Raw genomic sequence first — 42594 nt, forward strand, 5'->3', positions numbered from 1 at the left:
ACCTGACTTTAGAGCAGATGGATGTGATTGAGTTGAATGAAGCTTTTGCTGCACAAGCTTTGGCAGTGACCCGTGATTTAGGTTTGCCAGATGATTCTGACAAGGTTAATCCAAACGGTGGAGCAATTGCTTTGGGTCATCCACTTGGTGCCTCAGGTGCACGCCTGGTGACTACAGCCTTAAACCAGCTTGAGCAAACAGGCGGTCGTTATGCCTTATGTTCAATGTGTATTGGGGTAGGCCAAGGTATTGCACTCATTATTGAGAGAGTTTAATCATGAGCCAGTTATATGCCAGCTTGTTTTATCAAAAAGACGTCACTGACATCTTTAGTGATTCAGCTTTAATCAAATATATGATTCGGGTTGAAGTTGCGCTAGCTCAAGCACAGGCACAAGTTGGCGTGATTCCTCAAAATGCTGCTCATACAATTGCACAAGTAGCTGAGCAGGCACTAGAAAAGTTTGATTTTCCAGCTTTGGCTGTGGCAACTGGCCTAGCTGGGAATATTGCAATTCCATTTGTAAAACAACTTACGGCAATTGTTAAAGATGTTGATGAAGATGCTTCACGTTATGTGCATTGGGGCGCAACGAGTCAAGATATTTTAGACACAGCATGTATTTTGCAATGCCGTGATGCGTTGAACATTGTGGAAGCACAACTTCAACAGTGCTACACCACTGCATTACAACAAGCTAAGCAATATCGCCATCAGGTCATGATTGGGCGTACATGGTTACAGCAAGCTTTGCCAATTACTTTAGGACATAAGCTTGCACGTTGGGCTTCTGCATTTAAACGTGATTTGGACCGTATACAAGCAATCAAACCACGTGTACTCACTGCTCAGTTAGGTGGTGCTGTGGGTTCATTAGCTTCTTTGCAAGATCAAGGTTCACTTGTGGTAAATGCTTTTGCTAAACAACTGAATTTGAGTGTTCCAACAAGTACGTGGCATGGTGAGCGTGATCGTATTGTAGAAATCGCAAGTGTACTCGGCATGATTGTTGGGAATACGGGCAAGATGGCGCGTGACTGGTCACTCATGATGCAAACAGAAATTGCAGAGTTGTTTGAGCCAACTGCAAAAGGTCGTGGTGGTTCATCGACCATGCCTCATAAGCGTAATCCAGTGGCAGCAGCTTCAGTACTTGCAGCAGCAAATCGTGTACCTGCACTTATGTCTAGCATCTATCAAAGTATGGTGCAGGAACATGAGCGTAGCTTAGGTGCGTGGCATGCAGAATGGCTGGCAATCCCTGAAATTTTTCAGCTATGTGCTGGAGCATTAAGTCGTACTGGTGAAGTTTTACAAGGTTTTGAAGTTAATGCTGAGCATATGCAACGAAACCTTGAATGTACCAATGGGTTGATTATGGCGGAAGCTGTGATGATGGCACTGGCCCCAAAAATTGGACGTTTAAATGCACATCATGTTGTTGAAGCAGCTTGTAAAACAGCCGTGGCTCAAAACCAGCATTTATCTCAAGTTGTTAGTCAGTTAGATGAAGTAAAAGAACATTTTTCCCCAACAGAAATTTTGGAAATATTTAAAGCAGAAAACTATTTGGGCAACATTCAAGCTCAAATTGATGCTGTTCTGCAAGAAGCACAAGGAGGAGACATAAAGTGAAACAGCTTATAACCAATCGACAAGGTAAACAGCTCGCTGTATATACCGACGGATTAAAAGATGCTCCAGCACTTGTGTTATCTAACTCGTTAGGAACAGATCATGGAATGTGGCAGCCACAAGTAGATGAGCTTAAAAGTCATTTTAATGTCATTACATACGACACACGTGGCCATGGCGAAAGTGATGTGATCGCTGAATCATCTTTACAAAATTTAGGTGAAGATGTTGCTGATATTTTAGATGCCTTAAACGTTGAAAAAGCTCATTTTTGTGGAATTTCAATGGGTGGAATTACAGGGCTTTGGTTAGGTATCCATTATCCAGAGCGCTTTCATAGCATTACTGTTGCAAATTCAGCAGCCAAAATTGGGCAGGCTGATGCTTGGTTAAGCCGCGCTGAATCAGTAGAACAAAATGGACTAGCTGAATTGGTTAAGACCACGCACACACGTTGGTTTAGCGAAAAATTCGACTATCAACATAATGTGGTTGCACAAACGACGATTCAAAGTCTCGCAAACACACCCGCACAAGGTTATGCCAATGCATGTCGTGCTTTAGCACATGCTGATTTAAGAGATGAAATTGCACAAATCCAGATTCCGGTACTGCTGGTTGCAGGGACATATGATCCAGTGACTACAGTAGCAGATGCTGAGTTTATGCAGCGTGCTATCAACAATAGCCAACTTGCAAAATTGGAAGCATCTCATCTTTCTAATATTGAACAACCACAAAGATTTACTCAGGAATTGACTAGGTTTATTCAGCAAATCTAATAGCTTAGTGATTTAAAAGGAATTGGCCTTAAGGAGGCAAATATGGCGTCTCAGGATTACGCTGCACCAAACAAAAGTATCGATGCTCAAGCACTGATTAATGATGCTCCACTCAGTAAGTATCAATGGATGATCGCAATCATCTGTTTCTTAATTATTTTTACTGATGGGATCGATACTGCTGCAATGGGTTTTATCGCTCCAGCTTTGGCTCAGGACTGGGGCGTTGATCGTTCTCAGTTAGGCCCAGTGATGAGTGCTGCACTTGGTGGAATGATTATTGGAGCTTTGGTTTCTGGCCCGACAGCTGACCGTTTTGGTCGCAAAATTGTTTTGGCCGTTTCAATGCTGATTTTTGGTGGTTTTACCTTGGCATCTGCCTATGCCACAAATCTGGATAGCCTTGTTGTATTGCGCTTTTTGACAGGTATTGGGCTGGGTGCAGCTATGCCAAATGCCACCACATTATTTTCTGAATACTGTCCAACACGCATTCGTTCACTACTGGTGACATGTATGTTCTGTGGCTACAACTTAGGTATGGCAACAGGTGGCTTTATTAGTAGCTGGCTCATTCCGACTTACGGTTGGCACAGTCTATTTTTGCTGGGTGGCTGGTCACCTCTGATCTTAATGATTTTAGTGATTTTCGTTTTACCTGAGTCTTACCGCTTTTTAATTGTTAAAGGTAAAGACCCAGAGAAAGTACGCAAAATTTTAAATCATATTGCGCCAACTCAAGTTAAAGACGTAAGCACTTTTTATGTTCCAGAAGAGAAAACTGAAACGGCTCAAAAGAAAAATGTTTTTGGAATTATGTTTTCTAAACCATATGCGAAAGGAACACTTTTGCTTTGGTTGACCTATTTCATGGGATTGGTTGTTGTTTACTTGCTTACAAGCTGGTTACCAACACTCATGCGTGAAACAGGTGCTTCAATGGAACGTGCTGCATTTATTGGTGGGTTGTTCCAGTTCGGTGGTGTGGTGAGTGCATTATTTATTGGTTGGGCGATGGACAAATTCAACCCGAACCGAGTGATTGCTATTTTCTACTTTGCCGCAGGTCTATTTGCAATTGCTGTGGGTCAAAGCTTAGGAAATTCAACTTTACTTGCTGTATTGGTGCTTTGTGCTGGTATCGCGATTAACGGTGCGCAATCTTCAATGCCAGCTTTAAGTGCACGTTTCTATCCAACCCAATGCCGTGCAACGGGTGTGTCTTGGATGACAGGTATTGGACGTTTCGGTGCAGTATTTGGTGCTTGGATTGGTGCAGTACTACTCGGTAATGATTGGTCGTTTACTGCCATTCTCAGTTTATTACTGATTCCAGCGACTGCTGCGGCTGTTGCTGTATTTGTTAAATCACTTGTTGCTCATACCGATGCAACTTAATGGAGGTCTATCACAATGAATGATGAACAACGCTATAAACAAGGCATTGAAGTACGGACTGAAGTTTTAGGTGAAAAGCATGTTGGTCGGTCTTTGCAGAACTTGAATGACTTTAACCAAGATTTTCAAAATTTTATTAGCCGTTACGCATGGGGTGAGGTGTGGTCTCGTCCGGGTTTACCACGTCACACACGTAGTTTAGTGACTATCGCAATTTTATTGGCGCTTGGTCGTGAAGATGAACTACGCATGCATTTACGTGCTTGCTTCAACAATGGTGTAACCAAAGAAGATTTAAAAGAGTTGATCTTACATAGCTCACTCTATGCAGGTTTACCTGCTGCAAACGCTGCAATGCATATGGCTGAAGAAGTCTTTAAAGAATTGGGGATAGAAGTAAGCCCAGTTGCAGCGAAAGAACAGGATTAAGGAGATAAAGATGTCACAACATAGCTGGGGTGCTTACGCCCAACGTAATACAGATGATCATCCACCAGCGTATACGCCAGGTTATAAAACAAGTGTATTACGTTCGCCAAAAAATGCATTGATCTCTATTAACGAGACTTTAACTGAAGTCACTGCACCGCATTTTTCTTCAAATCTGTTTGGCCCAAAAGATAACGATTTGATTTTGAACTATGCCAAAGATGGTTTGCCAATTGGTGAGCGTGTCATTGTTCATGGCTATGTTCGTGATCAATTTGGTCGTCCTGTAAAAAATGCGCTTTTAGAAGTATGGCAAGCCAATGCTTCAGGTCGTTACCGTCATCCAAACGATAAATTTATTGGTGCCATGGACCCTAACTTCGGTGGTTGTGGTCGTACATTAACGGATGAAAATGGTTTTTATATTTTCCGTACCATTAAACCGGGTCCATATCCGTGGCGTAACCGTATTAATGAATGGCGTCCGGCACATATTCATTTCTCTTTAATTGCTGATGGTTGGGCTCAGCGCTTGATTTCACAGTTTTATTTTGAAGGTGATACTTTAATCGACTCTTGTCCGATTTTAAAAACCATTCCTTCTGAAGATCAACGTCGTGCACTAATTGCACTAGAAGATAAAAACAACTTTATCGAAGCTGATAGCCGTTGTTACCGTTTTGACATCACTTTACGTGGACGTCGAGCGACTTACTTCGAAAACGAATTGACTTAATCAGGAGCCTTAGCATGAATAACTGGAATTTTCAGGAATTAAAAGAAACTGCATCTCAAACGGGTGGTCCTTACGTTCACATTGGTTTGTTACCACAACAAGCAAATATCGAAGTTTTTGAAAACAACTTTAATAACCAGCTTGTACAAGACCAGACCCAAGGCCAGCGTATCCGTCTTGAAGGGCAAGTATTTGACGGGTTAGGTTTACCTCTACGCGATGTGCTTATCGAAATTTGGCAGGCCGATGCAAATGGTATTTACCCAAGTCAGGCTGATACTCGTGAGCAAAAAGCTGACCCAGCTTTTCAAGGTTGGGGCCGTACTGGTGCAGACTTTGAAACAGGTATTTGGAGTTTCAATACCATTAAACCGGGCGCAACTGCGGGGCGTAAAGGTTCAACTCAGGCACCTCATATTGCTTTAGTGATTTTCGCTCGTGGTATTAATTTAGGTCTTAATACGCGTGTTTATTTTGAAGATGAAGCAGAAGCAAATGCCAATGACCCGATTCTAAATAGCATTGAATGGGCACCACGTCGTCAAACACTTATTGCAAAGCGTTTTGAAGAAAACGGTGAAGTTGTTTACCGCTTTGATATTCGTATTCAAGGCGATGACGAAACTGTATTTTTTGATATTTAAGAAACACCCAAGGCTACACATGCTCGTCTATGGATGCGTGTAGCCTTTTTAAGGATGAATGATATGAACATGAAAACATTATTAAGCTTAAGTTTGCTTGCACTCCCATTTTTTACAGCTCAGGTGAATGCTGAACCTGTTGCTTTAGCCGCTCAAACACAACCTGCGAGTACAGCCGTTAAAACGATTGTTCCGATTACAGCAAAAACTAAAGAACAAGCTTTAGCGCAAGCTCAAGTTATTGCAAATACGGCAGATGCTGATTTGGCAGAGTTTCGAATCGATTTATTGAGTTTTGCTAGTGATACAAAACAAGTCATTGCGTTAGGTCATGAATTGAAAAAGATTTTAGGCAATAAGCCAATGATTGTCACAATTCGTACTAAAAACGAAGGTGGTCAACTTGAAATTAGTGATGTGGATTATGGTAAGACCTATCAGGCTTATTTAAAAAATCCGTTCATGGACTGGTTAGACGTTGAAATGTTCCGTGATCAAAAAGTAGTTTCAGAAATTGTTCAAAAAGCACATCAAAAGAAAGTTCTTGTTGTGATGTCTAATCACGACTTCCAAAAAACACCAAGCCAAGATGAAATTGAAAAACGCTTGTTAAAACAAGATCAGATGGGCGCAGATGTTCTCAAAATTGCAGTGATGCCAAAATCTAAACAAGACGTTTTCACTCTAATGAACGCGACTTTAAAAGTGAGTCAGCAAACCACTAAACCTTTATTGACCATGTCAATGGGGCAGTTAGGGACGATCTCTCGTGTTGCGACAGCCAATATGGGCGGAAGTTATAGCTTTGGCATGATTGGTGAAGCATCCGCACCGGGGCAAATTGATGTGACCAAGCTAAAACAGATTTTAAAAACCGTTCAACCAACAAACCCATAAATCATAAGGACATGATGAAATGAATACATTACGTTTAACTACTCTTGCATTAGGTTTGATGGTTTCAGGTGTAGCTGCTGCGCAAACTTATGTTGTTGACCGTTATCAGGACGACAGCAACAAAGGTTCTTTACGTTGGGCAATTGAGCAAGCCAATACTAACCCAGCCGATGCGAGCGAAATCTTGATTCAGGCAGTGGGCAAAGCACCCTATGCAATCAAATTAAACAGCGCGCTTCCTGAGATTAAAGCACCGGTCAAAATCATTGGTACCCAGTGGGATAAAACTGGTGAATATATCGCGATCGATGGTTCAAACTATATTAAAGGCGAAGGTGCGAAAGCTTGCCCAGGCGCAAACCCTGAACAGTATGGAACCAATGTGCGGACCATGACTTTACCGGGCTTAGTACTACGCGATGTAAATAACGTCACGTTAAAAGGTCTAGATATTCATCGTTTCTGTATTGGTGTATTGATCAACCGTTCAAGCAACAACCTCATTCAACATAACCGTATTAGTAATAACTACGGTGGTGCTGGTGTCATGCTTACTGGTGATGATGGGCAAGGTAACCCAACGGCAACCACGACCAATAACAATAAAGTTTTAGACAACATCTTCCAAGACAATGGCGATGGTTTAGAACTAACCCGCGGTGCTGCTTTTAACCTGATTGCAAATAACCATTTTGTTTCAACTAAAGCAAACCCAGAGCCATCACAAGGTATTGAAATTTTGTGGGGTAATGACAATGCCGTAGTCGGTAATAAATTCGAAAACTATTCGGATGGCTTACAGATTAACTGGGGTAAGCGTAACTATATTGCCTACAATGAAATGACCAATAACTCGATTGGTTTTAATATGACTGGCGATGGCAACATTCTCGATAGCAACAGAGTGCATGGTAACCGTATTGGTGTCGCGATTCGTTCGGAAAAAGATGCAAATGCAAAAATTACATTGACTAAAAACCTGATTTGGGACAATGGTAAAGATATTAAGCGCTGTGAAGCAGGTGGTTCATGTGTACCGAATCAGCGTTTAGGTGCAATTGTATTTGGTGTACCTGCACTTGAGCACGAAGGATTTGTAGGTTCTCGTGGTGGTGGTGTAGTTGTTGATCCATCTAAACAACAAAAAACATGTACTCAACCAAATGAACAAGGCTGTAATGCTCAACCTAATCAGGGTATTAAAGCTCCTAAATTAACTGCGAATAAGGGTTCAGTTGCGGTAGAAGTTAATGGTTTACCAAATCAACGTTACCAAGTTGAATTTTTTGGTAATCAAAATGCGGCATCAAAAGAAGCTGAGCAATATTTAGGGGCAATAATAGTTGCTACAGATGCACAAGGAATCGCAAAAACGAATTGGAAGCCAACTGTAAAAGTTGCCTCAATTACAGCGAATATCACTGATCGTTTTGGTGCAACTTCTGAGCTTGGTTTTACAAGTGTTAAATAACAATAAGGAAAGCGCCTCAAACTGAGGCGCAGCATAGAAATATAGAAATGATAAAAGGGACTTAAAATGCCGAATTTAATGAAACTGAGTGTATTAACAATCGCTGTATTAGGTAGCCAATTTGCGCTTGCGAATGAGCCGTGGTCGCAAGACCGTCAATGGTTGCTTGGCGACTGGAATGGTGAGCGTCAGCAACTAGAGCAACAGGGCTATAAATTTACAGCTTCTATCATGAGCCAAGCTGCCACAAATTTAGATGGTGGTTACAACGACAGCAATACTTTTGAAAATGCTGCACAACTTTCTTTAGGTGCAAACTTCGATTTAGAAAAAATTGCTGGATGGAAAGATACAACAGCGAGCCTAGTCGTGACTAAACGTGACGGGAATGCACTCACTTTAGAGCGTATTAAAGACCCGCGTTCTAGCCAATTAGGTAATGCTCAAGAGATTTATGGCCGCGGTAAAATCTGGCGCCTGTCTCAGGCATGGGTCAAAAAAGGTTTTGCTGATAACACAGTACAGGTCAAAGTGGGCCGTATGGGTATGTCAGAGGACTTTAATGCTTCTCAATGTGAGTTTCAGAACTTATTGCTTTGCGGTGGGCAGTTAGGAAAATCAATCGGTTCAATTTGGTACAACTCACCAGTCGGTGTTTGGGCTACAAACGTTAAATATCAGTTTGCGCCTGAGTGGACATTGGGATTGGGTGTTTATGAGGTAAATCCTGACAACATTAAAACCGAATCAAACAGTGATGGTTTTAATCTGGATATGAACAACGTGAAGGGTGCAACCATACCGGTTGAGCTTGCATGGAAACCAAAACTTGCTGCTTTTAATGGCTTACCGGGTGAATATAAAGTAGGGGCGTTGTACTCAACCGCAGAAGCGAATGACATTAAAACTGCCGGCAAAGTTCATGACGGAAAACAAAGTTTCTGGATTAATGCTCAGCAACAACTTACCCATAAAGGTGAAGACCCTAAACGTGGTTTATACGTAAGCTTGAACGGTGTTGTAAATGATAAAGCAACCACCTTTGTTCAAAGTACACAACAACTTGCACTTTGGTATAAAGGGCCGTTTGATAGCCGTCCAAATGATTCGATTGGTTTTGGTATTGCCAATTATGTGGTCAATGATCGTGCTAAAGATAAGCAGATCGCAACGAACGAAAGTCGTGGATACTATAGCTATGATGCGATTGCATCTGACTATATTCCAATTCAAGACGACGAACTAAATGTCGAGTTGAACTATACCTATCAATGGTCTCCGGCCGTTATGTTGCGTCCAAACATTCAATATATCCATCAACCTGCCGGTGTAAAAGCGGTCGATGATGCTTGGGTGGCTGGTCTTAGCGTAAAAGTCAATTTTTAACAATGTTGATGGCTGGTTAGACATAGTTTAACTGGCCCAAATGCTTGAACTATTGTGTTCAGTATATGTGGAGTAGGATCTATGTCTGAGTCAGATTCTAAGTTTCATATCTTATTCAAAATATGGTGTTTTCTATTAGGCCTAGTTTTATTGGCTACTGGTGTTTTTTACATCGTAGGCGGTGGAAAGCTAGTGTCATTAGGTGGATCTTGGTATTTCCTAGTCGCAGGGCTGTTGATTACCATTTCTGCATTTAGTATTTTTCGTAAAAAGGCACTTGGTGTCTGGATATTTGCGGCTGTTTTTGTTGGCACCGTAATTTGGTCGCTGATTGATGCAGGTTGGGAATTCTGGCCGTTATTCTCGCGGTTAATGTTTCCTGCTGGCCTTTTTGCCGCATTGTTATTTACTTTGCCTTCAATTCGACGTTACCAATTTCAAACTAGCTTGGCATCTTCATCTTATGCAGTTGGTGGGTTAGTTGTTGTCGGTATGTTGATTGCGCTCTACCAAATGTTCCAACCACATCCAACAGTAGCAAGTTCAGGTGAAAAGCTACCTTTAGTACCAGTTGATCCTGCTAAAAAACAGGTGAATTGGGAAAATTATGGAAATGATGCTGGTGGTAGTCGCTTTGTTGCTCTCGATCAAATTAACCGAGATAACGTTCATAAATTAAAAGAAGCTTGGCGTTTTAGAACAGGTGATTTTACAACGGGTAGTGGTAATGGTGCTGAAGACCAAATGACCCCACTACAGGTTGGGAATAAAGTCTTTTTATGTACACCACATAATAATATTTTTGCGATCGATGCTGATTCAGGCAAACAGCTCTGGAAAGCTGAGGTGAACTCTAAAGCCGATGCTTGGGAGCGCTGCCGTGGTGTTGCATATTTTGATTCGACTAAGCCACTTGTACAACCAACTTTGGCTGGTGCAAATGCAGTAACCACAGTTGCAACCAATACGGCATGTCCACGCCGTTTATATACAAATACACCTGATGGTCGTTTAATTGCAGTCAATGCAGATAACGGTCAGCGCTGTGCTGATTTTGGTGTAAATGGAACGGTTGATCTGTTAGAAGGTCTTGGGGCTGGAACCAAAGCTCCACGTTTTGAAGTGACTTCTGCACCGACTATTGCGGGTACAACCATTGTAGTGGGTAGCCGTATTGCCGATAACGTTGCTGCAGATATGCCGGGTGGTGTTATCCGTGGTTATGACGTGATTACCGGTAAACTTCGCTGGGCATTTGACGCACGTAATCCGAACCCTAACTATGTTCTTAAACCGGGTGAAACGTATAAACGTAGTTCAGCAAACTCTTGGGCTGCAATGTCTTATGATCCGCAAATGAATACGGTGTTCTTACCTATGGGTAGTTCATCTGTCGACATTTGGGGTGGTAACCGTAATCCGTTAGATCATAAATATAATACTTCTGTTTTGGCACTTGATGCGACAACAGGTAAAGAAAAGTGGGTATATCAAACTGTTCATAATGATTTATGGGACTTTGACTTGCCAATGCAACCGAGCCTAGTCGACTTCCCATTAAAAGATGGTACGACTAAACCTGCTGTTGTAATTGGAACCAAATCAGGCCAATTCTTTGTGCTTGACCGTGTAACTGGTAAACCATTAACTAAAGTGATTGAACAGCCAGTTAAGCCTGCCAATATTCCGGGTGAGCAATACAGTGCAACTCAACCGCGTTCTGTTGAAATGCCTCAAATTGGTAATCAGACTTTAACTGAATCAGATATGTGGGGTGCAACGCCGTTTGATCAGCTCATGTGTCGTATTAACTTTAAGTCAATGCGTTACGAAGGTCTATTTACTGCACCGGGTACTGATGTTTCACTAAGCTTCCCAGGCTCTTTGGGTGGTATGAACTGGGGTAGCATTGCTTTTGATCCGACACATCGCTATATGTTCGTAAACGATATGCGTCTTGGATTATGGATTCAGTTAATGGAACAAACCCCTGAAGACATTAAGATTCAGGCGAGTGGTGGAGAGAAAGTAAATACGGGTATGGGCGCTGTGCCAATGAAAGGTACACCATATAAAGTGAATAAAAACCGCTTTATGTCGGCTCTTAGCATTCCGTGTCAAAAACCTCCATTTGGTACCATGACTGCGATTGACTTAAAAACTCGTCAGATTGCATGGCAAGTACCGCTTGGTACAGTACAGGATACTGGACCTATGGGTATCAAAATGGGCTTAAAAGCACCAATTGGTATGCCAACTATTGGTGGACCAATGGCAACCCAAGGCGGTCTGGTTTTCTTCGCTGCAACGCAAGATTACTACTTACGTGCTTTTGATTCATCTACAGGTAAAGAACTGTGGAAATCACGTATGCCAGTGGGTAGCCAAGGAACCCCAATTAGCTATGTTTCACCGAAAACAGGTAAACAATATGTGGTTGTTACGGCAGGCGGTGCTCGTCAGTCTCCTGATCATGGTGATTATGTAGTCGCTTATAGTTTGGAACAGTAATTAAATAAGGCAAAAGAGAGCATTTCTCTTTTGCCTTTAACTTTAATATGTTTTTTGTATTAAAGCCTGATAGTAAGTTCTATTATTTTAACTAGATAGCTTTACCAAATAGTAAAAAAGTGCTTTAACTTATTGCAAAACATAAAATATTCCTAAGCTTGATAAGGCTTGAACCCTAGATGTAGCCGAACTGTTAGATATTTTTCACAATGTTTTACCTATAAATAAATCTTATTTGTTTATTAAGTTTTGTTTAACTTAAGATGGTGAATTTTAATTAGAAATAAACATTATTAACTTATTACACTTAAAAATCAGGTTTTTTTTGTTGAAAAAACAAGCGTAAATATATATTTATATTATATTTATATAATTTATAGCATTACGTTAGAATGGTGTTGCAGGTTATTACTACCCAGTAATAATTTGTATTTCAGGATTTTAAGCTTTTATTGGCTTAAGGCTCATCGTAAGATGGGCCTTTTTTTATGCGATTTAGATTATGATATTTGATTATTATGGAAATAGCCTAAGTACAATGGTACGTGAATTAATGAAAACAATCACAAAAAATAGTCTTTAATGACAAGAAGTGTATGATTTGATAAATTAAAGCCACTTGATAATAATAGGTGATACGATGAGATTTTTGGTTCTTGCAACTTTATCTGGTTTAGCTTTGATGGGTTGTGCTTCTGTTCAGCAAGCACCGAATACACAAGAGACAATTCGTTATGCTTCTAGTCCATGCTTTGGCGCATGCCCAATCTATTCTGTAGAAGTAACACCTACGGGTTTAATTCGCTTTGAAGGCAAGCAATATACTAAAGCTATAGGTGTTAAAGAAATTCAAGGCAGTGTAAAAGACTATCAAAAACTTGCGGATGATTTAAAAACTTATCGACCACAAACAGGTACACAATCAAAAACTGCGGGTTGTCAGCAAACTGCAACTGATATGTCTAGCTATTACATTTCATGGATTCAACCAAATGGCACGGAAACAAAATTAAGCCATTACACAGGTTGTATGTCTCCTGCGAATAATAGACTGAATAAAGTCATGGAAAAGTTACCTGAACAATTAGGCATTAAAGATCTAATTTAATGATAAAGCCCCAAAATCTTGGGGCTTTTTTTTGTTAAGATGAATTATATACTTGAGAGTTTTGTTTTAAGTATTTCTAAAAGAATCAGCGTATAATACATATTATAAAAACATATATTGTTTGGGTAAACCTATGTTAAATATTATCCATGCCTTTTTGGGCGGCTTGCTATTGGGCATCGCAACAGTAGGATATTTATATATAAATGGTCGTATAGCTGGAATTAGTGGATTGCTTGCTCAAATCATAAATCCCACTAAAGACACCTTTAAAAGTTCTGCATTTTGGTTCATTGCTGGACTGGTGATTACACCTTTCATATATGGTTATTTTTATCAGCCAGAAATTGAAATTAAAGCTAATACGGTTGCACTTATTTTAGCAGGTGTACTTGTTGGCTTTGGAACACGACTAGGATCTGGTTGTACAAGTGGCCATGGTATTTGTGGCATGAGCAGGTTATCAAAACGCTCGATGATAGCGACAGCAGTTTTTATGTTTGCTGGCATGTTAACTGTTTATATCATTCGTCATGTGTTGGGGTAATCCTATGAAAAATATCTTTGCTTTTATATTTGGTAGCTTGTTTTCATTGGGTTTAATGATCTCTGGCATGTCTAATCCTGAAAAAGTTTTAAGTTTTCTAGATATATTTGGACAGTGGGATATCAGCTTAATGTTTGTAATGTTAGGTGCTATTGCTGTGGCATTTATTCCGTTTCAAAAGGCTATAAAAAGTCCAAAAACACTTTTTAATGAACAAATTCAATTACCAATGAATACACAGATTGACCAAAGGCTAATTGTTGGTGCTTTTATTTTCGGTATAGGCTGGGGAATAGCTGGCATATGTCCAGCGCCCGCTTTAACGCTTATTGGGTTAGGACATTTTGAAGCACTTTATTTTATTGTCGCAATGTTATTAGGAATGTTGATTTACCGAGTTTTAAATAAAGGAAATTAAACCTATGCAACAACCTCTAGTAAAAGATTTTTTTGATGAAAATACCAATACTTTTAGCTATGTTGTTGCGGATCTGGTTACGTGTCAATGCGCCATTATTGACAGTGTACTTGACTACGATGCAGCTTCTGCGACTACAAAAACGACTAATGCCGATTTAATTATCAATTATGTCTTGGCTCAAAACTTCAAAGTGCAATGGATTTTAGAAACCCACGTACACGCAGACCATATGACCGCGGCCCAATATTTAAAATCTAAATTGGGTGGCACAATTGCAATTAGTCAAAAAATCTCAGTAGTACAAGAAACTTTTTCTACTATCTATAATTTTGACTTTAAAAAATTTAATGAAAATCAGCCTTTTGATTATTTATTCGAAGATCACGAGCATTTTAAAATAGGGGATATAGCAGCCTATAACATTCCTACACCTGGGCATACACCTGCTTGCTTAAGCTATGTAATTGTTGATGCTGTTTTTGTGGGTGATACTTTATTTATGCCTGATTATGGTTCGGCCAGATGTGACTTTCCTAAAGGAAGCGCTGCTGCGCTCTATGACTCGGTACAACAGCTTTATACTCTTCCTGATGAGATGCGCATGTTTTTGTGCCATGACTATAAGCCAGAAGGTCGAGATGAATACATCTGTCAAACAGACATTAAAACTCAAAAGCAAAGCAATATTCATTTAAACCGACAAGTTTCTAAAGAGTCATTCATAAAAATGCGTCAAGAAAGAGATGCAACTTTACCAATGCCAAAATTAATCTTGCCTTCAATACAAATTAATATGAATGCAGGAAATTTTCCGGAACCTGAAGCGAATGGTGTCCGTTATTTAAAAATTCCATTTAATTACTTTTAAAAATAGCCTAAGCATATCCATTTGACCATTACCGTTCACCAAAATAGCCTAAGCAAATAATAAAATTTATTCCATGGAAATAGCCTAAGTAAGATTTAAAGAACTTGTCTCAAATCCCGCGAAGTCTCTTGCAATAAAGGCAAAATGTGTTGAATTAAATATTCTTCAGTTGTTTTCATGGTTGGAGAAACAATATTTAAAGCAGCAACGACTTTAAAGTCTTGCCCATAGATAGGTACGGCGAGTGCGTGAACGCCTAATTCATGTTCTTCCCGTGAATAACACCAATCTTGTTCTCGAATCTTTTGTAGTAACTCTAAAAATTTATCGTTTTCAATATGCGTATATTTGGTTAAACGCTGTAGTGGGTATTTTTGAAGCCAGTCCAATTGTTCTTCTTGGCTTAAATGTGCTAGTAAAATTTTACCCGCCGAGGTCGCATGAGCAGGTAAGCGGTTACCCAAGTGTAGGCCGTATGGATTTACGCGGTCGGTTTGTTGGTGGGCCGCACTACGCGCAATGGTAATGGCTTCATAACCGTCAAGTACCATCACAGAATAAATAAGAGAGGTTTGGTTAGTTAATAAGTTTAATAAAGGCTGCGATACTTTTGGAAGTTGAGCAGCGCCCAAATATGCTCCTGAAAATTTCAGGACTTTTGGGGTTAAATAGTAATAGTGGCCATCTGACTCAAGATAACCTAGATATTCTAAGGTTAATAAATGGCGTCTTGCTGCCGCTCGGGTAAGTCCGGTTTTTTCAGCAGCCATAGAAATGTTTAGGCGATGTTGATTGCTACTAAAACTATCTAAAATTGCCATGCCTTTACCGATGCCAGCAATGTAATCTTCATGACGAATCGTTTTTTTGTTGTCCTGATTTTGGATTATTCGTTCATCTTTACTCATGACAGGTCCTTGTACGATGTAGGCGTTAGTAGATCAATTTGCTTTATTGAAAAAGTTTAATAATTTCATGTCGCAAAAATTGATGCCTTAAATTATCCCTTAAATCTTCATGCCAAAACATCCCCATTTTGATATTGGTCATCTCAAATGGGAGTGAATGCAAACGAATTTCCGAACTATAGGATAAATGCTGCAAAATCATTCGGGGCATAGTCAATATTGCGTTAGCTTGAGCTCCCAAAACTTGTAACGCCGTTGAGTAGTTTTGACAGCGCATGAATACATTTCTTGAAATTTTTTGATGTTGGTTTAAATAAATATCTTCAAGTAAAGCACCAGTACGGCGTGACGAAACACCGATGTGTCGACCATTGATATAACTAGATAAATCGACTTCTTTAAGTTGACTGCAAATGACAAATTCATCTGTTACCAGATGGTCAAAGGTAATTTTTGGAGATAAGTATTGTTCCAAATCAATCACGAAATCGAGCTGCTGCGTCGCCAAGTCCGCCATAATATGTTTTCGATCTAGCTTCATACTCACAAACTGCAAATCTAAATTAAGATTTTGAAAATGTTGAGCAAGTCTTGGAAGAATAATAGGCTCGATTTCATCATGCACGGCGATTTTTAAGTTTTTTAAACTGGTTGAGTCAAAGGCATGTTTCTGCTGGCTAATATTTTGAATGGTTAAAAGTGCTTGCTTCACAGTGGGATAAATCTGTTCTGCAAAAGGCGTTGCAGACATTTTATTGCCTACACGTATAAATACATCATCTTCAAGTTGTTGACGTAACCTTTGTAAGGCGTGGCTTGCTGCCGATTGCGTAATATTAAGACTACTTGCCGCATTCGAAATACTTTTTTGCTCATAAATCGCGATAAAAAGCGGGTATAAATTGATATCTATTCGATGGAAAAAGCTTAAGTCGAGCCCATGCAGGTTATGAATATTATTCATGATGTGTTATTTAATAAAATCATTTCATTCATATTAAGTTTCAAGTTATGGTGATGTAAAGACAAGATAATGATGTAAAGGAAAAAAAGAATGTTTGAACTCTCAAAAACAGCTCAAGATTTTGTCGAGCGAACAAGAAAATTTATTCAAGAAGAAATAGAACCTGTTGAAGCAAAATTTTGGGAAGAAGTTCATGAGCTAAATCCGGATGGAAACTGGAAAAAATGGCAGTGGCCAGCACTCCTAGAAACGCTGAAATCTAAAGCGAAGCAAGCTGGCCTTTGGAATATGTTTTTACCAGATGACAAGCTTGGTTCAGGGCTAACAGTTCAAGAATATGCTCACATTGCTGAATTAACTGGCCGTAGCTTATTGGCACCTACCGTTTTTAACTGTAACGCACCTGACACAGGGAATATGGAATTGTTATGGCGCTATGGCAGTGAACAGCAAAAACAGCAATGGTTACAGCCGTTATTAGATGGAAAAATTCGCTCGGTTTTTTGTATGACCGAACCAGACGTTGCTTCAAGCGATGCAACAAATATGCAAGCTACTGCACTCATAGAAGGGAATGAAATTGTTTTAAATGGCAAAAAGTGGTGGTCGTCTGGTTTAGGTGACCCAAATGCCAAAGTCATTATTTTTATGGCTCATACTCCAGATGAAAGCAAAGACCGTCATCATCAACACTCCATGGTTTTAGTACCTATTGATACGGCGGGTGTTGAAATTCAGCGGATGTTACCTGTGTTTGGTGACTACGATGCGCCACATGGACACGGTGAAGTTCATTTTAATAATGTTCGAGTACCTCTTGAAAACTTTATTGGTGGTGCAGGTCAAGGTTTTGAAATTGCTCAAGGCCGTTTAGGGCCCGGACGTATTCACCATTGCATGCGCTGTATTGGTGCTGCTGAAAAAGCTTTAGAACTGATGATTGACCGTGGTATGTCTAGAACAGCGTTTGGCAAAGAAATTTTAAAACTCGGTGGGAACCTCGAACGGGTAGCTGATGCACGGGTAGCGATAGACCAAGCTCGGCTTTTAACCTTGTATGCAGCCTATAAAATGGATACTTTAGGGAATATGGCCGCTTTAACAGAAATATCTGCAATTAAAGTGGTGGCTCCAAGTGTTTTAGAAAAAGTAGTCGACATGGCAATTCAGCTACATGGTGGCGCGGGCGTTTCAAGAGATACACCATTAACAGGTTTCTTTGCTCAAGCGCGTAGTTTACGTTTAGCTGATGGTCCAGATGAAGTACATAAAGGCATGATTGCCAAATTAGAGTTAGCCAAACGTGGTTATGGTCGTCATAAGAAAGTATAAGTTTAAAGGAAATTAGAATGTCGGTAATTGATATAGGCGGTGAAGTACGTGAAGGTGAAGAACTTGATATTGGAGCAGTTGAAAGCTGGTTAAAGAACCAAGGTGTTGAGTTGGTTGGCCCAGCAATCGTGACCCAATATACAGGTGGTGCTTCAAATTGGACTTATCGTTTAAAGTATGAAAATACCGATTTAATTTTACGACGTCCTCCAAAAGGAACAAAAGCGAAGTCAGCCCACGATATGGCCCGTGAATTTATGGTGCAAAAAAATCTTGCGCCTTATTATCCAGTGCTTCCTAAAATGGTGGCACTTTGTCAGGATGAAACCGTTATTGGCTGTGATTTTTATGTCATGGAACGCATTGAAGGAATTATTCCTCGTGCAAAATTGCCGCCCGAGCTTAGATTTAATGAAGAGGATGTTCACCAACTTTGTGTAAATGTGCTTGATAAACTCATTGAATTACACCAAGTTCCTTATGAAAACACGCCTTTAGCTGAACTGGGCAAAGGTACAGGATATTGCCGTAGACAAGTCGAAGGTTGGGATAAGCGTTATGAAAAGGCCCGAACGCTCAATGTTCCTTCATTTAAATATGTTCGAAAATGGTTGAAAGATAATGTCCCTCAAGATTCCACGACTTGCATTATTCATAACGATTGGCGATTTGATAATGTGATTTTAGATCCAGAGCATCTAACTGAAGTGATTGGCGTGTTGGATTGGGAAATGGCAACGCTGGGTGATCCATTAATGGATTTAGGCAGTGCTTTAGCCTATTGGGTTGAGCCTACGGATAATATGATTTTCAGATCGACACGCCGTCAGCCTACCCATTTAAAGGGAATGTTCTCTCGTAAAGAAGTTGTTGATTATTACCTGCAAAAAACAGGTTTGAACCCTCAAAATTGGGCTTTTTATGAGGTATTTGGCGTATTCCGTTTAGCAGTGATCGCTCAGCAAATTTACTACCGCTATTACCATAAACAAACGCGAAATCCAGCTTTTAAAGACTTCTGGATCGTCATTCATGCGTTACATGTGCGAGCTTTAAAACTTATTGGGCAACAAAAAATTCAAGAATCGGAATTTGCTCAGCAATCTCTACAGAAAATACAGGGTATTTTAAGAAAATGACCACAATTTATCTGGTAAGACATGGACAGGCATCATTTGGGAAAAGTAATTATGATGAGTTGTCTGAAAATGGTGAGGCTCAAGCGACTTTATTAGGTCGTTATTTTAAACAAATATTGAAAGAGCAACCTTATGTTGTGGCCGGAACCATGCAGCGCCACGAGCAAACTGCACAACTCGCATTAAATGAATGCTTTCCAGATGCTGTGATTGATCACAATAGTCTATGGAACGAGTTTAATCATCAGCAGGTTTTTGCACGCTATGAACCACGTTTTGAACAACCGGAATTGTTAAAAGCTGACGTAGCACAAGAACAGAACCCGCGTGCCTATCTTGCCAAAATATTTGAAGGCGCAATTGGACGATGGACTGATGGCGATTTTCATCATGAATATGATGAGTCATGGCCGCATTTTAAAGATAGAGTTGAAACGGCACTACAACAACTTTGTGATGAATTGGCAAAAACCAAACCTCGTTATGCAGTTGTTTTTACCTCTGGTGGTGTGATTTCTGTAGCAATTGGCAAATTACTTGAACTGAGTCCCAATCGAACTTTTGCCTTGAACTGGGCAATTACCAATACAAGTCTCACCACTTTACGTTTAGTTGGAAATGAAGCTCAGGTTTTAAGTTTAAATGAACATCATTTTATAAAAGCTGAGCGTCCAGATTTGCTGACATGGATTTAAAAATAAGGATAAAAGCATGGCAAAGACAATTTTAATTACAGGTGCAAGTTCTGGGTTGGGTGCGGGTATGGCTCATGAATTTGCAGCGAAAGGCTATAACTTGGCGCTTTGTGCACGCCGTTTAGACCGATTAGAGACTTTAAAAACTGAACTTGAAAATCAGTATGGTATAAAAGTAATTGCAAAAAGTTTGGATGTGACTCATTACGATCAGGTTTTCGAAGTCTTTCGTGCATTTAAGCAAGAGTTTGGTTATTTGGACCGAATTATTGTCAATGCTGGAGTTGGAAATGGTCGTCGTATTGGTAAAGGCAATTTTGAAATTAACAAAGCCACCGCTGAAACCAACTTTATTTCTGCCTTAGCGCAGTGTGAAGCGGCGGTTGAAATTTTTAGAGAGCAAAACGCAGGTCATTTGGTGGTGATGTCATCCATGAGTGCCATGCGTGGATTACCAAAACATTTATCGACCTATGCGGCAAGTAAAGCTGCGGTTGCTCACTTGGCTGAAGGTATTCGTGCTGAATTACTGGATACCCCAATTAAAGTTTCTACAATTTTCCCGGGTTACATTCGCACTGAAATGAATGAAGGTGCTAAACATTTGCCATTTGAAGTAGATGCTAAAACAGGGTGCAAAGCACTTGTCAAAGCTATCGAAAAACAACCAGTGAAAGCTTATGTGCCACAGTGGCCATGGTTGCCAATGAGTATTGCAATGAAGGTTTTGCCTTTAAGGTTGGTCAATAAATTAGGATAAAAATTACCCCCTAAATTTTAGGGGGTAATTTTTTATATTTAGAACTTCTTGGTGTAATTGACAAATAAACGGTCTTCACCAAAATCATTGCCATGTTTAACATTGTAATCAATGCGAATGTATTGCAGAGCAACACCTTTTAAGAACGGCTGCTGAAACGCATAGTTTAAAATCACGTTCGACTCAGTTTCTTGGTTTTTCTCACCATTGGCTGCTTTAAAGTCATGGCCATAAACATATTTCACCATCGCATTTAAGCCTGGTACATAGTCCTTAAAGTCGTAGCCATACATCACATGGTAAGACTTTTCATCTTCTTTAAAGAATCCAGTTGCGTTCCAGTTAATGAAATAGGTTTCAGGTAAGAAGCCATCTGGTAGTGGATAAGCTGATTCACCAATAATTTGTTGGTAGCCTAAACCAAAGGTATGGTTTCTCACTTTTACAGTTTCAAGTAGGCCGATGTTCTGCGCATCAATATCAAAAGTATTGCCATCATCTTTTGCATTGAAGTATTTAAACTTGGAAGTTAGGGCAAAAGTTGGCTGCTTCCATGTATGCTCAAGTCCCACATAATGCTTGTTATACAGATCCTCTAAATTACCAAAGTAATATTCGCCTTTGAGTGATGGCGTAAATTGATAACGCAGGTCAATATAATTCAAACCATCAGATTCTTTGGTAATTCCATTTGCAGTGAAAGAAAACTTTTTAAAATCTTCTTCATTTCGTGGCGAGACTTTTTCAACCCGACCAATTTCAGCATAGAGTTGATCTGAAAGTTGTGATTTAAGATTGGTTCCCCAATACGAAGTGAGTAACTGACGGCTAGCATCTACGGCAGTTACGGGTAAATCCAACCAAAGCTCACCCACACTTAAAAGTGTTTTGTCATAGCCAAGTTTTAAAGTGGCCCCGTATTTTAAATAGTCAGATGCCTGAGATTGCGTTTCCTTATTAAAAGGTAAAACGGTGTCGGCGACATGTTTATCTGAACTCAAACGAACAGCGTATTGAACAGAAGCATCTGCACCAATGGTGATTGGCTTGTCTGCTATTACTAGTGGGGTGTCATGCATTTTCGATTTATAAAATAAAGAGGCCGCCTGAGACCAACTGCCAGTATCTTTGAGTGCATCGTTATCAAAATCGCGGTTGATATAGGCATTTTTTAAAGTGAATTTCCATTCATCTTCAGTTTGCTGATTCGGGTTTGCAGCCCATGAATTGCTACACATCAATACTAAAGTTGCTATAGCTAAAGGCTGCGGTTTAAAGCGGTGTAATAATTCCATAATCCATTCCCAAAATCTATGCGCCAGTCCTAGGCATTACGTATTGTGAAATATTTGTGTAGTACTCCCTAAGTTCTTAAAGGGAGCACTGTTAAATAGCAGGTGATTGCTTCAATTAATTTAATTTTTCAAGCTTCATACTTTCACTAAAGAATTTGCAGCCTTTGAAAAGTAAAATTAAAGCCAGCACACAAGAGAACCCACCGACAATAGATAAAGATGAGCCAACCATTAAAGGATTAGCAAAAACTTTATCTGTAATGATTGCGACCAGTGTTGTGCCAATACCAAGCCCAATTAAGTTACTGATCAAAAGGAAGAGAGCTGAAAGGCGTGCTCTAAATTGATTTGGCGCTAACATTTGTAAGGCTGTTGCGGAAATCACTAGAGGGAACGATGCAAAGAACATTGCTGGAATGAGTAGGCTCACTGAAAGCCAGAGTTGGTCTGTTTGGGTAAAAAACGAAATTGGAATAATAAGACCAACAATACCAATCACACCTGTAATCATTGGAGCATCTTGGCGTCCTTTTTTGATAAACCAATCATTTAACCAACCTGCACAAAACACCCCTAATGTATTTGCAATTAACAGAATTGTGCCGAGCATATAGCCTGTTTCAGTCGGCGCAAGTTGAAACTTTCGGATATAAAATGCGGGTGTCCAACTAGTAAGACTGTAGAGCGCCATAGCATAGAAGGTAAAACCTAAATAGTGACAGGCAAAGGTTTTCGAATGCTTTTTAATAAACTGAAGACATTGTGTGAATTTAACTTGGTCCACTTGCCCGTTTTGGTTGAGCTGCTGACCTTTACGTGCTGGGTCTTTAACTGTCAGGATAAATAACAAACCAATAATGATGCCGGGTAAACCCACCACTAAAAAAGCGATTTGCCATGCCTTAAGTGCGCCTAATAAAGGAACTTGAATTAAAGTCACGCCTTTAAGTAAATTAATGACATAACCGCCGACTAAAAAGGCAATACCGCCACCTAAAAACGCTCCAACAGAATAGATACCAACAGCGCGACCTAGTTTGTCCTTGCTGAACATGTCACTAAACATTGAATATGCAGCAGGAGATAAGGCAGCTTCGCCTACACCAACAGCCATACGACTTAAAAATAGTTGAATAAAGTTTTTACTTAAACCACAAGTGGCTGTTGCCAAACTCCAGACAATAATGCCGATTGAAATAAGCTTTGGGCGCGAAAAACGGTCGGCAATATAGGCTAAAGGTAAACCCATTACGGCGTAAAACAGTGAAAAGGCAAGGCCATGTAATAGACTAAACTGGGTATCTGAAAGTTGAAGATCGGCTTTGATCGGCTCGATCATAAGTGCCAGAATTTGGCGATCAATGAATGAGAATATATAGGCCAACATACAAAGTATGACCACGTACCATGCATATGCATTGGTTTTCTTTTGTGTCCTTTCAACAGCGATATTACTTTGGTTCATACACTTAATCCTTATGTATAAAACTCTTTTAGAGAAGTTGAATCTCGGCTATCTATGTTTCCTAAAAGATAGTTTGGTGTCCCCCCAATAACTTTTGAAAAATAAATAACCTGTTTGATTGAAGAATTGCCTTATATACAAACTGCATATACAGACAAAGATAGTTAAAGAAGAGGGGTAGAATTCCTATATGATGGAAATATTATTTTCTTTTTATATGTAAAATTCCATTACTTATTAAGTATGTTTGGATACCTAATAGGTATTTAAACAGTCGGAAAATTTAGAAATTATTATGATTTGTAGCAAGAAAATGATGTTTTATGATTTTAAATTTTTGATAAATATTAATAATTTTTAAAAAAGTAAGCAGAAGATCATATCGGTTTTCTGCTTACTCTTTCGTGTTTAAAACAAGATGAATAAGAGACCTCAGTTAGCTTGAAGGCATAAGATCAAATAATTTCTTCAACTGGTTATTTAGATTGTGGAGCTCATCTTCTGAAAAAGCATTCAAAATACCAGCCAAGGTCACAACACTAATCTGATTAATCTGTTCAACCAGCTCAACACCTTTGGCAGTTAATTTCACCATTGAGATCCGTTCATCCGAAGTAGAAGAGTAGACTTCAACAATTTCATCTTCAACTAACCGATATACAGCCTTGGTTGCAGTAGTTAATTTTAAAGTAGAAAGATTAGCAATATCGGTAATACTTGCTTCTCCAAGGGCATTGGTACTTAAAATAATTTTACGGCGTGTATTGTCGATACCTAGTTTTTTTATTGATTTTTCAATAAGTTGTGAATATTTTCCATTAACTTGGGAAATCCAAAAAAAAGGGAAATTTTGAATACTCGACGGTTCTTTATTAGGAAGAAATTGTTCTAAATGATCAAGCATAGCTAAGCAATAACTTAGGAAAAAAGGGTAATCCTATTATAAACAAAATTTTGCATATTTCCTTGAGTACAAATTATAAAAAATACTTGACAATTCCATTAAATTTTCCCATATTTTAATCAATTGATAAAAATACATGGAAAAGTGAATGAATATTGTTAGCCAAAGCGTGCACAAAGGAAGTGGCAAGCTCAAGGTGATGGTCAAAGATACGATTGATATTCAGGGTCTAAAAACCATTGCTGGCAGTCGAGCTTTATTAGATGTTGAACCTGCTCAGGATGATGCTGAGGTCGTTAAAAACATCTTAAAAGCAGATTGTGAAATTATTGCGAAAACGAATTTGCACGAATTGGCTTTTGGCATTACTGGCATTAATCACGCTTTTGGTACACCCATTAATCCAAAATATCCTGAACTTATTCCTGGTGGCTCTTCAAGTGGTTCGGCTGCGGCTATTGCAGCAAAACAAGCTGACTTTACTTTAGGTACCGACACGGGTGGCTCTATTCGTATGCCAGCTGCGTGCTGTGGAGTTTTTGGTTTAAAACCGACTTTTGGTCGTGTAAGTCGAAAAGGCGTATATCCGCCGTCCAGTTCTTTAGATTGCGTTGGTCCTTTTGCAAATTCAGTCGAAATGATTGAAAAAGCCATGCAAATTATTGACCCAACTTTCAAGCCTATTGAATGTACTCAAGCACCAAAACTTGCTGTTTTAGATGTAAAAGCAGATGAGGTTATTTGGAATTGCATTCAACAAGCACTTCAAAAAGCGAATTTACAGTCCACTTTAGAAAAAGTTGAATATTTTGAAGCTGCTTATGACGCAGGCATGCAGATTATTAATTATGAAAACTGGCAAGCTTTTGGTGAGTTAACCAAAACAGGTTTAATTGGTACTGATGTAAATAATCGCCTGTTAAAAGCTGCTGAAACTACCTTAGAGCAAGTAAAACAAGCCGAAGTTGTGAAGCAGCAGCTGACTCAAGAACTTGATGCTTTATTAGAAAAATATGATGCATTGATCTTACCGACACTTCCGCAAATTCCACCAAAAGTTGCTGAAGCTGAAAATACAGTCGCTTTTCTGAATCTGACGGGTTTAGTACGACCATTTAATTTATCAGGACATCCCGCCATTTCAGTGCCACTTGAAACCAGCGAAGGTTTACCTGTGGGCTTACAGATCGTATCGAAGCATCAAAAAGATGAGCAATTATGCGCAATAGCTAAATTTTGTGTTGATGCAATGCAATAAATTACAAGGAGTTAGATGATGAATAAGTTATCTAAAATGGAGTTTGCTTCTCAAGACAAAGCAATTGACTTAGATACTTTGTGTCAAGAAATTCGTGAGCGTGCCTGTACAGGCGAATTCGATAATCAGGCTTATGTGAGCCAAGATATTATTGAAAAACTTAAACAGATTGGTGTTTACCGTGCATTAGTTCCTAAACGTTTTGGTGGTGAAGAACGGTCGCCGCGACAGTTTTGCGAATTGATCGAAACTTTATCTAAAGCTGACGGTTCAGTGGGTTGGGTGGCAAGTTTTGGTATGAGCCCTGCGTACTTAGGAAGTTTGCCTGAAGAAACGCTTAAAAAGTTGTACCAAAACGGGCCAGATGTGGTGTTTGCTGGAGGTATTTTTCCACCACAACCTGCTGAAATTACCGATGAAGGTGTAGTGGTTCGTGGACGTTGGAAATTTTCAAGCGGCTGTATGGGAGCTGACATTGTTGGGGTAGGAATTTCACCGCTTAAAAACAATGAAATGCAAGGTTTACCCCGTATGGCAGTGATGCCTGCAAAAAAAGCCAAAATTGAAATGACATGGGACACCGTTGGCCTAAAAGGTACGGGAAGCCACGATTTGGTAGTCGAAGATGTATTGGTCGAAAAGAAATGGACCTTTGTACGTGGCGAACCGTCAAAACTAAGTGAACCATTTTTTAAATATCCGTCACTCTCTTTAGCGACTCAAGTGTTAACGGTGGTGGGTATTGGTGTTGCAGCTGCTGCATTAGAAGAATTTGAAAAATTGGCACCCGGTAAAGCATCCATTACTGGTGGGTCAGAAATTGCAAACCGCCCAGTGACTCAATATGAGTTTGCTCAAGCTGATGCAGAGTTTCAGGCTGCAAAGTCTTGGTTTTATCAAACCATGGACACTGTTTGGAATGAAATTATTGCTGGACATGAGGCAACTGCGGAACAAATTAGCGATATGCGTCTGGCATGTACCCATGCAGCTCGAGTTTGCGCCAAAGTGACCCGAAAAATGCAAATGCTCGCGGGCATGACCGCGATCTATACCAACAATCCATTTAGCCGTTTTGTGAATGACACCAACGTGGTGACCCAGCATGCCTTTATGGGCGATGCAACATTACAAAATGCAGGTTCAATCAGTTTCGGGTTAAAGCCAACTCCAGGTTATTTATAAGTTTTTAATTTTAAAAAAGGATATTGAGATGGAAGCTAAAAAATCATTACGTGTTTTATTCTGCATGGGTATTAACCAAAACTTTTTTGATGCAGAACCTGCTGAAGCAAAAGTGGTTTGGGCAGCCTTTGGTGAAATGTGGAATGGCATTCATGACTTACCGGGAGTTCATGTTTTTGGAAATCTCGATGATGACCAAAGCATGGTTGGCCCAAGTGCAGGTTGGCCTTGGACAACATATTTGCTTGCAGATGTTCCGGATATTGAAACCGTACATGCCGCTTGTAACTTGTTTAGAACTACGGTGGTTGGCGAAGGTCCATACAAACTTTGGAAATATTGCAAAGTTGAAGCTCGTGTTGGGCGTGAATTGATTATCCAACGTTAAGGCGACGGCAATGACTGACAAAGTGAATATTGCAGAAATCATAGAGCGGCTAGAACAGTTAGAAGCGCACAACGCTATTCGTAACTGCCTGAACCGTTATATGGAAATCTGTGACGAGCTCAATGCAAATACAGATCTTGATGAACTCATGAATCTTTTTGATCAGGACTGCATTTGGGAAGGTATTGGCGAGAAATATGCCAAATCCTTTGGCCGTTATGATTCTTGGCAGTCGATTTACGACATGTTTAAAAGTTACACCCAAAAAGAGTCTCACTTTGTCATGAATGCACACTTTGTAAATTCAGAGCAAATTGATGTAAATCAAAACTATGCAAATGCTTCATGGCTTATGTTGCAAACTTCAACTTTTAAAGATGGCCGTAGTCATCTGAATGCAGCAAAGCTCAACGTGAAGTTTCAAAAGCAAGCAGATGGAACATGGAAGATTAAACATTTCCAGACACAGAATATTTTCAGTCGTCCCGTATCGCATTGGCACAGTGAAGCCGAATTGCCGGTACCTTCCCAGGAATGACCCAGGACATATTTAAAAGGACTATTGATATGAACAGTATTATCCCAACGCATAACATTGGCACTGATTACGAAACTTTAGTTAAAAGTGACCGTGCCCATACTTCTCTTTATAAAGATGAACGCATTTTTGATGAAGAAATGGAAAAAATCTTTTATAGCACTTGGGTGTGGGTTGCTCATGCCAGCGAAATTCCAGAAGGTGGAAGCTATAAAACCATTAACATCGGTAAACAACCTGTTGTTGCTGTACGTGACCGTAAAAAGAAAGTCCATGTACTTTTAAACCGTTGCCGTCACCGTGCAGCAACCGTATGCGAACATAAAAAAGGAAAAACCAATAGTTTTGTATGCCCATACCACGGTTGGAGTTATGCACTTGATGGTAGCTTACGCGGTGTGCCATCTCCAGAAAGCTACGGTGATTGTTTAGATAAATCTGAGTTACCGCTGGTGAGTCTACGTGTAGAAGAATATAACGGCATGATCTTCGCTTCATTTAAAGAAGACATTCAGCCGCTTGAAGAGTTCCTTGGACCTGCAAAAAAATGGATTGACCTGTTTATGAAACAAGGGGCGGGTTATCCAATTAAAGTGTTGGGTGAACACCGTTTCCGCTTCCCGGGTAACTGGAAAATCCAGCTTGAAAATACAACCGATGCATATCACTTCCCGTTGGTACACAAGTCATTCTTAAGTTCTGTAGATGAAAAAACTGAAGAACTCTTTAACTTCGAAAACCAGCCGGGTTTTGTTGAAGACTTAGGAAATGGTCACAGTGTGATGGTGATGATTCCTGAACTGGTTGATCTAGACGAAGAGCTCATGGAGCGACCAATTCAAGAACGTTTTGAAGACTTGGCTCAAGCTTTGCGCGACGAAGGTCATGAAGAGTTAGAAGTACGTCGTATTGTTCGTGCTGTCGGTGGTTCTGGCTTTAACTTAAATTTATTCCCGAATATTGCATGTTCAATGGCGTTCTTCCGCGTGTTGCAGCCAATTTCAGTTGCTGAAACAGAAATTCATCACTCGGTGATTACGATGGACGGCGGTCCACAAATTGCCAACCAATATCGCTTACGTTTGCATGAACATTTCCAAGGTCCATTTGGTTTTGGTACACCAGATGACTCTGAAGCTTGGGAACGCGTACAACACGGCGCCAATGCAGGCAATGATTTATGGATCATGTTGAACCGCGGTTTACCGGGTGAAGTCAAAACTGAAGATGGTTTAAAAAGTGATGTCAGTGCTGAAACAGGTATGCGCGCAGCCTATCAGCAGTGGAAAAAGATGATGACGGCTTAAGGAGAGAGCAATGAATATGAATCTGCAATTATTAAATGAAGTCACTGCTTTCATCTGGGCTGAAGCAGACATGTTAGACCACAGTGAATATCGTGAATGGCTCAATTTATGGAATGAAAAGGGTGTTTATATCATTCCGATTGACCCAAACCTAACTGACTACGAAAACAACTTAAATTATGCCTATGATGATAACCATATGCGCACTTTACGTGTAGAGCGTCTTGAAAATGGTGAAGCAATTTCAACTGCACCTAAGGCAAATACGGTACGCAGTGTTTCTCGTGTACGAGTGATTCAAGATCAGGATGATGAAATCGTTTTACGCTGTGCTCAAAACTTACGCGAGTTCCGTAAAGAAAACCTCAAGCATTACACCGCAGATATAACTTACCATTTGGTTCGTGATGCTGATACGGGGTTTAAAATTAATCGTAAAATCATTAATTTGGTTAACTCAACAGATACCTTGGCTGGTATTAGCTACATTCTTTAGGAGCGGTAACATGAAACAGGTTGTTTTAGTGACAGGTGCTGCTTCAGGACTCGGTAATGTTATTGCTGAATATTTTGCGAGCCAAGGCCATCAAGTAATTTTGTCAGCCAGTACGCTTGAAAAAGCCGAAAACGCTAAGGCACAAAGTCAATATGCACAAAATATGTTTCCCTTGAAATTAGATATTTCGGTCGAAGCAGATTTTCATGCTGCCGTGCAATGGATTGAAGAGAAATTTTCTAAACTTGATGTGTTGATTAACAATGCAACTGTCACCAAGGCAACTCCGGTATTAGAAATTACCGCAGCCGATTTTGATTGGGTGACTCAAGTCAACCAACGCGGCACTTTTCAGGCTTGCCAAATTATTGGTCAATATATGGCTAAGAAAGGCTATGGACGCATCATTAATATGGCGTCTTTAGCGGGGCAAAACGGTGGCACTGCAACGGGTGCACACTATGCGGCAACCAAAGGCGCGATTGTCACTTTAACCAAAATTTTTGCCAAAGAGTTTGCGGCAAAAGGGGTGACGGTCAATGCGGTTGCACCGGGACCGATGGAATCACCAATCGTTCATAGCGTGGTGCCAGACGAAAAAATGGAACAGTTCATCCAGAATATTCCTGTTAAAGCCTTAGGTAGTATGCATTTTATTGCTGAAACTTGTGGGTTGCTCGCGAGTCCAAATGCGGGGTTTGTGACTGGTGCAACATGGGATATTAACGGTGGTTTATTCATGCGTTAAGCCATGAGATTAACGCATGAAAAGGGAGTTGAATCATGACTACACTTTATGATGTTGTCGTTAAAAATCGCCATGTTGAAGGCGGAAATATTGCAGTCATGGAATTTGAATCTGCAACTTCTGCAACATTGCCAAAAGTTGAAGCTGGTGCGCATATTGATGTGCATTTACCAAATGGCATGGTGCGCCAATATTCACTTTGCCAAAATCCAAATGACGAAGGTAAGTTCCGCCTTGGAATTTTGCGTGACCCTGAATCACGTGGTGGCTCAGTCTCGGCTTTTGATGAAATTAAAGATGGCATGCAAATTCAGGTTAGTGAGCCAAAGAATTTATTTCCACTTTTAAAAGCCAAACACAGTGTATTGATTGGTGGTGGTATCGGGATTACGCCGTTAATCACAATGGCATATCAACTTGCCTCTGAAGGCACATCCTTTGAGCTTCACTACTGTGGTGCTAGCCCTGAAAACTGTGCTTTTGTTGATGAAATTAAAAATGGTGAGTTAGCAAAATACACAACCTTCCATTTTAAATCCGAAGGTGCAAGCCACAGAGCGTTTTTTAAATCTGCCATTAAAGATATTGATCTTGAAAGCCATATTTATACCTGCGGACCTGTCGGTTTTATGGACTGGGTGATTAACCTCGCCACGACTCACGACTTTCCTGAGCAGCAAATCCACAAAGAATATTTCCAAATTGAAACTGATACTTCTGGAGATTCATTTGAGGTGGTGGCTGAGCGTAGCGGAAAAATCATTATGGTTGAAGCTGGCGAAACCATTTTGCAGGCTTTAGCTAAAGAAGGCATCGACATTGAAATGTCTTGCGAGCAAGGCGTATGCGGAACCTGTATGTGTGATGTGATTGAAGGTGAACCTGATCATCGAGATGTTTATTTTACTGATGAAGAAAAAGCCAGCAATGAACAAATATTGGTGTGCTGTTCACGCTCTAAAACACCGAGATTAGTTTTAGATATCTAATGCTCTCGCGATTTATATGGATGTAAGAGAAGGTTTAGGAGAAAGATGATGAATGTATTACAACAAATAGATGAGTTTACGGTCGATCCACTACAGTTCCGACGGGCATTAGGAAATTTTGCAACAGGCGTTACCATTGTTACTGCACAAAATGCACAAGGGGAGAAAGTTGGGGTCACCGCAAATAGTTTTAACTCGGTGTCTCTCGACCCACCACTTATTTTGTGGAGTATTGATAAAAAATCTTCAAGCTTTTCGGTGTTTGAAGAAGCGACACATTTTGCCGTCAATATTTTATCGGGCACGCAAATTGAGCTGTCTAATAAGTTTTCTAGACGTAATATTGATAAATTTGCAGACACGAACTTTCAACTTGGTGCTGGACGCGCACCCATTTTAGAAAATTGTTCTGCGGTGTTTGAGTGTGAACGTTATCAAGTTATTGAAGGTGGTGACCACTGGATTATTGTTGGCAAGGTAGTCCGTTTTCATGACCAAGGTCGAAGCCCGCTGGTGTACCATCAAGGCGCATATTCTTGTGTAATGCCGCATCCAAGCCTTCAAGTTAAACAAACTGAAGAGAATGGCGTAGACCAAACACATTATGGGCACTTATATAATAATGTCTGCTATTTAATGAGTCGTGCTTTTAAAGCTTACCAGACTGACTATATTCCTAAGCAAATGGCTTCTGGTTTCCGTACCAGTGAATCACGGCTCTTGCTGGTTTTGGCAAGTGGTACTGCTTCAAGTAAAGAAGATTTACCGCGAGATATTGCTATGCCAATGCAAGAGGTTGAGAGGTCGGCCGAAATTTTAAAATTTGAAGGATTGCTGGTTGATCAGGATAATTTGTATGCATTGACCGAGAAAGGTAAACAAACGGCACAGTATTTATTTGATATTGCCGATAGCCACCAAAATGAAGTGTTTAAAAAATATTCTGAGGAACAAAAGGATATTTTTATTACCATGCTGCGAGACTTTGCAGGAGTAGCATAAGCCCCATTAAGCTGATAAATTGAATTGATTTATCAGCTTCTTTACATCTAGCTGACTATAATCAAAAGAATTCCAAGGATAAGGAATTTTTGGCACACAATTTGTTTATCAATAAAACATGATTGCAAATAAGCCAAGACAGTGAATTACAGCGAATGAAAATATTTCGCTGTGGCACGTGTATAGAGAGGTAAGGGATGAACCAATATGTAAGTGATGCATTGTTGAATTGGACACACCATATCAAGAATGTTTGCGGAAATTTTGAAACAGATTTTGACGGCACCCGTAATTTATTCATTGGGGAAGTTCAATGCTTTTTATTGGGCGATACCGAAATTGCGTTCATTAGAAATAATGCAAATAAGATTGTCCGAAAAGCCGATGAAATCGATCGAGTGAATAATCGTTTTTGTTTTTTGATTTTGCAGTATTCGGGAAAAATGCTGCTCGAGTATAAAAATGAAACGCTAAGCCTGAATGAAGGCGATATTGTGTTGGTCGATCCGGTCGAAACCATTTCGATGTACCCGCAAGGGTTAGTTAGCCAGATTTCAGTGCATTTGTCCCGTGAAAAATTACTTAAAGAAAATATTAGTACTGAATATTTTGGAAAACTGATTACTCAAAATATGAGTGGTTTTTTACTCAAGAATATTTTGAAAAACATGTCTGCTGAAAATATTAAACTCTGGTATGCAACCGAAGATGGTAATGCTTTTGAAGATGCACTGATTGCCTTAATCAAACCCACAATTAATTATAAAAATATTAATAGCTCAAATAATCTGATGGAAAAAGCCGAGCGATATATTATAGAAAACTTAGCAAAACCGGATTTAACACCTAAATTAATTGCAGAACATATAGGGGTATCGCTACGTCATCTCTATCGTCTGTTTCTTCAAGAAAATCTATCTATTAACAAATATATACAGCTCAAACGCTTAGAAAAAGTCAAAGCAGATTTACTTGATAAAAGAAATAAACAAAGCTCGATTACCCAAATTGCTTTGAAATGGGGCTTTTGGGATGGCGCGCATTTTTCAAAAATCTTTAAGAAGACTTATGGTATTTCTCCTAAAGAATTTAGAGAGGGTGTGTCGGCTTAAACCTTTCATCTTTTGATGTCATTTTTAGACAAGTTCTGGGTCATTCCTGAACAAGCTAGCCCTATGTAACTGTGTTGAAATTAAATTCATTAGAGCAGGTTAGATAAGCTTAATAACTATAGAACTATTAAGTTGGTCTAATGAATTTCACTCACAGGGAAGTGCATTTTTAACTGTCTGATTCAGATAGTTCAGGGATAGATGAAAAGGATGAAACCAATGCGTAAACAACGATTATTGAATGACATACAAAAAATATTGGCACTTAACTTATCAATAGCTGCTAGCTTTTGGGGATTAAATACTCAAGCTTATGCTCATGGTGGAAATGCCGAAATGGTGTCACTTTATCAAAACATGAGTGAGCAAGGCGCTAAAGTTGTTAAAGACGATTTTACCAATACTTATATGATCACCAAAGGCTCTATGGTAGTTCGAGCTAAACCTAATTCAGATCAGGTTTTGGTGAATGGCAAACCTTTCAAGCTCAGTGTGCCTTTACTAATTAAAGATGGTAAACCTGTTATTGGAAAAGACTTTTTTAATGAAGTATTCCAGTCTGGTTTAGATCAAACTTTTAAAATTGAAAATACGTTTCATCCGCTCAATAGCTTAAATTCTGACGAAATTAAAAAGACATTTGATGTTATTAACAGCTCGAAATACGCCTATAAAAATATGCGTTTTGCCGAGTTAAAGTTAAAAGAACCAGAAAAAGCTAAAGTTTGGGATTATTTTATTAATCACAAAGAATTTAAAGAAGATCGTATTGCCTCATTTATTTTGTTAAAGGGGAGTCAAGCGTTTGAAGGTGAAGTTAACCTTAACACTCAACAAGTCACAAAATGGAATGTACTTAAAGACACTCATGGAATGGTGCTGCTCGATAATTTTGAGGCCGTACAACGCGTAATTGAGACAAGTAAAGAATATCAGGAAGCTTTACGCAAACGCGGCATCACAGATGTGAAGAAAGTGATTGCTACGCCACTGACCGTTGGATATTTTGGTGGTAAAGATGGTCTGGATAAACAACTCAATATATTAAAAGTTGTCGCTTATCTAGACACAGGAGATGGTAACTATTGGGCGCATCCTATTGAGAATCTAGTTGCTGTAGTTGATTTAGATAAAGAAAAAATTATTAAGATTGAAGAAGGCGCGATCATTCCTGTGCCAATGGCAAATCGACCTTATATGTCGAATAAGCCAGTAGCAAGCAAGCTAAAACCACTCAATATTACTGAACCAGAGGGTAAGAACTTTAACATTACTGGCCAAACCATACATTGGGGGAACTGGTGTTTGCATGTGGCCTTAGACTCTCGTGTTGGCCTACAACTTTCTACAGTGACTTATAAAGACAAAGGCGTAAAGCGGAAAGTTATGTATGAAGGGAACTTGGGTGGAATGGTAGTTCCATATGGTGACCCTGATATCGGTTGGTACTTCAAATCTTATTTGGACTCTGGCGAATATGGTATGGGTACACTTACCTCATCTATTCTTCCGGGAACAGATGCACCCGACAATGCTGTTTTACTTGATGCTGTGATTGCAGACTATAAAGGCCAGCCACAAGTAATTCCAAATGCCATTGCTGTGTTTGAACGTTATGCTGGACCTGAATATAAACATCATGAAATTTTTGGTAACCAAGATGCCAGTGAAGCACGCCGTGAACTGGTGGTGCGCTGGATTAGTACAGTGGGTAACTACGACTACATGTTTGATTGGGTATTTGCCCAAAACGGTGTGATTGGGATTAATGCGGGTGCTACAGGTATTGAAGCTGTGAAAGGCGTTAAATCACGGACTATGCATGACAGTACCGCCAAAGAAGACACTAAATATGGAACTTTAATTGACCATAATATTGTGGGTACAACACATCAACACATCTATAACTTCCGCTTAGATATGGATGTAGATGGAGAAAATAATAGCTTTATGCATATGGACCCTGTGGTGAAAGCCAATGACAAAGGTGGTGTCCGTACAAGCTCAATGCAAATTGATAGTAAAGTCATTACGAATGAGCAAAATGCGGCTGAAAAATTTGATCCATCCACTATTCGCTTACTCACGAATTTCAACAAGGAAAATAAATTAGGTAATCCAGTTTCTTACCAATTGATTCCATTTGCAGGTGGAACACACCCTGTGGCAAAAGGTGCCAATTTTTCTAAAGATGAATGGTTGTTTAAACGTTTGAATTTTATGGATAAGCAAATTTGGGTGACTCAATACAATCCAGACGAACGCTACCCTGAAGGTAAATATTCAAACCGCTCCACTCATGACACTGGGTTAGGACAATTCATTGGCAACAATGAGAATATTGAAAATAAAGACCTTGTGGTGTGGATGACAACAGGCACAACGCATGTGGCACGTGCTGAAGAGTGGCCAATCATGCCGACAGAATGGGTGAATACGCTCATCAAACCTTGGAACTTCTTTGACAACACACCGACTTTAAACTTGGGTGAAGACGAGCAAAACACGCAGCACGACCATCATTAAACAGGTACATGATCTAGGGTGGGTAACGAATAGGTTACCCGCACCTGAGCACGGTTAGACCGTTCGCAAAAAAGGAATTTCTCAATGAAAAATTTATTTTCTCAGGTTGTGAGAGGGACTCTCTTTGTCTCATTTTTTTCAACTGTGCATGCTGGTGAGCTTGAACTTAAACCGACTTTTGAAGCAACTTTTGGGGCTTTTAGTAGCGGTAAAAGCTATAACGGTGAAAACCTAGAGGATGAAAGAATCAATTGGCAAGAAGGCCATCTTAAATATGGTGCGAAAGGACAATACACCTTTAAAAACAATCAGCTCTATGCAAGTTTGAGCGGTATAAGCTCGGCAACATTTGGCGATGGCGACGCAGGCCAAAATAGTAATGGCAAAGAACGTAAAACAGATGTGAATGAATGGATCATTGGCTTTAAAGATGGTACCAATAAAGATGAGTTGACTACCTATGATTTAAGTATTGGTCGACAAAATATCATGATTGGTGATGGTTTTTTCATTGCTGGTGATGCATTAAATCTCGGTAAAGCCCCTGCGGATGGAACATTAGATCGAGGCGGAGCATATTATCTGGCAGCACGACGCAGCTTTGATTTTACCAGTCTGCTTCAATACAAACCGCAAGAGAATACAACGCTAAAACTGGCTTATTTAAAATCGAATAATAAAGCACAATTTTCATCTGAACTCTTTGTAACTGATCTGATGTATCAACTTAAAGATAAGGGCGTTGGGTTTACTTACTTAAATGTATTAGACCTTGAAGATGCTGAACAAGTTTCAGGACGAGAAGACCTTAAAAATTATGCTTTGCGTTTGAATTATCAACCTTTACCTGAGTTACAAGTTAAGTCTGAGTTTGTTATTCAAGATAAAAAAGATAGTCAAGAAAATGCAGGTTACGTAGGGCTGAACTATAACTTTTTATCTTCAAAATATACGCCCTCATTAGGTTACCGTTTTAGCCATTTTTCAGACCAATACGATCCCATGTTTTATGGAAATACGGTCGGTTTTGGCACGTGGTTTCAGGGAGAAGTTGCCGGAAATTATGCTGGCCCATTTAATAAAAATGCAGATATCCATCAAGTCTCTTACAGTATGAATCTAAAAGAAAATTTCATGTTAGGTGCTTTGGCCTATAAGTTCAAAACAGTAAATAAGTCTTTAAGTAATGTGGATGGACATGAGCTGGATGTGTTCTCGGTTTGGTCCGTCAATAAAAAACTTAACGTTATTCCGTTGGTTGGACTCTATAAGCCTAAACAGGATATCCAGAGTGGCGGCACTCAAAACTACGATGACAAAACCAATGTGTATGCGCAGTTGATTCTGCAATACATCTATTAATAGATCCTTTTAAATGAATTGAGAGAAATAAAAATGAGTGAAGTACAGATTTTAGCAAGCGTACAGCAATTTATGGCGCGTCAACATGGACATTTTATTGATGGAAAATTAGTTGCTGCTGAGCATTTAGATAAAGTAGATATTGTAAATCCATCGACTGAACAAGTGGTTGCTCAAGTTAGTATTGGTAGTCAACACGATGTCGAAAGTGCCGTGAAAAGTGCTGAACATGCTTTTCAAAATGCTTGGGCCGAAACTACGCCGTATGAACGTGGTGTTAAACTAAACAAGTTAGCAGATTTAATTGAGCAATATGGTGAAGAACTTGCTCAGCTCGAGACTTTATCTACTGGAAAACTTATCAATATTTCCCGCCATCTTGAAGTGGCACAATCTGTTATTTTCTTAAGATATTTTGCTGGTTGGGCAACCAAAATTAATGGCCAAACCATGCAACCTTCTATTCCATCAATGCAAGGTGAAAAATATACGGCCTTTACTTTAAGACAACCGATTGGTGTGGTCGCAGGTATCGTGCCTTGGAATTTTTCACTCATGATCGGTGTTTGGAAAATTGGTTCAGCTTTAACAACTGGCTGTACCATTGTGCTTAAGCCAAGTGAGTTTGCCAGCTTATCTTTATTACGGTTAGCCGAACTTGCCATTGAGGCAGGTATTCCAGCTGGTGTGATTAATGTGGTTACGGGTAAAGGCGATACAGGACAATATTTAATTGAATCGCCACTCGTTAAGAAAGTCTCATTTACAGGTTCAGTACCAACGGGCATTGCCATTGGTAAGCTCGCGATGAGCAGTGATTTAACCCGTGTCAGTCTAGAGTTGGGTGGTAAAAATGCCATAGCCGTTTTGGCTGATGCAAATATCGATGAGATTTTACCAACTTTGTTGCAAGCAACTTTTGTGCATCAAGGTCAAGTTTGCGCATCTCCAGAGCGTTTTTTTGTACATCACACAAAATATGATGAATTAGTCGAAAAGCTATCCAAAGCACTCTCTGGTTTCAAAATTGGATCGGCTATGGATGAAGGAAGTATGTTTGGCCCACTGTCTAATCAGCCACATTTTCATAAAGTGAAACATTATTTAGATATGGCAAAAGCCAACAACCAGATTATTGCAGGTGGTGAGGTTTTAGATCAGACAGGATATTTTGTACAGCCGACTTTGATTTCCTTCAAAAATACGGATGATCCATTATTTTCAGAAGAGACGTTTGGTCCAGTGGTCGGGTTAATGCCGTTTGAAACTGATGAAGAACTTATTCAGCTCATGAATCAATCACGCTTTGGTTTAACTGCAAGTATTTGGACAAATGATCTATCTAAAGCTTTGCGTTTAATTCCTAAGATTGAAGCAGGGACCTTGTGGGTCAATATGCATACATTCTTAGATCCATCAGTTCCATTTGGCGGCGTGAAAGCTTCAGGAATTGGCAGAGAGTTTTCAGATGCATTTATTGAAGATTACACTGAATTAAAATCGGTCATGATTCGGTATTAAGCTAATAAAGAGGTTTGTCATTTTATAAATAACAAACCTCTATCTTTAAAAAATAAGTTGGGCAAAAAATTAATAGTTTAAAGTTATGCTTTGTTGAGTTGATTGGTCGATTTTCTTTTGGCTAACGGCATCCTCTTTACATTTATAACTCTCAAATAAAGGGAGCTGATCAGCAAAGTGAGCATCAGGTTTTCCATTTTGATTGATAAAGCCACTTTGTCCTGGAGCTAAAATTGAGCACATAGTGACTTGATTTGGATTTAAAACCACTCTGAAGGTAGCACTTCCCGTATTTCCATAAGTGCTGAGCTGTTGTTGATGTGATGGGTCAGCCCATGGAATACCTACTGAATTTTTGCTAGAAAAGCCCATCGTTGCTACCGGAATTTTCCAATCATTCGGGTCGGTAGAGTGATATTGTTTTGAAAGTTCATTAAGCGCGTTTTCTAAAGCTTTTAACACAACGTCATCTGGTGTTTGTCCTTTTAAGAAATCAACATGTTGAGGAACGCTTGCTTGTTTTCCTTGCAGGGCATTCCAAATTAATTTCGATGCACTTGCAGGTTGTGCGCTTCGTAGATCATTATTTACCGGATAAAGCGTATCGGTATAACGCTTATAAATATTCTCTGAAAGGTTAGGTTTGAGTACCAGTTCAATCATTTGATTGAGCCATACACGTGTAATTGCTGGTGCTGCACCTTGATAATATTTTGCTTCGCTATCTGGACGTAATTTAAGGTCCCAATTGGCAAGTAAAGGAGCTATTTTTTTTGCTAATGGAGAAGCTTTAGGACTCTGTGCAGCTTGAATCATATAAGGTATAAAATAGCGGGCATTTAAATCAGACCATGCTGCCGTTTTATTAATTTCCCAAATTTCTTGCTGACTCAGTTTAGGTTTACTTTCTAGAGGTTCAAGCAGTTCATTGACCCGATCCACATAAGAAAAGTTTGATGAATCTGAGCGTAAGCCAGCATATACCTTATTATTCCAGCTTGTAACATATCCTTTTTGCGGATTGTATTCTTTAGGGTTATGTGAGAAGTCATAAAAACCTTGCCACTCCATTGAACCATCGCCTTTAGCAGGAAGCTGAATATGCTGGTTTTCAGGGCGAATAGGTAAGCGGCCTAAAGCAGCAACACCAATATTATCTTTAGTATCGGCGTAGAACCAAGTTATAGATGCAGCGACACGTTTGGCTTGATTAAGAAACTCATCCCAATTAGAGGCCTTCGCCGCATTTGCCCATCCTAATAAGGTTTCAATTTCAACGCCTTCCCAGCTACGTTTTTGTGCATACGCCGTATGGTTATTTTCATCCCATGTACTTACAAAACCTTGTTTGCTCTTATAAACATCTAAAACATGGTCAGCTTGATTCTTAACTTTTATTTTTATTTGTTTGTGCTCGAATGGAATATAAGTCCCTTTATATAAATATTCTTTTGAATTGCTCGGATTTAAAGTGAGTTGGTAAATATCGTTAGTATCGAGCGAACCAACGGTAGAGCCCCATGCTATTTTTCCATTGGTTCCAAATAAAATTGCAGGTAATCCAACGGGAGTAATGCCAGTCAAATTATAGCCAGCACCATGTAAACCAATGCTATAGGTGATTGCTGGTGTATACCATCCTTGTTGGGGGCCATTATATAAAACTGCTTGACCTTCAATAGTCTTATCGCCTTTTAAAACCCAAGCATTACTTGCAGTCGGTACACCATCTACCACACTTTTACCTAAAGCAATGCGAGCTTGGGCTAAATAGGTTTTTGCTGCCTTATTCGAGATGGGGCTAATGTCTTTAATTATTTGCTGTTGGCGCGCTACTAGCTGTGGTTTTTGTGCAGATTGAATAATGGTCGGAGCGCTTGGATCATCTAGCCAGCGTAATTGTTGATAGATTTTAAGACCTTCTTCTTGGCCTTTTTCTTTTTGTAGTTGTGTGAGTAAATCTAAATTTGAGACTTCAGAACTTGCCGAAAAGAAGCGATTTAAAATTAAGCCCACCCAAACCATAGCAATATCTTCTGTTTGCCACGTAGAGGGCTTAAAACCATGATCTGTGAACTCTTTAGGCATAAGAGCTGGGTCTGCTAAAACTTCTTTAACCCGTTTATTAAAACCTGCGGCATAACCTTCAAAAATTGCTCGGTCTTCCGGTGAGAGCGCAGCAAGTTGCTGTTTAATATTTTCTGGGTCAAAACGGCTATGTGTAGCAATATCAAATTGAAGATAGTCGGGTCCGAGCACCTCAGCAACAGTACCTCGTCCTGTACGTTTTGACATTTCCATCTGGAATAATCGATCGGTCGCTACCGAATATCCATAACCGTAGAAAAGTCCATAGGTATCATTTGCATATACATGGGGCGTACCAAAGTTATCGCGCTTAATCGTGATCTGCTTTTGTGTAGGCGTTGGGTCTAAACTTGACGAAGAATTACAACCCGCTAAAAGCGCACCTAAAAGTAATGTTCCATATTTAATTAAAGGACGTGTAGGGTAAAGCTGTGAGTTCAGCATAGGTATGTTCAATTTAGATATCCTTACTTTCATTGTGATGAAGAAGTGAACGATTTAAGAATTTTCTTAGATTCACTTCACTGATGAACAAGCCCTGTTCATGAATTTAAAATACTGTTATTTATCCATGTAATTTTCCATTACATTTGAGGTATATATTTATACCTTCTAGAACAAGTTATTTAGATTTTTATTTTGAGTTAATAAAAAAAGGCCATATTTGGCCTTTTTAGAAGAGAATGAATTTTATAAAAACTAAATTAGCTCACTAAAAAATCTTTTAAGATTTTATTAAAAGCTTCGGGCTGTTCTACATTGGAAATATGAGAGGCATCTATTTCTGCAAGTTTTGATTGCGGAATGCGTTGCTGCATAAATTCACCATCTGCAACAGTCGTTACAGGGTCTTGAGTTCCAGCAATCACTAATACTAGAACTTTGATGTCTTTTAACTGCTCACGGACATCCGCTTTAGCCAAAGCCTCACAACAATTGGCATAACCTATTGCGCTGCCAGCACTTAAGTCGTTACACAGGTTGTTGACAATTGAAGCGTGACTTTGGATAAAGGGATCTGTAAACCATCGCGAAGCTGCTGTGGCTGCGATCGGTTGTAAACCTTGCTCACGTACTAATTTTGCACGGTCAAGCCATGCCTGTTCTTGCCCAATTTTAGCAGCAGTATTTGCTACAACCACATGACTAAAACGGTCAGGGTAGTGAATTGCAAGCCATTGACCCGTTAAACCGCCCATAGAAATTCCACAAAAAGCAGCTTTGCTAATATTCAGATGGTCGAGTAAACGGACAACATCTTGACCTAATTGCTCTACAGTGTATGGGCCGTTAGGCGTAGATGATGAACCGTGACCACGTGTGTCATAGCAGATCACAAAAAATTGATCTTTTAACTCATTAAACTGTTTTTGCCACATGCCATAGTTGGTGCCCAAAGAATTGGAAAACACTAAAGCAGGGGAAGAAGGTTCGCCAAAAGTTTGATAGTTAATTTGTGCATCGGCAGATTGAAAAGATGGCATTTGTTTCTCCTTAAAGTGCTTCAACACGTTCAATAATCAAAGCAATCCCTTGGCCCACACCAATACACATTGAACATAAGGCATAACGTCCACCTGTTTGTTCAAGCTGGTTTAAAGCTGTGGTCACAAGACGTGCGCCTGAGGCACCTAACGGATGACCCAATGCAATTGCACCACCGTTTGGATTGACCTTGTCAGAATCATCTGGCAAACCTAAATCACGGGTCACTGCCAAAGCCTGTGCAGCAAAAGCTTCATTCAACTCAATCACATCCATCTGCTCTAAAGTCAGGT

Annotated in this window: 38 protein-coding genes and 2 pseudogenes; 32 read left to right on the plus strand and 8 right to left on the minus strand. The window is 39.6% G+C overall.

Features of this window, described 5'->3' with window-relative positions; all coding sequences use genetic code 11:
• The 15 genes and pseudogenes from RMB03_RS03290 to RMB03_RS03360 all read left to right on the plus strand — a co-directional run.
• Nucleotides 1-275: pseudogene (locus tag RMB03_RS03290) on the plus strand (acetyl-CoA C-acyltransferase); the annotation flags it as partial.
• Nucleotides 276-277: 2 nt separating this feature from the next.
• A complete protein-coding gene (gene pcaB, locus RMB03_RS03295; protein WP_311073859.1) occupies nucleotides 278-1636 on the plus strand; it encodes a 3-carboxy-cis,cis-muconate cycloisomerase in 1359 nt (452 codons plus the stop codon).
• Complete coding sequence (pcaD, locus tag RMB03_RS03300; RefSeq protein ID WP_017391413.1) at nucleotides 1633-2418, plus strand: 3-oxoadipate enol-lactonase; 786 nt, start codon at nucleotides 1633-1635, stop codon at nucleotides 2416-2418. The genes pcaB and pcaD (RMB03_RS03300) overlap by 4 nt, the downstream gene beginning before the upstream one ends.
• Before the next feature lie 42 nt (nucleotides 2419-2460).
• Nucleotides 2461-3816, plus strand: a complete 1356-nt coding sequence (locus RMB03_RS03305) for an MFS transporter (protein WP_005040146.1) — start codon at nucleotides 2461-2463, stop codon at nucleotides 3814-3816.
• Nucleotides 3817-3831: 15 nt separating this feature from the next.
• Nucleotides 3832-4245 (plus strand): 4-carboxymuconolactone decarboxylase, encoded by a 414-nt coding sequence (gene pcaC, locus RMB03_RS03310; protein WP_003652028.1) that lies wholly within the window; start codon nucleotides 3832-3834, stop codon nucleotides 4243-4245.
• Between the two features lie 10 nt (nucleotides 4246-4255).
• The gene (gene pcaH / locus RMB03_RS03315) at nucleotides 4256-4981 is read left to right on the plus strand and encodes a protocatechuate 3,4-dioxygenase subunit beta (RefSeq protein ID WP_003652026.1); all 726 of its coding nucleotides are present in this window, start codon (nucleotides 4256-4258) and stop codon (nucleotides 4979-4981) included.
• Nucleotides 4982-4995: 14 nt separating this feature from the next.
• Nucleotides 4996-5625: a protocatechuate 3,4-dioxygenase subunit alpha gene (pcaG, locus tag RMB03_RS03320; RefSeq protein WP_003652024.1), complete on the plus strand. Its 630-nt coding sequence runs from the start codon at nucleotides 4996-4998 to the stop codon at nucleotides 5623-5625.
• A 69-nt stretch (nucleotides 5626-5694) separates the two neighbouring features.
• On the plus strand, nucleotides 5695-6522 hold the full coding sequence (gene aroD / locus RMB03_RS03325; protein ID WP_311073910.1) for a type I 3-dehydroquinate dehydratase: 828 nt from the start codon (nucleotides 5695-5697) through the stop codon (nucleotides 6520-6522).
• A gap of 19 nt (nucleotides 6523-6541) precedes the next feature.
• Complete coding sequence (locus tag RMB03_RS03330) at nucleotides 6542-7993, plus strand: right-handed parallel beta-helix repeat-containing protein (protein WP_311073867.1); 1452 nt, start codon at nucleotides 6542-6544, stop codon at nucleotides 7991-7993.
• A gap of 66 nt (nucleotides 7994-8059) precedes the next feature.
• Nucleotides 8060-9379 carry a carbohydrate porin gene (locus RMB03_RS03335; protein ID WP_311073869.1) on the plus strand — a complete coding sequence of 440 codons (1320 nt, stop codon included), beginning with the start codon at nucleotides 8060-8062 and terminating at the stop codon, nucleotides 9377-9379.
• Nucleotides 9380-9460: 81 nt separating this feature from the next.
• On the plus strand, nucleotides 9461-11890 hold the full coding sequence (locus RMB03_RS03340; protein WP_311073870.1) for a glucose/quinate/shikimate family membrane-bound PQQ-dependent dehydrogenase: 2430 nt from the start codon (nucleotides 9461-9463) through the stop codon (nucleotides 11888-11890).
• A gap of 649 nt (nucleotides 11891-12539) precedes the next feature.
• Nucleotides 12540-12998, plus strand: a complete 459-nt coding sequence (locus tag RMB03_RS03345) for a DUF6438 domain-containing protein (RefSeq protein ID WP_081407642.1) — start codon at nucleotides 12540-12542, stop codon at nucleotides 12996-12998.
• A gap of 133 nt (nucleotides 12999-13131) precedes the next feature.
• Nucleotides 13132-13545 (plus strand): YeeE/YedE family protein, encoded by a 414-nt coding sequence (locus RMB03_RS03350; protein WP_056480460.1) that lies wholly within the window; start codon nucleotides 13132-13134, stop codon nucleotides 13543-13545.
• 4 nt (nucleotides 13546-13549) lie between these two features.
• A complete protein-coding gene (locus RMB03_RS03355) occupies nucleotides 13550-13963 on the plus strand; it encodes a DUF6691 family protein (protein ID WP_311073873.1) in 414 nt (137 codons plus the stop codon).
• A gap of 4 nt (nucleotides 13964-13967) precedes the next feature.
• Nucleotides 13968-14834 carry an MBL fold metallo-hydrolase gene (locus RMB03_RS03360; RefSeq protein ID WP_311073875.1) on the plus strand — a complete coding sequence of 289 codons (867 nt, stop codon included), beginning with the start codon at nucleotides 13968-13970 and terminating at the stop codon, nucleotides 14832-14834.
• A 95-nt stretch (nucleotides 14835-14929) separates the two neighbouring features.
• Here the strand turns inward: RMB03_RS03360 and pcaU are convergent, their stop codons facing one another.
• Both pcaU and RMB03_RS03370 read right to left on the minus strand, forming a co-directional pair.
• Nucleotides 14930-15742 carry an IclR family transcriptional regulator PcaU gene (gene pcaU / locus RMB03_RS03365; protein WP_311073876.1) on the minus strand — a complete coding sequence of 271 codons (813 nt, stop codon included), beginning with the start codon at nucleotides 15740-15742 and terminating at the stop codon, nucleotides 14930-14932.
• A gap of 43 nt (nucleotides 15743-15785) precedes the next feature.
• Nucleotides 15786-16706, minus strand: a complete 921-nt coding sequence (locus tag RMB03_RS03370) for a LysR family transcriptional regulator (RefSeq protein WP_311073878.1) — start codon at nucleotides 16704-16706, stop codon at nucleotides 15786-15788.
• A gap of 90 nt (nucleotides 16707-16796) precedes the next feature.
• On the opposite strand from RMB03_RS03370, the gene RMB03_RS03375 reads away from it, so the two are divergent.
• Genes RMB03_RS03375 through RMB03_RS03390 form a run of 4 tightly spaced genes read left to right on the plus strand, consistent with a single transcriptional unit; the run spans nucleotide 16797 to nucleotide 20632 of the window.
• Nucleotides 16797-18038: an acyl-CoA dehydrogenase family protein gene (locus RMB03_RS03375; protein ID WP_311073880.1), complete on the plus strand. Its 1242-nt coding sequence runs from the start codon at nucleotides 16797-16799 to the stop codon at nucleotides 18036-18038.
• A gap of 17 nt (nucleotides 18039-18055) precedes the next feature.
• Nucleotides 18056-19177 carry a phosphotransferase family protein gene (locus RMB03_RS03380; RefSeq protein ID WP_311073882.1) on the plus strand — a complete coding sequence of 374 codons (1122 nt, stop codon included), beginning with the start codon at nucleotides 18056-18058 and terminating at the stop codon, nucleotides 19175-19177.
• A complete protein-coding gene (locus RMB03_RS03385; RefSeq protein WP_311073884.1) occupies nucleotides 19174-19872 on the plus strand; it encodes a histidine phosphatase family protein in 699 nt (232 codons plus the stop codon). The genes RMB03_RS03380 and RMB03_RS03385 overlap by 4 nt, the downstream gene beginning before the upstream one ends.
• Before the next feature lie 16 nt (nucleotides 19873-19888).
• Nucleotides 19889-20632 carry an SDR family oxidoreductase gene (locus RMB03_RS03390; protein WP_311073886.1) on the plus strand — a complete coding sequence of 248 codons (744 nt, stop codon included), beginning with the start codon at nucleotides 19889-19891 and terminating at the stop codon, nucleotides 20630-20632.
• A gap of 38 nt (nucleotides 20633-20670) precedes the next feature.
• Here the strand turns inward: RMB03_RS03390 and RMB03_RS03395 are convergent, their stop codons facing one another.
• The 3 genes from RMB03_RS03395 to RMB03_RS03405 all read right to left on the minus strand — a co-directional run bounded on the left by RMB03_RS03395 (nucleotide 20671) and on the right by RMB03_RS03405 (nucleotide 24296).
• On the minus strand, nucleotides 20671-21927 hold the full coding sequence (locus RMB03_RS03395; RefSeq protein ID WP_311073889.1) for an OprD family outer membrane porin: 1257 nt from the start codon (nucleotides 21925-21927) through the stop codon (nucleotides 20671-20673).
• Between the two features lie 115 nt (nucleotides 21928-22042).
• Nucleotides 22043-23392, minus strand: a complete 1350-nt coding sequence (locus tag RMB03_RS03400) for an MFS transporter (protein WP_045431323.1) — start codon at nucleotides 23390-23392, stop codon at nucleotides 22043-22045.
• A gap of 436 nt (nucleotides 23393-23828) precedes the next feature.
• Nucleotides 23829-24296: a MarR family winged helix-turn-helix transcriptional regulator gene (locus RMB03_RS03405; RefSeq protein ID WP_004642999.1), complete on the minus strand. Its 468-nt coding sequence runs from the start codon at nucleotides 24294-24296 to the stop codon at nucleotides 23829-23831.
• A gap of 148 nt (nucleotides 24297-24444) precedes the next feature.
• On the opposite strand from RMB03_RS03405, the gene RMB03_RS03410 reads away from it, so the two are divergent.
• From RMB03_RS03410 to RMB03_RS03470, 13 genes are all read left to right on the plus strand, one after another.
• Nucleotides 24445-25554, plus strand: a complete 1110-nt coding sequence (locus tag RMB03_RS03410; RefSeq protein ID WP_311073892.1) for an amidase — start codon at nucleotides 24445-24447, stop codon at nucleotides 25552-25554.
• A gap of 36 nt (nucleotides 25555-25590) precedes the next feature.
• The gene (locus tag RMB03_RS03415; protein ID WP_311073913.1) at nucleotides 25591-26739 is read left to right on the plus strand and encodes an acyl-CoA dehydrogenase family protein; all 1149 of its coding nucleotides are present in this window, start codon (nucleotides 25591-25593) and stop codon (nucleotides 26737-26739) included.
• A gap of 28 nt (nucleotides 26740-26767) precedes the next feature.
• Entirely contained in the window at nucleotides 26768-27127 is a 360-nt protein-coding gene (locus RMB03_RS03420; protein ID WP_311073893.1) for an IacB protein, read from the plus strand.
• 10 nt (nucleotides 27128-27137) lie between these two features.
• Nucleotides 27138-27665: a nuclear transport factor 2 family protein gene (locus tag RMB03_RS03425; RefSeq protein WP_311073894.1), complete on the plus strand. Its 528-nt coding sequence runs from the start codon at nucleotides 27138-27140 to the stop codon at nucleotides 27663-27665.
• 29 nt (nucleotides 27666-27694) lie between these two features.
• Nucleotides 27695-28972 (plus strand): Rieske 2Fe-2S domain-containing protein, encoded by a 1278-nt coding sequence (locus RMB03_RS03430; protein ID WP_017388273.1) that lies wholly within the window; start codon nucleotides 27695-27697, stop codon nucleotides 28970-28972.
• 10 nt (nucleotides 28973-28982) lie between these two features.
• Nucleotides 28983-29468: an aromatic-ring-hydroxylating dioxygenase subunit beta gene (locus tag RMB03_RS03435; protein ID WP_209733742.1), complete on the plus strand. Its 486-nt coding sequence runs from the start codon at nucleotides 28983-28985 to the stop codon at nucleotides 29466-29468.
• A 10-nt stretch (nucleotides 29469-29478) separates the two neighbouring features.
• Nucleotides 29479-30216 carry an SDR family NAD(P)-dependent oxidoreductase gene (locus RMB03_RS03440; protein ID WP_032053853.1) on the plus strand — a complete coding sequence of 246 codons (738 nt, stop codon included), beginning with the start codon at nucleotides 29479-29481 and terminating at the stop codon, nucleotides 30214-30216.
• Nucleotides 30217-30251: 35 nt separating this feature from the next.
• Nucleotides 30252-31205: a PDR/VanB family oxidoreductase gene (locus RMB03_RS03445; protein WP_311073897.1), complete on the plus strand. Its 954-nt coding sequence runs from the start codon at nucleotides 30252-30254 to the stop codon at nucleotides 31203-31205.
• A 45-nt stretch (nucleotides 31206-31250) separates the two neighbouring features.
• Nucleotides 31251-32207, plus strand: a complete 957-nt coding sequence (locus tag RMB03_RS03450) for a p-hydroxyphenylacetate 3-hydroxylase reductase component (protein ID WP_311073900.1) — start codon at nucleotides 31251-31253, stop codon at nucleotides 32205-32207.
• A 197-nt stretch (nucleotides 32208-32404) separates the two neighbouring features.
• A complete protein-coding gene (gene feaR / locus RMB03_RS03455) occupies nucleotides 32405-33319 on the plus strand; it encodes a transcriptional regulator FeaR (protein ID WP_005046790.1) in 915 nt (304 codons plus the stop codon).
• Between the two features lie 210 nt (nucleotides 33320-33529).
• A complete protein-coding gene (gene tynA, locus RMB03_RS03460; protein WP_311073904.1) occupies nucleotides 33530-35845 on the plus strand; it encodes a primary-amine oxidase in 2316 nt (771 codons plus the stop codon).
• A 144-nt stretch (nucleotides 35846-35989) separates the two neighbouring features.
• A complete protein-coding gene (locus tag RMB03_RS03465) occupies nucleotides 35990-37207 on the plus strand; it encodes a hypothetical protein (protein WP_311073915.1) in 1218 nt (405 codons plus the stop codon).
• 33 nt (nucleotides 37208-37240) lie between these two features.
• Nucleotides 37241-38728, plus strand: coding sequence for an NAD-dependent phenylacetaldehyde dehydrogenase (locus RMB03_RS03470; protein WP_311073906.1), 1488 nt, complete (start codon nucleotides 37241-37243; stop codon nucleotides 38726-38728).
• A 69-nt stretch (nucleotides 38729-38797) separates the two neighbouring features.
• Here RMB03_RS03470 and RMB03_RS03475 read toward each other — a convergent pair whose 3' ends face one another.
• The 3 genes and pseudogenes from RMB03_RS03475 to RMB03_RS03485 form a co-directional block, all read right to left on the minus strand.
• Nucleotides 38798-41260, minus strand: a complete 2463-nt coding sequence (locus tag RMB03_RS03475; protein WP_311073907.1) for a penicillin acylase family protein — start codon at nucleotides 41258-41260, stop codon at nucleotides 38798-38800.
• A gap of 260 nt (nucleotides 41261-41520) precedes the next feature.
• Nucleotides 41521-42300, minus strand: a complete 780-nt coding sequence (gene pcaD / locus RMB03_RS03480; protein ID WP_205469133.1) for a 3-oxoadipate enol-lactonase — start codon at nucleotides 42298-42300, stop codon at nucleotides 41521-41523.
• A gap of 10 nt (nucleotides 42301-42310) precedes the next feature.
• A pseudogene (locus RMB03_RS03485) lies at nucleotides 42311-42594 on the minus strand (acetyl-CoA C-acyltransferase); the annotation flags it as partial.

Source organism: Acinetobacter sp. V91_7 (assembly GCF_031799075.1).
GTDB lineage: Bacteria > Pseudomonadota > Gammaproteobacteria > Pseudomonadales > Moraxellaceae > Acinetobacter > Acinetobacter calcoaceticus.

Bases quoted from the DNA above. Each gene is read 5' to 3' on its own strand.
- RMB03_RS03470 (WP_311073906.1), top strand. From the start codon at position 37,241: ATGAGTGAAGTACAGATTTTAGCAAGCGTACAGCAATTTATGGCGCGT.
- RMB03_RS03435 (WP_209733742.1), top strand. From the start codon at position 28,983: ATGAATATGAATCTGCAATTATTAAATGAAGTCACTGCTTTCATCTGG.
- RMB03_RS03445 (WP_311073897.1), top strand. From the start codon at position 30,252: ATGACTACACTTTATGATGTTGTCGTTAAAAATCGCCATGTTGAAGGC.
- RMB03_RS03475 (WP_311073907.1), bottom strand. From the start codon at position 41,260: ATGCTGAACTCACAGCTTTACCCTACACGTCCTTTAATTAAATATGGA.
- feaR (WP_005046790.1), top strand. From the start codon at position 32,405: ATGAACCAATATGTAAGTGATGCATTGTTGAATTGGACACACCATATC.
- pcaU (WP_311073876.1), bottom strand. From the start codon at position 15,742: ATGAGTAAAGATGAACGAATAATCCAAAATCAGGACAACAAAAAAACG.
- RMB03_RS03425 (WP_311073894.1), top strand. From the start codon at position 27,138: ATGACTGACAAAGTGAATATTGCAGAAATCATAGAGCGGCTAGAACAG.
- RMB03_RS03440 (WP_032053853.1), top strand. From the start codon at position 29,479: ATGAAACAGGTTGTTTTAGTGACAGGTGCTGCTTCAGGACTCGGTAAT.
- pcaH (WP_003652026.1), top strand. From the start codon at position 4,256: ATGTCACAACATAGCTGGGGTGCTTACGCCCAACGTAATACAGATGAT.
- RMB03_RS03335 (WP_311073869.1), top strand. From the start codon at position 8,060: ATGCCGAATTTAATGAAACTGAGTGTATTAACAATCGCTGTATTAGGT.
- RMB03_RS03330 (WP_311073867.1), top strand. From the start codon at position 6,542: ATGAATACATTACGTTTAACTACTCTTGCATTAGGTTTGATGGTTTCA.
- tynA (WP_311073904.1), top strand. From the start codon at position 33,530: ATGAAACCAATGCGTAAACAACGATTATTGAATGACATACAAAAAATA.
- RMB03_RS03340 (WP_311073870.1), top strand. From the start codon at position 9,461: ATGTCTGAGTCAGATTCTAAGTTTCATATCTTATTCAAAATATGGTGT.
- RMB03_RS03375 (WP_311073880.1), top strand. From the start codon at position 16,797: ATGTTTGAACTCTCAAAAACAGCTCAAGATTTTGTCGAGCGAACAAGA.
- RMB03_RS03400 (WP_045431323.1), bottom strand. From the start codon at position 23,392: ATGAACCAAAGTAATATCGCTGTTGAAAGGACACAAAAGAAAACCAAT.
- pcaD (WP_205469133.1), bottom strand. From the start codon at position 42,300: ATGCCATCTTTTCAATCTGCCGATGCACAAATTAACTATCAAACTTTT.
- aroD (WP_311073910.1), top strand. From the start codon at position 5,695: ATGAAAACATTATTAAGCTTAAGTTTGCTTGCACTCCCATTTTTTACA.
- RMB03_RS03410 (WP_311073892.1), top strand. From the start codon at position 24,445: ATGAATATTGTTAGCCAAAGCGTGCACAAAGGAAGTGGCAAGCTCAAG.
- RMB03_RS03395 (WP_311073889.1), bottom strand. From the start codon at position 21,927: ATGGAATTATTACACCGCTTTAAACCGCAGCCTTTAGCTATAGCAACT.
- RMB03_RS03390 (WP_311073886.1), top strand. From the start codon at position 19,889: ATGGCAAAGACAATTTTAATTACAGGTGCAAGTTCTGGGTTGGGTGCG.
- RMB03_RS03370 (WP_311073878.1), bottom strand. From the start codon at position 16,706: ATGAATAATATTCATAACCTGCATGGGCTCGACTTAAGCTTTTTCCAT.
- RMB03_RS03450 (WP_311073900.1), top strand. From the start codon at position 31,251: ATGATGAATGTATTACAACAAATAGATGAGTTTACGGTCGATCCACTA.
- RMB03_RS03380 (WP_311073882.1), top strand. From the start codon at position 18,056: ATGTCGGTAATTGATATAGGCGGTGAAGTACGTGAAGGTGAAGAACTT.
- RMB03_RS03385 (WP_311073884.1), top strand. From the start codon at position 19,174: ATGACCACAATTTATCTGGTAAGACATGGACAGGCATCATTTGGGAAA.
- RMB03_RS03405 (WP_004642999.1), bottom strand. From the start codon at position 24,296: ATGCTTGATCATTTAGAACAATTTCTTCCTAATAAAGAACCGTCGAGT.
- RMB03_RS03360 (WP_311073875.1), top strand. From the start codon at position 13,968: ATGCAACAACCTCTAGTAAAAGATTTTTTTGATGAAAATACCAATACT.
- RMB03_RS03415 (WP_311073913.1), top strand. From the start codon at position 25,591: ATGGAGTTTGCTTCTCAAGACAAAGCAATTGACTTAGATACTTTGTGT.
- RMB03_RS03305 (WP_005040146.1), top strand. From the start codon at position 2,461: ATGGCGTCTCAGGATTACGCTGCACCAAACAAAAGTATCGATGCTCAA.
- pcaG (WP_003652024.1), top strand. From the start codon at position 4,996: ATGAATAACTGGAATTTTCAGGAATTAAAAGAAACTGCATCTCAAACG.
- RMB03_RS03430 (WP_017388273.1), top strand. From the start codon at position 27,695: ATGAACAGTATTATCCCAACGCATAACATTGGCACTGATTACGAAACT.
- RMB03_RS03420 (WP_311073893.1), top strand. From the start codon at position 26,768: ATGGAAGCTAAAAAATCATTACGTGTTTTATTCTGCATGGGTATTAAC.
- RMB03_RS03350 (WP_056480460.1), top strand. From the start codon at position 13,132: ATGTTAAATATTATCCATGCCTTTTTGGGCGGCTTGCTATTGGGCATC.
- pcaC (WP_003652028.1), top strand. From the start codon at position 3,832: ATGAATGATGAACAACGCTATAAACAAGGCATTGAAGTACGGACTGAA.
- RMB03_RS03355 (WP_311073873.1), top strand. From the start codon at position 13,550: ATGAAAAATATCTTTGCTTTTATATTTGGTAGCTTGTTTTCATTGGGT.
- pcaB (WP_311073859.1), top strand. From the start codon at position 278: ATGAGCCAGTTATATGCCAGCTTGTTTTATCAAAAAGACGTCACTGAC.